The organism is Cylindrospermopsis curvispora GIHE-G1, from assembly GCF_014489415.1.
Taxonomy (GTDB): domain Bacteria; phylum Cyanobacteriota; class Cyanobacteriia; order Cyanobacteriales; family Nostocaceae; genus Raphidiopsis; species Raphidiopsis curvispora_A.
Window position 1 is genome coordinate 2,253,529 of sequence record NZ_CP060822.1, and the last position, 57,671, is coordinate 2,311,199.

General features: G+C 40.0%; 43 protein-coding genes, 1 tRNA gene and 1 other RNA gene (2 of these 45 only partly in view). 27 read left to right on the top strand and 18 right to left on the bottom strand.

Annotated features, from left to right (window positions below; translation table 11 throughout):
- From IAR63_RS10040 to IAR63_RS10050, 3 genes are all read right to left on the bottom strand, one after another.
- Nucleotides 1–678, bottom strand: the 5' portion of a protein-coding gene (locus IAR63_RS10040; RefSeq protein WP_187705177.1) for a M15 family metallopeptidase. 111 nt of this gene lie to the left of the window's left edge; the window shows 678 of its 789 coding nt (coding positions 1–678); the start codon lies at nucleotides 676–678; its stop codon lies off the left edge, out of view.
- Between the two features lie 102 nt (nucleotides 679–780).
- Complete coding sequence (locus tag IAR63_RS10045) at nucleotides 781–1,164, bottom strand: nuclease A inhibitor family protein (protein ID WP_235678227.1); 384 nt, start codon at nucleotides 1,162–1,164, stop codon at nucleotides 781–783.
- Nucleotides 1,165–1,210: 46 nt separating this feature from the next.
- Nucleotides 1,211–1,282, bottom strand: a tRNA-Cys gene (locus IAR63_RS10050).
- 93 nt (nucleotides 1,283–1,375) lie between these two features.
- Here IAR63_RS10050 and IAR63_RS10055 point away from each other — a divergent pair.
- Together IAR63_RS10055 and IAR63_RS10060 are read left to right on the top strand one after the other, a co-directional pair.
- Nucleotides 1,376–1,795 carry a BlaI/MecI/CopY family transcriptional regulator gene (locus IAR63_RS10055; RefSeq protein WP_187705179.1) on the top strand — a complete coding sequence of 140 codons (420 nt, stop codon included), beginning with the start codon at nucleotides 1,376–1,378 and terminating at the stop codon, nucleotides 1,793–1,795.
- A gap of 4 nt (nucleotides 1,796–1,799) precedes the next feature.
- Nucleotides 1,800–2,654, top strand: a complete 855-nt coding sequence (locus IAR63_RS10060) for a M56 family metallopeptidase (protein WP_187705180.1) — start codon at nucleotides 1,800–1,802, stop codon at nucleotides 2,652–2,654.
- A 69-nt stretch (nucleotides 2,655–2,723) separates the two neighbouring features.
- Here IAR63_RS10060 and IAR63_RS10065 read toward each other — a convergent pair whose 3' ends face one another.
- Complete coding sequence (locus tag IAR63_RS10065) at nucleotides 2,724–2,948, bottom strand: ferredoxin-thioredoxin reductase variable chain (protein ID WP_187705181.1); 225 nt, start codon at nucleotides 2,946–2,948, stop codon at nucleotides 2,724–2,726.
- A gap of 91 nt (nucleotides 2,949–3,039) precedes the next feature.
- Complete coding sequence (locus tag IAR63_RS10070) at nucleotides 3,040–5,016, bottom strand: PP2C family protein-serine/threonine phosphatase (protein WP_187705182.1); 1,977 nt, start codon at nucleotides 5,014–5,016, stop codon at nucleotides 3,040–3,042.
- Nucleotides 5,017–5,223: 207 nt separating this feature from the next.
- On the opposite strand from IAR63_RS10070, the gene IAR63_RS10075 reads away from it, so the two are divergent.
- Both IAR63_RS10075 and IAR63_RS10080 read left to right on the top strand, forming a co-directional pair.
- Nucleotides 5,224–5,658 carry an NfeD family protein gene (locus IAR63_RS10075; protein WP_187705183.1) on the top strand — a complete coding sequence of 145 codons (435 nt, stop codon included), beginning with the start codon at nucleotides 5,224–5,226 and terminating at the stop codon, nucleotides 5,656–5,658.
- A gap of 62 nt (nucleotides 5,659–5,720) precedes the next feature.
- Nucleotides 5,721–6,692 (top strand): SPFH domain-containing protein, encoded by a 972-nt coding sequence (locus tag IAR63_RS10080; protein WP_187705184.1) that lies wholly within the window; start codon nucleotides 5,721–5,723, stop codon nucleotides 6,690–6,692.
- A 22-nt stretch (nucleotides 6,693–6,714) separates the two neighbouring features.
- Here IAR63_RS10080 and IAR63_RS10085 read toward each other — a convergent pair whose 3' ends face one another.
- Nucleotides 6,715–7,098, bottom strand: coding sequence for a Fur family transcriptional regulator (locus IAR63_RS10085; protein ID WP_040009851.1), 384 nt, complete (start codon nucleotides 7,096–7,098; stop codon nucleotides 6,715–6,717).
- A gap of 138 nt (nucleotides 7,099–7,236) precedes the next feature.
- Between IAR63_RS10085 and purS the strand changes: the two genes are divergently transcribed.
- The 5 genes from purS (at nucleotide 7,237) to ssrA (ending at nucleotide 16,022) form a co-directional block, all read left to right on the top strand.
- A complete protein-coding gene (gene purS, locus IAR63_RS10090; RefSeq protein WP_187705185.1) occupies nucleotides 7,237–7,515 on the top strand; it encodes a phosphoribosylformylglycinamidine synthase subunit PurS in 279 nt (92 codons plus the stop codon).
- A gap of 85 nt (nucleotides 7,516–7,600) precedes the next feature.
- Nucleotides 7,601–8,260, top strand: coding sequence for a phosphoribosylformylglycinamidine synthase subunit PurQ (gene purQ / locus IAR63_RS10095; protein WP_187705186.1), 660 nt, complete (start codon nucleotides 7,601–7,603; stop codon nucleotides 8,258–8,260).
- 141 nt (nucleotides 8,261–8,401) lie between these two features.
- Nucleotides 8,402–11,407 (top strand): hypothetical protein, encoded by a 3,006-nt coding sequence (locus IAR63_RS10100; protein ID WP_187705187.1) that lies wholly within the window; start codon nucleotides 8,402–8,404, stop codon nucleotides 11,405–11,407.
- Between the two features lie 60 nt (nucleotides 11,408–11,467).
- The gene (locus IAR63_RS10105; RefSeq protein WP_187705188.1) at nucleotides 11,468–15,097 is read left to right on the top strand and encodes a helicase-related protein; all 3,630 of its coding nucleotides are present in this window, start codon (nucleotides 11,468–11,470) and stop codon (nucleotides 15,095–15,097) included.
- A gap of 536 nt (nucleotides 15,098–15,633) precedes the next feature.
- Nucleotides 15,634–16,022: a transfer-messenger RNA gene (ssrA, locus tag IAR63_RS10110) on the top strand.
- A 68-nt stretch (nucleotides 16,023–16,090) separates the two neighbouring features.
- Here the strand turns inward: ssrA and argZ are convergent.
- Entirely contained in the window at nucleotides 16,091–18,202 is a 2,112-nt protein-coding gene (gene argZ, locus IAR63_RS10115; RefSeq protein WP_187705189.1) for a bifunctional arginine dihydrolase/ornithine cyclodeaminase, read from the bottom strand.
- A 396-nt stretch (nucleotides 18,203–18,598) separates the two neighbouring features.
- Here argZ and metK point away from each other — a divergent pair, with 396 nt between their 5' ends.
- Nucleotides 18,599–19,870: a methionine adenosyltransferase gene (metK, locus tag IAR63_RS10120; RefSeq protein ID WP_187705190.1), complete on the top strand. Its 1,272-nt coding sequence runs from the start codon at nucleotides 18,599–18,601 to the stop codon at nucleotides 19,868–19,870.
- A gap of 47 nt (nucleotides 19,871–19,917) precedes the next feature.
- On the opposite strand, the gene IAR63_RS10125 is transcribed toward metK, so the two are convergent.
- A complete protein-coding gene (locus tag IAR63_RS10125; RefSeq protein WP_115539080.1) occupies nucleotides 19,918–20,373 on the bottom strand; it encodes a pentapeptide repeat-containing protein in 456 nt (151 codons plus the stop codon).
- 680 nt (nucleotides 20,374–21,053) lie between these two features.
- Between IAR63_RS10125 and IAR63_RS10130 the strand changes: the two genes are divergently transcribed.
- The gene (locus IAR63_RS10130) at nucleotides 21,054–23,045 is read left to right on the top strand and encodes a galactose oxidase early set domain-containing protein (RefSeq protein WP_187705191.1); all 1,992 of its coding nucleotides are present in this window, start codon (nucleotides 21,054–21,056) and stop codon (nucleotides 23,043–23,045) included.
- Nucleotides 23,046–23,129: 84 nt separating this feature from the next.
- Entirely contained in the window at nucleotides 23,130–24,548 is a 1,419-nt protein-coding gene (locus IAR63_RS10135) for a Dyp-type peroxidase (protein WP_187705192.1), read from the top strand.
- 117 nt (nucleotides 24,549–24,665) lie between these two features.
- Here IAR63_RS10135 and IAR63_RS10140 read toward each other — a convergent pair whose 3' ends face one another.
- Entirely contained in the window at nucleotides 24,666–26,258 is a 1,593-nt protein-coding gene (locus IAR63_RS10140) for an Hsp70 family protein (RefSeq protein WP_187705193.1), read from the bottom strand.
- 153 nt (nucleotides 26,259–26,411) lie between these two features.
- On the opposite strand from IAR63_RS10140, the gene IAR63_RS10145 reads away from it, so the two are divergent.
- Nucleotides 26,412–27,023: a hypothetical protein gene (locus IAR63_RS10145; protein ID WP_057178273.1), complete on the top strand. Its 612-nt coding sequence runs from the start codon at nucleotides 26,412–26,414 to the stop codon at nucleotides 27,021–27,023.
- An 11-nt stretch (nucleotides 27,024–27,034) separates the two neighbouring features.
- Nucleotides 27,035–28,441, top strand: coding sequence for a hypothetical protein (locus IAR63_RS10150; RefSeq protein ID WP_187705194.1), 1,407 nt, complete (start codon nucleotides 27,035–27,037; stop codon nucleotides 28,439–28,441).
- A gap of 181 nt (nucleotides 28,442–28,622) precedes the next feature.
- Here the strand turns inward: IAR63_RS10150 and IAR63_RS10155 are convergent, their stop codons facing one another.
- Entirely contained in the window at nucleotides 28,623–30,026 is a 1,404-nt protein-coding gene (locus IAR63_RS10155) for an alpha-amylase family glycosyl hydrolase (RefSeq protein ID WP_187705195.1), read from the bottom strand.
- 612 nt (nucleotides 30,027–30,638) lie between these two features.
- Between IAR63_RS10155 and crtR the strand changes: the two genes are divergently transcribed.
- Entirely contained in the window at nucleotides 30,639–31,526 is an 888-nt protein-coding gene (gene crtR / locus IAR63_RS10160; RefSeq protein ID WP_096546819.1) for a beta-carotene hydroxylase, read from the top strand.
- A gap of 63 nt (nucleotides 31,527–31,589) precedes the next feature.
- Here crtR and IAR63_RS10165 read toward each other — a convergent pair whose 3' ends face one another.
- Nucleotides 31,590–31,973 (bottom strand): hypothetical protein, encoded by a 384-nt coding sequence (locus IAR63_RS10165; RefSeq protein WP_096546821.1) that lies wholly within the window; start codon nucleotides 31,971–31,973, stop codon nucleotides 31,590–31,592.
- 106 nt (nucleotides 31,974–32,079) lie between these two features.
- Here IAR63_RS10165 and IAR63_RS10170 point away from each other — a divergent pair, with 106 nt between their 5' ends.
- From IAR63_RS10170 to IAR63_RS10205, 8 genes are all read left to right on the top strand, one after another.
- Entirely contained in the window at nucleotides 32,080–33,636 is a 1,557-nt protein-coding gene (locus IAR63_RS10170; protein ID WP_187705196.1) for an ATP-binding protein, read from the top strand.
- Between the two features lie 41 nt (nucleotides 33,637–33,677).
- Nucleotides 33,678–35,231, top strand: coding sequence for an ATP-binding protein (locus IAR63_RS10175; RefSeq protein WP_187705197.1), 1,554 nt, complete (start codon nucleotides 33,678–33,680; stop codon nucleotides 35,229–35,231).
- A gap of 63 nt (nucleotides 35,232–35,294) precedes the next feature.
- Nucleotides 35,295–36,836 carry an ATP-binding protein gene (locus tag IAR63_RS10180; RefSeq protein WP_187705198.1) on the top strand — a complete coding sequence of 514 codons (1,542 nt, stop codon included), beginning with the start codon at nucleotides 35,295–35,297 and terminating at the stop codon, nucleotides 36,834–36,836.
- A gap of 63 nt (nucleotides 36,837–36,899) precedes the next feature.
- Nucleotides 36,900–38,456: an ATP-binding protein gene (locus IAR63_RS10185; RefSeq protein WP_187705199.1), complete on the top strand. Its 1,557-nt coding sequence runs from the start codon at nucleotides 36,900–36,902 to the stop codon at nucleotides 38,454–38,456.
- A gap of 40 nt (nucleotides 38,457–38,496) precedes the next feature.
- On the top strand, nucleotides 38,497–40,041 hold the full coding sequence (locus IAR63_RS10190) for an ATP-binding protein (protein ID WP_187705200.1): 1,545 nt from the start codon (nucleotides 38,497–38,499) through the stop codon (nucleotides 40,039–40,041).
- Nucleotides 40,042–40,082: 41 nt separating this feature from the next.
- On the top strand, nucleotides 40,083–41,639 hold the full coding sequence (locus tag IAR63_RS10195; RefSeq protein WP_187705201.1) for an ATP-binding protein: 1,557 nt from the start codon (nucleotides 40,083–40,085) through the stop codon (nucleotides 41,637–41,639).
- 63 nt (nucleotides 41,640–41,702) lie between these two features.
- The gene (locus IAR63_RS10200) at nucleotides 41,703–43,244 is read left to right on the top strand and encodes an ATP-binding protein (RefSeq protein WP_187705202.1); all 1,542 of its coding nucleotides are present in this window, start codon (nucleotides 41,703–41,705) and stop codon (nucleotides 43,242–43,244) included.
- Nucleotides 43,245–43,258: 14 nt separating this feature from the next.
- Nucleotides 43,259–43,954, top strand: a complete 696-nt coding sequence (locus tag IAR63_RS10205; protein ID WP_235678228.1) for a rhomboid family intramembrane serine protease — start codon at nucleotides 43,259–43,261, stop codon at nucleotides 43,952–43,954.
- 30 nt (nucleotides 43,955–43,984) lie between these two features.
- Here the strand turns inward: IAR63_RS10205 and dnaB are convergent, their stop codons facing one another.
- Complete coding sequence (dnaB, locus tag IAR63_RS10210; RefSeq protein WP_187705203.1) at nucleotides 43,985–46,162, bottom strand: replicative DNA helicase; 2,178 nt, start codon at nucleotides 46,160–46,162, stop codon at nucleotides 43,985–43,987.
- Nucleotides 46,163–46,220: 58 nt separating this feature from the next.
- Here dnaB and IAR63_RS10215 point away from each other — a divergent pair, with 58 nt between their 5' ends.
- On the top strand, nucleotides 46,221–46,682 hold the full coding sequence (locus IAR63_RS10215; RefSeq protein WP_231922553.1) for a DUF29 domain-containing protein: 462 nt from the start codon (nucleotides 46,221–46,223) through the stop codon (nucleotides 46,680–46,682).
- Nucleotides 46,683–46,780: 98 nt separating this feature from the next.
- On the opposite strand, the gene rplI is transcribed toward IAR63_RS10215, so the two are convergent.
- On the bottom strand, nucleotides 46,781–47,239 hold the full coding sequence (gene rplI, locus IAR63_RS10220; protein ID WP_006277038.1) for a 50S ribosomal protein L9: 459 nt from the start codon (nucleotides 47,237–47,239) through the stop codon (nucleotides 46,781–46,783).
- Nucleotides 47,240–47,390: 151 nt separating this feature from the next.
- Nucleotides 47,391–47,960, bottom strand: a complete 570-nt coding sequence (locus IAR63_RS10225) for a DUF3318 domain-containing protein (protein ID WP_065180139.1) — start codon at nucleotides 47,958–47,960, stop codon at nucleotides 47,391–47,393.
- Between the two features lie 74 nt (nucleotides 47,961–48,034).
- On the opposite strand from IAR63_RS10225, the gene IAR63_RS10230 reads away from it, so the two are divergent.
- Nucleotides 48,035–48,274 (top strand): hypothetical protein, encoded by a 240-nt coding sequence (locus IAR63_RS10230; protein ID WP_096546827.1) that lies wholly within the window; start codon nucleotides 48,035–48,037, stop codon nucleotides 48,272–48,274.
- A gap of 3 nt (nucleotides 48,275–48,277) precedes the next feature.
- Here the strand turns inward: IAR63_RS10230 and IAR63_RS10235 are convergent, their stop codons facing one another.
- Together IAR63_RS10235 and IAR63_RS10240 are read right to left on the bottom strand one after the other, a co-directional pair.
- Nucleotides 48,278–48,973, bottom strand: a complete 696-nt coding sequence (locus tag IAR63_RS10235; protein WP_187705204.1) for an N-acetylmannosamine-6-phosphate 2-epimerase — start codon at nucleotides 48,971–48,973, stop codon at nucleotides 48,278–48,280.
- 5 nt (nucleotides 48,974–48,978) lie between these two features.
- Nucleotides 48,979–50,958, bottom strand: a complete 1,980-nt coding sequence (locus tag IAR63_RS10240) for a GAF domain-containing sensor histidine kinase (protein WP_187705205.1) — start codon at nucleotides 50,956–50,958, stop codon at nucleotides 48,979–48,981.
- A 190-nt stretch (nucleotides 50,959–51,148) separates the two neighbouring features.
- Here IAR63_RS10240 and cobN point away from each other — a divergent pair, with 190 nt between their 5' ends.
- Both cobN and IAR63_RS10250 read left to right on the top strand, forming a co-directional pair.
- The gene (cobN, locus tag IAR63_RS10245; RefSeq protein ID WP_187705206.1) at nucleotides 51,149–54,946 is read left to right on the top strand and encodes a cobaltochelatase subunit CobN; all 3,798 of its coding nucleotides are present in this window, start codon (nucleotides 51,149–51,151) and stop codon (nucleotides 54,944–54,946) included.
- Between the two features lie 99 nt (nucleotides 54,947–55,045).
- Nucleotides 55,046–55,501 carry a Fur family transcriptional regulator gene (locus IAR63_RS10250; protein ID WP_009343575.1) on the top strand — a complete coding sequence of 152 codons (456 nt, stop codon included), beginning with the start codon at nucleotides 55,046–55,048 and terminating at the stop codon, nucleotides 55,499–55,501.
- A 102-nt stretch (nucleotides 55,502–55,603) separates the two neighbouring features.
- Here the strand turns inward: IAR63_RS10250 and sigC are convergent, their stop codons facing one another.
- Both sigC and IAR63_RS10260 read right to left on the bottom strand, forming a co-directional pair.
- Nucleotides 55,604–56,902, bottom strand: coding sequence for an RNA polymerase sigma factor SigC (gene sigC / locus IAR63_RS10255; RefSeq protein WP_235678230.1), 1,299 nt, complete (start codon nucleotides 56,900–56,902; stop codon nucleotides 55,604–55,606).
- Nucleotides 56,903–57,458: 556 nt separating this feature from the next.
- Nucleotides 57,459–57,671, bottom strand: partial view of an NAD(P)H-dependent glycerol-3-phosphate dehydrogenase gene (locus tag IAR63_RS10260; protein WP_187705207.1) — the end only. The gene runs 726 nt beyond the window's last position; 213 of the gene's 939 nt are visible here — the last part of the coding sequence; its start codon lies beyond the right edge, outside the window; its stop codon occupies nucleotides 57,459–57,461.

The window sequence follows — 57,671 nt, forward strand, 5'->3', positions numbered from 1 at the left end:
AAGATTATCCCGGGGAAAGGATAATTCAAAGCCAAAACGAGCAGCATTAGATTGTAACCATGCAAATGCTTTTGTATTTTCAAATGTGGGACTGAGATTGGTTGCTGGTACTGCTCCATCGCCAATATCCACAGCATAACCAGTATGGTGTTCACTATAACCCGGAGGGGCACTAAGTGCTGCTCTTTCTGCTGGAGTTTGATTCCGTTGGGCACTTACGTTGAAGAACAATTGTTCTTGTTCTTGGATGGAACGAAAACCAGAAATAGGGACTAGGATTACACCCACAGTTCTAGCTGACTGTACCATGGCTTGAAATTTTTGGGCAGCATTCCGCCGCATTTTAATTTTTCTATCAGCTGTGATAGGAGTTAGCTCTTCTAATGATGCTTCCTTATAGGCTAAATGTCCCAATATCGTATTGTTACTTGATGTATTCGATAGGGTGGATGTAAGAGGTGTTGATTGAGTATCAGTATTTTTTTTAGGTGCAGTAATAAAGAATAAGAAACCACTACCTACAGCCATGATAGCAAATCCTAGGACTCCACCAACTATTAAAATCAGAGGTTTGAAGCCCGTGGAAGACCTCTTCTCCGCAGTATCCCGTAAAGCGGCCGGAATATCATCGTTTGACAATAAGTTTTCGGGATTTCCCGGAAGTCCACCATTTTTCAAGTTTCTACTCCTGTTTGACCAAAAGAATAGGGTGCGCCCCTTCTAGGAAGGCTTTTCCTGGTTTCTAGTATATAGCCGCCAGAATGCTATTTACCACTAATTTTAGGTTCTAATCACAACCGTGGAAATTCCAATAATTTCATCATCTTTTGTACCTAGTATATAAGCATGGACCTGTTTGTTACCAATTTCATACACTTTTGCTTCAGCCAGATTGTTTTTCAAAACAAGTACAAGGCTTTCAAATCTCTTGGCTACATTTCTTTCTTCCTCTTCATACCAATCTTCCTGTTTTGTGACTCCTTGAAAAAAATCATCAACGGTCACGGTTCTGACATCACCTATAATACCAGTTTTCTGTTGAATTGTAGTTTCATTGAGATTAAAAGATTCCCAATAGACCACATTAAAGGGATATTCAGACTCACTGGGCATGAACAAGCCCTCTGTGGTTTGTTTTAGTAGGTCAATTACTGGTTTGCTCATTTTATTGATTGCTTGCCACTGGTTTACCATAACACCAAACAACAAAAGGCGACACCCAGATTCGAACTGGGGGATAAAGGTTTTGCAGACCTCTGCCTTACCACTTGGCTATGTCGCCCCACTGCTAGTTACTTTTCATATTATTTATAGTATCATATTCTTTTATGAATTGCACCACATTCCCCAAAAATTTTTTTTGGCAATTACCATTATGGCTCCACTACCAGATTACCGTCCTAAACAATTATCTGTTGGACCTTTAGAAGCAGAAATTCTGGGCATCGTTTGGGATCTAGGCTCGGCTACAGTTAAGGACGTACATGACCGGATCCTAGGTGACCCAGATCGTGAACTGGCTTATACTTCCGTCACTACTGTTTTACGTCGTCTCACAGAAAAGGGTTGGTTGACCTGTGATAAACAGGGAAAAGCCTTTTATTGGCGACCACTGGTCACTAAGGAACAGGCAGAAATGATTAGGGCACACGAACATTTACAACGGTTTCTGGCTGTGGGTAATCCTGATGTGGTAGCCGCCTTTGCTGACAGTTTAGACGAAGCAGCTAGTAAACAAATTCAAGCGATCGCCCAGAGGATCCAATCTGCACGCCAGGCTAGAGGAGATAAATAAGATTATGCATCTACTAATGCTGATCACGGCTGTCACAATTGCCTACACCTTGCGATATTATGCCTATATACCCCAAGGAAATTGGCATCTGAGGTGGACCAGGACTTTATTTTTCTTCCTTTTCCCCCCGTTGTTGATTTTGATGACGGTGATGGCCGTGGTCTGTATGGGAACCCAGGGTCAAATGGGGGGAATATATACAGATTATTTTAGCTATGTTTTAGGTTGGTTCTTTCTAGTATTTTTAGTTTTTGTAGCTTTAAAACTGGCTTGGCAAGGCTGGCAATCATTAAAGTCTGCCCGTGAATGTCCCACCATCAATCTCACAGGCCAATCAGCCAGACTGCTACCTACCTCTGCTCTATTTGCAGGACAAATTGGTTTTTGGTCTCCTGAACTGGTGGTGAGCCAGGGACTATTAAAACATCTTTCTCCCCAACAATTAGAGAGTGTTCTAGCCCATGAACAGGGACATTATAGTTATAGAGACACTTTTTGTTTTTTTTGGCTGGGTTGGATCCGTTCCTGTAGTACTTGCTTACCTAACACAGAACCTTTATGGCAAGAGCTATTAATGTTGCGAGAACTGAGGGCTGATAGTTATGCTGCTGCTCGCGTAGACCCCCTTGTACTAGCTGAGTCTATACTATTAGTTGTAAGCAGTCAACCATTAGCGTGGGATATATGTTGTGCAGCACTAAGCTCCTCTAAAGTTGATAGGTTGGAGCAAAGAATAGATGCTTTGTTATCTCCCTTAGAACCCAACTGGCCAGAATGGGATTTAAAATCAAAATTACATTACTGGCGCGTTTTTGCCTTAGCTCTTTTACCTTTGGTAACTGTTTTTTTCCACAGTTAGAACATTAGCTATTATGAATTCATTGCTGTAGATGCGTATAGTGATACGCATCTGATAGAATAATCCCAACTAAGTAATTGTCTCCAATTCACTCTCTCTTAAATGGGCTTTGAACTTTTTGCTGAACTGGACTAGAATGGGTAAGTTAGCACTCACTGGTCTACCTTGCCATTGGGTGACAATGGCGGAAATTTCACCTTCCGCACCCTTAATGTCAAACCCCTGACCTTTATTATCCGGATGGTGGTAAACTATCACTGACTCTTTTACACGCACGCGATCGCCAATCTTCATAGTGAGTATTTGTACTTAAATTTTATTGAACATGTATTTTGCTTGCCTGATTTTACCATATCTAGCCTGTTGTCTCCAAGAAAGGAGTATGTTACTGTTTGAGGCATAATTGTTGGATTTTTTCGGGGAGTTGTTGACAAATCTGGTTCCAGGCGCGGGGTTGAAATTCTCTCCAGGTCCATAAATAAATGCCTCCACTTCCCAAGAACAGAACAAACAAACCAATGAGCAGCTTAACCAAGTGATGAGAATGCTTATGGGAGTTGTTTTTTTCCGTGGTTGTAGAACCTTCTAGGGTTAAATTTAAATCTAGTGAATCCGGTGAGTTTACTGCCAGAGAGTCTATTATATATGCTTGTAGTTGGGGTATTTCACTTTCTGGTTCCAGCACAGTAATTAATAATTCTTCTGGTTCCTGCACCTCCAATCCATGTTCCGGGGTCGGGGTAACTATTAAGTGAGCCTGGTTGCGAAAAAGACTAACCACTACTGATGTATTATCCTGACCGTTTTTTTCGTTAGCTAGGTGCACCCATTTATGCACCGCATCCTCCACCGTGATTTTACCTGTTAACAGAGGAGTTACCTGGTCTTGCCAAGATTTTTCCACCCAGTCATGATCGCTTAAGCCATCTGAACAAAGTAGTAAAACTCCATCCTCCTCTAAAATAAACCTCTTGATATTAAACTCTAGGGATTCTGCTTGCTTAGTCCCCAGTGCTTGGGTAAGAGCATTAGAATGGGGAGTTGTCATAGCTTGACGGTACAAACTTTTGCCAGAAGAGACTATTTTGGTTGCTATATCATCATCTATAGTCAACAATTGACAATAGTGGGGAGTAATCCAATAGGCACGACTATCACCAATACTAGCCAGATAAAGTTCGTGTCCATTGTCTGATTCCCATCCTGTACTAGTGGTAACTGGTTGTGGTAATTGTATAGCCATTAGTAGAGTTGTAGCCATACGTTCCCTACCTTGCCGATTTTGTTCATCATTACAAGACCAAATCATATTATTAACTACCCGCAGAATAGCTGCTAGTTGTTGTTGCAACAAATCCGGTGTTAATACTTCCGTTTGCTCTGCTATATCTTGTAACCAAGCACGAATTTGTAATTTTGCCGATTGTACAGCCAATTGACTGGCAACCTCCCCACCTTCATGACCACCAACACCGTCACAAACTATTAAAAGATGTTCTTTTAAATAGTTATCCAAATTAGTGTATTGACTGGGATAGCAACTATCCTCATTGTGTTGCATAATTGGGCCTTTATCTGTAAAACCAGCAACTGTTACCATCAGGGGTAACTCCCCAGCAGATGCAAGCAATAATTTATTTAATTCATGACTAATAGTTTCCAGTTGTGCATATGGCTGACACATTTCTTGAATAAGCAGACTTAATTTAGGGGCAATTTCAGCCTTAGCAGCTATTACCCATGACTGCCAAGATTGCCCTAAATCCTGTATAGTCAATGTGCTTGTAGTTGAGGGCAATTCCAATAATTTGACACACCAACCTTCCACAAAGATATTCTCGGGTGATAATAAGCTAGCTGCTAACCCCATTTGTGATAGTGGTTTCCATAGCTCTAGGATTTGCCATAACCAGTATAATTGTCTAACTGCTTTAGCCTGTTCCCAAGCTGTGGTAATAATTGGATAAAGATTACCATTAGTATCAATAGGTGCATTTTCGAATAAGATAATCTCATAACTTCTATTATCCTCAGTGTTGTGTCCAAAAACAACAGTTCCATAAGGTTGGGGTACATGTAATCGCTCCCGATATAACTTGAGATAGGGAATGAGGGATGGTGGCAATTGTGATGGTGCTTCTGGCGTCTTTCCTGGTTGGGTATCTAGCCAGATCTGTTCTGTAATTACCTCATATCTATGGGCAACTTTTGTTCCCGGCGATATATTCACCCCATCCTTGGCCCATAGGTATCGGTAAACCAGGGGTGTTTGGCAGCTTTGACAAGTGCGATTTCCTAAATGATTTATGGGGTTTTCGCAGTTGGGATTAATACAATAAATGATTCGTTCGTTATAATGCATAAAGGTTAAATAAAGGTCAACTTTTTTAAAACTTAAACAAAAATCCGTATGAATCAACACGGGTTAACCTAAGTTAACGTAAAGTTCAATTAAGTTTAGATGTCAACAATTGCAACAATTCCAGTTAGAGAATAAAATGGACTTATCCTCTTTGTTACCAACTTGTTACTTAATTGAATTATTAACCTAGTCTCTGTAAACGGACTCATGCAAAATTTTACTGCAATCTGGTTGTTGCTGGGCATAATTCTGTGTCTTATGGAACTGCTGTTACCAACAGCTTTTGTGCAATTGTTGATGGGGATTAGTGCCCTACTGGTAGCAGGACTTTCTCTTTTAGGTTTAAGTAATTTATTCCTGCAAGTGATTGTTTGGCTGACACTTTCTAGTTTTTTAACCATCTTTTCCCGTAGGTTTTTTACGGTAAGGCAAACCAAATCAAAAATTCTTACTAGTACCGTAGGTGAGACCATGACAGAAATTTTACCGGGTAAGGTAGGGAGGGTTCTGTACGAAGGTAATTCTTGGCGAGGTAGATGTGATGATGATAAACTTACCATTCCTCCTGGTCAAAAAGTTTATGTGGTGGACAGGGAAGGGACTACCCTAATTGTGATGCCAGAAAACGTTTTAGACCACTAGCTTTGAAAAAAGAGAGATTAGCCTATCATACACAATATAGTATTTTAACGGAGGTTAGAAAAATGGAGCAGGTTTTATTATTACTAGGATTGGTTTTTGGTGCTGGTGCTGTGACGAAGTGTGTTAGGGTGATAAACCAGGGTGATGAGGCTTTAGTAGAAACCCTAGGAAGTTATAAGAGAAAATTGGAGCCTGGACTAAACTTGATTAATCCTTTGTTGGATAACGTAGTTTATAAGCAAACTATTCGAGAGAAAGTTTTAGATATTCCTCCTCAGCAGTGTATTACCCGTGACAATGTTTCTATTACGGTTGATGCTGTGGTGTATTGGCGAATAGTTGATATGGAAAAAGCCTACTATAAGGTAGAGAACCTACAGTCAGCTATGGTGAATCTGGTACTGACTCAAATTCGGGCTGAAATGGGACAGCTGGAATTAGATCAGACCTTCACAGCAAGAACTCAAATTAACGAGATTCTGTTGCGGGATTTAGATATTGCTACTGACCCTTGGGGAGTGAAGGTAACAAGGGTGGAATTAAGGGATATTATCCCATCCAAAGCTGTGCAAGAATCCATGGAATTACAAATGTCCGCAGAAAGAAAGAAACGAGCAGCCATTTTGACATCGGAGGGAGACCGAGAATCAGCGGTTAACAGTGCTAGGGGTAAAGCAGATGCTCAGATATTAGATGCGGAAGCACGACAAAAGGCTGTAATATTGCAGGCAGAAGCAGAACAAAAGGCGATTGTTTTAAGAGCGCAAGCGGAAAGACAACAACAAGTGTTAAAAGCACAAGCAATTGCAGAATCAGCTGAGATTATTGCCCAGAGAATGCAAGCTAATCCAGAAGCTCATAAAGCTTTAGAGGTTTTATTCGCCTTGGGTTATTTGGATATGGGGGTGAGCATTGGTAAAAGCAATAGCAGTAAAGTGATGTTTATGGATCCCCGAACTATTCCTGCAACTTTGGAGGGAATTAGGTCAATTGTTGGTGATATGAACGATGTAGGAGATTCGAATAAGTTATAAAACTTTTGTTTGTTGTTTTATTCTACATTTCTTGACATTTATTGCACAAACCAAAAAACTCTAAGGTGTGATAAAAGACCTTAAAGTTATGACTGACTTGTAACTCCTTTTCTAGTTCGTGTACTGGACATTGATGAATAGGGATAGAAATACCACATTGTAAGCAAGTCAGATGATGCTTGTCTTGTTGAGTCAAACTATAAAGAGACTCACCATTGGGTAAGGTTCTGACTTGCACTTTCCCTTCTAGTTTCAGAGATTCCAAAGCGCGGTAGACTGTGGCTAAACCCATACTTTGATTGCGATTGCGTAATTCTATGTACATGTCTTGGGCTGAAATACCTTGTTTAATGTTTCCCAGTAGGGTTAATATACGGTCTTGACTGCGGGTGCGGATAGCTTTCATAGTAGTTTTAGACTTTAGGATTAAAATTATTGCCCATGAGATAAATTTCACCTTGTATTTTACCGAGGGGCTTTAATTTTTCTTGAGATAGAACCTAAAAGGTATAGGATAACGATTACACCATTTAGCTAAATTTTAATGCAAAGGAAGTATATCGCCAAAATTTTCGTTACCCTTCGTCCTTCAGTTCTGGATCCTGCTGGGGTAGCTGTACAATCTGGGCTTAGGCAGTTGGGATATGATAATGTAGAGCAAGTGCGTATTGGTAAATATATAGAACTTACTCTAATTTGCCCAAATGAGACTAAAGCTCGTAACAGATTAAATAATATGTGCGAGCAAATGTTAGCAAATACAGTGATAGAAAACTATCGCTTTGAATTGATTGAAGTAGAATCCCAAACCGGTGTTTTCTAATTAGTAGATAATAGGTGGCGTTTAATAATAGCTATAGCCACCTGTAAACGGTCATTAACTTAGTTGAATTTTTATAAGGGTTGGTATGAAATTTGGTGTTTTAGTTTTTCCAGGGTCTAACTGCGATCGCGATGCAGCATATGTTACCAGAAATATACTGGGACATACCACCCGTATGGTTTGGCATCAGGAGCGAGATATCAGCGATATAGATGTAATTATTATTCCCGGTGGGTTTAGTTACGGGGATTATTTACGTTGTGGGGCGATCGCCCGGTTTTCTCCGGTCATGCAGGAAGTAGTAAACCATGCTAAAAAAGGTAAATTTGTCATCGGTATTTGTAATGGTTTTCAGGTATTAACTGAAGCCAACTTACTACCTGGTGCTTTAACCAGAAATGAGAACCTACATTTTATTTGCGATCGCATTTCTGTGAAAGTCGAGCGTAACAACCTACCTTGGACAAGTGGATATGGGGATAAAGAAGTGATCACCCTACCAATTGCCCATGGGGAGGGGAGATTTTATGCAGACCAAGAGACCCTAGCGGCGATAGAAGATAATCAACAAGTATTGTTTAGGTATGATGGAGAGAATCCTAATGGTTCGCTAAATAATATTGCGGGCATTTGCAATCGAGAGGGTAATGTATTAGGGATGATGCCACATCCAGAGAGAGCAGCGGATCGGTCAATAGGGGGTACAGATGGTTTGCGATTGTTTGAGGGTTTGTCCTCCAGATAGTTAGGGCGGCTGGGTGGTACTTTTGAACTCCCTTAGCTCTAAAGGATCCCAAACCAGCCCAATCTTAGTACGAATACTTGACTAATTGATGTGATGTATGGTAGGATTAAATACAAGAAAAAAATATAAACACCATAGAAAATGAATAAAATAGTTGTTAATGCAGACTTGGCATACCTAGATTACTCTGACCTGCTGAATAAAATCCTGGGAATTTTAAAACAAAAGTCACTATTCAGTATTTCACCAGATGGTCGTAGGATGAGGATAGACATAGAAGAAGTAGCGACTGAGGTGATGAGATTGAATCCATCTAATCCATTAGTAAATGATCGGTCAGCACGTGCAGCTACTTTAAATTTTAGTCCTAATACTGAAGACCTATTTAGGAAGCAAATTGAGAAAATTGCCATTGAGATACAAAATAAATTGACCCTAGCCATGCAAAAAAATAGCCAGTGCCATGACAGAGTTGAATTTATTAGAACTTTAACATCGGACATTAATGAATTTCAAGGAAACTATAGGGAAGATCATAAAACTAGATTATTAGATTTGACCTATCCATTTCCAGAAGAAACCAATCTAAAAAAACAAAGACTGACAGTCAGACAAAATGACAATAGCAAAAATCAACAACTACTAAAAGCTCACAAGGTCAAAATTCATGTGGATAAGCCCTGTGATTTTACAACTACCCTTATCAAGGGAATCAATAATTATATTAATATAAAATTTGCTGACGTAGATCAGGAGGATAAAGAAGATTTAGAATATGTAATTTCCAATTTGGAAAAAAGCCATAATTCAGACATCTACAAATTGCAAAATCTTCTCAATCAAGAAACCTTAGGAAAGTTGAAGAAATTTGCCAAAATCAAATATTTAGAATTTCTCTTAGAGCAAGTTGACGGAGGAGAAGGTAAGCTATATTTACAAGATCTCATTAGAAGACTAAAACTATTAGAAGATTATATTAACGACACTAGTAAAGCAGATGGGGATTATCACGTTAGCTATGCAGGAGTAACAGTTAATTACCAGGCACTATTTTCTCGTAGTGAAGCGTACGATATATTGCCAATCATTCCTCTTATAGAAGGCTACTTAGGAGAAGTAGAGAGTCCCCAGAAAGATGCAATAGAATTTACCTTTGGAATCAAAATGAAATTGGATGGTAAAGTGCAAGCTCACCAAAAAAATAGTTCTTTTGATTATCACCTAGATCTTTTAAATCCAGACGGGGAAGAACATAAAACCGCAATTGCCCAATCATCGAAAAAATCAGCCTTAGCCACAAAAGCCTTGAAAACTGTATTTTTGTACTGTTTTATATTTGCATCCAATGAAAGTATAGGAAGTGATTTAGAGTATAATCCCATTGAACTTTTAGAAAACAAAATATTGCCCATACTAAAAGGAAATGATGATCAAGCCAAAAAGCGACTATTTAAAAATTGTATTAAGAGGTTTGAGGAATTAAAGATAAAGGAAAAAATTAATAAGACAAAAGAACTGATAAAAAATATAATTAAACGTAAGACCCCATACCCAGTTAGGCATTATCCTCTACATATTTCTGTGAAAGAAAGTATTTTAGAAAATGACCTTGATACCATTATTAAAAGAACCACCTTCTTTAAAGAAGTCCTGCAAAAACCAAAAGAATGCTTGCAGTATATTAACCTAGGGGAAGCCACAACTCAAGGCAACTTATTAATTACTTTACCAGCAAATATCAGTATTAGCGAAATACATTTTTTAAAAACAGAAGATCAGCAAACATTTGATATGAAATATGATCTAGTTCCAGGTATTAAAGTGTTACCGGTGTTGTTTTTATCAATGAAAGAAGGGCAGAACTTCTATGATCAGCATTTAAAGTCTCGTAAATTGTTAATATTTCCACATCGTTCAGAAACTGACCAATTAGAAACCAATCAAGAATTTATTTACAAAATCACCTATAGCCTACTTACCTATATTTGTCTCTACGTCATTTTAGAGAACCAATCAAAAACATTTGTTCCCCTATTAAGAATACACCAAAAAGAAAAAACAGACAATGCGCCCATAGAAAACTTTATAGTTTGTTTAACTAAAGTTCTATCTCATTTACTTAATGATGGATATCGTAGCAACCAACAGGGAATAGTGATTAACAAATCCCAAACCTCAAAGATAAACTTTAAAATTCCCAATGTTTTGACATCTCTTTATTCCGTACTTCCCAGAAAATTTCAATTTAAGGAAACCGGGAAATTTACATTTCAAGAAATTGATAAACTCGCTATTATCATCGTTTCTAGTCGTGAAACCGACAGTGTCTGGAGTGGGAAATACAAGTCGTCTAACCTGGTGGGTGAAATTATCGTCTTAGAAGTAAAAGAAAAAACAGTCAGGTTTCAACTATTAAAAACTTTTTCAGAAAACTATGAAGATCATCAAAAAATGTTTGAATATCCCACTGTTATAGTAGACAATGTGGATCAACTTTACAGCAAGGGATACAAGCACTTTATTTATATATCTAAAGTTCCCTACAGCAGTACCTTACATATCACCCAGAAAGAGAAAAATGAGGAATTATTCTTCATGTCTAAAAATGTAATCAAATCCCTAAAAAAAGAAAGAGATGATATCAAAATCTATCCCATGTTTTTCGATAAATACTATGCGGTAAAGCTAGAATATTTCAAACTTACATCCCTATATATTCAAGATACCCTAGAACTTACTAACTTAGCGGAGGATAAGAATAAACAAGCTGTGATTTTCTTCAACTTATTTAATGGGTTCAGCCTTGGTCAGAGTATTAACTATCATGGTGTCATGTCTTATGCGACACTGTTAAATATTTATGATGGAATTTTAGATGATGAAGATATCAGAAAAGGATTGATATATAATAACAGTCAATTAAAAAATGAAATTTTACAATGCCTGACATTATTTCATTTTTATCGTTATAAAAAAACTGGAAATTCCCAGCTAAAATTAGACCCTTATGAAAATTTAATTGGAGACGAATCTGTAACTCAGTGTGCAGTTTTAAAACATATTCGAGAGAAGGTAGATTTTAATTCTTTAGCATTCTTAACTTATATTAAATCAATTATCAGTCAGAAGAACTACTCAACAAACTAATGAAAGAAATTTAGAACTTGTTTTCAAAATGAATAAAAGTCACATAAAAGGATAGAATAAATGAATAGCAAAATAGCTGACGATTTAGGAAGACTGTTTGAGGTTGGTTTTAATGTGGGAATACTTAATTACATTCATCAAAATCAGATCCAAAATAGATTTGGGAATCTATACAGTCAAGAACTAAAAAATCTGAGACCTTCCAAGATAAAACAGTTAATTGTTAACAAACTAATCGGTAATGTAGAGCAAGAAATAGCAAAAACATGGTGCGACCTTTTTTTGCAAAAAGGTTTTTTATCTGGATTAAATTTATTTAGGGAATATCTCAAGTCTTGGGGATGTGACCATCAATCAAGTTTAAAAAATTTAGAAATTATCTATTATCAATGTCGGTTTAACAATGATAACAGTCTTGGTACTCATGAAGTTAGTGAAACCCACTGGTTTACAAACCTGCTCTCTCAGCTGCCAAACTTAAACATATGGGAGCAGGATATTAATAAATACAAAAAGAAAGGAGAGTTTCTTAATGCTGATACGTTGATGTTATTAAGATATAAAAATAACTATCGCCTCTTATGTGTTGACTTATCAGTATTTTCAATTCATACAGATGATGATTTAAAAAATATAGACTATGTAGAAATTATTAGGAATTTATTGTTGCAAGAGGTCAACTACTTACGTTCAAAAAGTGTATTTTCTAAATTGGTGATTGATACTGAAACCCTAAGTTTAGACTTTGATTCAGACTTGAAAGAATTTTTCACTGCTTTTAAATATCAGGACAAAGAAAGTGCTAAATCAATTCAAGCAGGTAGTTACATTTATAGTTTTTGGCAATTTTTACAACAGAGCAACCTAGTCGAAAAAGGGATAATTCCTGACAGAAAAAGATTAGTCTGTAACGCTGTAGGATATAGCGATCGCTCTGTGAACACCATATCCATTCCTGGAGAAAATTTAGAACTATTGGAAACCTGTTATCAAATTTATCGGGAACATAATAGACAGGAAGAAATTATGGAAGTGCGTGACAGAGTTTTTCATAACATACGCATGAACGCCCAAAGAAATTTTGCTCAAGGTAGAAAAATGGTTGATTCAATTATGGGTATTAGCCCAGATACCATCAATATTTTACCACGTCATACAGAAACGATTACAGGATTTTATAACACCGTTGCTCCCGTACCATCAGAATTGGTATCTAGTTTAAATTTAATGGGAACACCTAACTTTAGACAAGCACATAATCAATTAATTAAAAGATATCTTGCTTCAAACAACACCTACCTATTTCTCACTGGCAATCCTGGCATTGGGAAAACCACAGCCATCGTGGATTTTATTATTGAACATAAAGATGAAGGTTTTTTATTTTTCTATGTTAGTCCTCGCAAACAAGTTAATTTGGATATTATTGAAAAATTTAAGAATCGGGAAGATGGTAAACTTGTAGATGATAGAATATTCGCCATCAACAGCGATAGCAACTTGATTCAAGATAACTTGGGTGAACTATCAGTTGCTTATACATCAAATAAACATGAAGAAGACTTCACTTTAGGAAATGTACGGTTTCTTAACAGTAACAACATGGCGAGAACATCCAATAGAAAAAATAGATTGGCACAAATAACCGATGACACCTTGAAGGATATGGGGACAAAAAACAAGGGAGTGTTAAATAGTATTTGTCAAGGAATATATCATCTCATTACTAGTCAACAACATAATCAAATTATTGCCACTTCTTCCATTCAATCTCTCAGAAAAACAGAGCGTGGGGATACCTTAAAACACCTAGAAAAAATCTTGAGTGATGCATACAACACTAAAGAAGATAAAGTCTTAACAGAAAGAATGCGCAATATATCTGGTCGGATTAAACATCTATTTATTATGATAGATGAAATTACGGGAGATGAGGGAGGTGCAGAATTTTTGCAAGGGATTAAAAAACTTGTCAACAAGTATCAATTAAGCGACCAGAATAATGGTTTTAACACTAAAATTATTGTAGCGGATGCTTCCATAGTTGATAAAAATGTGATTTCTCAACATTTAGAAGATGGTTCTCCTCAACCGAACAAGATTTACTTTAGACGAGCAGAATATCACATTCAACCTCTTAGTGTAGAATGTTTTAAATTTGCTAATAAGAGTGCTATTCTGATTAACACAAATACCTATCCAGCCAAGAGCTTAACGATCAACTATCAAATTATTGTCGAATCATGTCGGTTCAATAATCAATCCAAGTTAAAAAACAAATCCGATTTAGAAAAAAAATGTCAAGAAGAGCTATTTAAAGATATCCGAGAATTGTTAACAAAAGACAATGTTGAACAATTTATAGTTTATATCCAAAATAAGTCCAAATTATCAGAATTGATTGATAAAATTCAGCAGGAGCTAGGTAAGGAAAAATTCATACAAAATCAGCATTTTTTAGCCATACATGCCAATATATCAGCAGTAGAAAAAGAAGAAGTTAAAAAATATCAGAAAACAGCAAAAGTTGTATTTATGACTGCTTCTGGAAGTCGGGGATTATCCTTTCCTAAAGCCAAGCATATATTGGTAGAGATTCCTAAATTTGAAATTGAGAAAAATCTCATGGAAATAATTCAGGTAATTTACAGAGGGAGAGGAGAAGATGATATTGACAATCAAGATAAGTATATCAATTTCTATTTAGCAGAACGTTCGTTTTACTATGGTGATCAAATGGAGATAGCGGTGAGAGAAAATTGCCTCAGTTTATTAAATCTGCTACTAATTCTCAAAGCATCCATCATGACCAGAATTCAAGGTTATGGCTCTCTGGGGAAGAAAAATTATATTCTGATTCCTATTGGTGGAAAGTCAGTCTTTGCAGCGGGAGATTCCTTTGCTAGTAAAATCGAAAATCTAATTACCCAACTTAAAAGAGAATATAGTTATAACAAAAGTCATACTTGCTTACGAGATGTCTATATGAAACTAGAATCATTAATGAGTAGAGCTAAATTCACTGCTAGCAAGAGTGAACAAGAGAGTTATTTAAAAATTCAGGAAAGCTTTAACAGCAAATTTGCCGATTCTGCTAAAACATTAGACCAGCTATTGGATTTTGTTCCCTTGGAATTGGCTTATATTAGTGGTGGATTATTGATTGTTCCCTGTTCCCAAATTCGACAGTCCTATTCCATGCTGTTTTTAGAAATTCAAAAATATGCTAACCAAGAACTCTTAGACAAACTAAAAAAGATTAGTTCCAATCCCAGTTATCCAGAAAATCTCACCTCAGCGGTAAAAGATGGTATAGAATTGGTGGAAAAACTAATTAATGCACCTAAAAAAAGTCAAAAGTATGATCAATATCAGGAAAATCCACAAGCGGATCAGTACTATGCTTTTCCTCTGTTTGCGTTTATTAGTGGTGAGGTGATGAAACAATACTTTGAAACTCACCCTCAAGAACCGGAGGATATGCGATTTAAAGATATATTGTCTACTTATATTCGCTCTTTGTATCCTGTAACTAATATTTTACCCATAGGACATACTTATGAAGAATTTCCCTTTATCGTATTCAACAGTTATAGCTTAGACGAAATACGACATAAATTGTTTACAGAGAAATACCTGTTGAACTCCCAAGAGTTAAATGTTTTGAGTTTAATTCTCTCCTCTAAATAGAAATAAATAGAAAAAATCTAAATACGAACTGAAAAACCCCTTTCCCTGAGAACTGCGGGTTTGATTGTTCTTATAACCCACTTGAATTCCCTCTGGGAAGTGAAATTAATGGAAACAAGTAGTTGACATAATAATAATATTTGTGGCAAGATATATTATTAAGAACACTTCCCTTTGGGAAGTAGAATTAATGGAAACAATTTAGCAACGTCATCCGCCATTGGTCTACCATCTAGAACACTTCCCTCTGGGAAGTGAAATTAATGGAGACAATTTGCTAGCAAACTTTTCAGTAATGATCTTAAACCCGACCAATTCCCTCTGGGGAGTAGAACTATTTAGCGATCGCCTAGTAGCAGGTTGCTTTCCGCACTAACGCAGTGTTAATCAATTGGTACGACTTGGAGACGTAACCCAAGTGATTGTAAGACCTTAAGAGTTAGAGGTATATCAGGTTTCTAGAGCTAAAAAAAATTTTTTGTGCTGGACATTTAGCAAATCTTGTGATATATTATAAATGTAAGCCTAAAACGCATGGGTCCGTCACGGTTTCGACAGGTTGGCGAAAGCTACTCTGTGATTCAGGTCGAGAGTGAGTCTCCTCTCGCAAATCAAAGGCTCAAAACAACGTAAATGCGAACAATATCGTAAAATTTGCTCGTAGGGAAGCCCTAGTTGCTGCCTAATAACCTCTTATAGGTCCGAGCGTCTCTGGTGTGACTCCGTTAAGGACTAGAGACCTAACCCCAACGGATGCTCTAACAAGTGTTCTCTGGTTGGCTTGTTAGCTAAGACTTAATCAGAGCATCCTACGTTCGGGATAATGAACGATTCCAGCTTTGAGGGTAAGAAAAGCTAAACCTGTGAGTGAGCGGGGGGTCAATACCCAATTTGGACAGCAGTTCGACTCTGCTCGGATCCACTTAGTTAGTTGAAACATTCAGATATGTGACTGGAGGATAAAATCCTCCAGTCCTTTTTATTTACTTGGTACTAGCCAATGTTAGATACGTATGGACTGGTCAGTTTGTCTAACTGCTGTATTAACAAACTGAGGAATAAGCCTACATCTGTTACTACACCTACAGACTCAACTGAACCGCGATCGCTCAACTTGGTGACTACTGCTGGGTTGATATCCACACACACCATTCTAACTCCTGCAGGGGTCATATTGCCCACTCCAATGGAATGGAGCATGGAAGATAGCATTAAAATCATTTCTGCTCCCTGAATGACTTTAGTATATTCCTGTTGAGCTAAGATGAGATTCATTTGGGTATCTGGTAAAGGTCCATCATCTCTAATGGATCCTGCCAGGACGAAAGGAACATCGTTTTTCACACATTCATACATGACACCACCAGTAATTACCCCAGCATCCACTGCTCTGGCAATGCTACCAAAACGGCGTATGGCATTAATTACTTTCAAGTGATGTCTATGACCACCCCGTACTGCTATACCTCGTTTCATGTCCACACCGAGAGATGTTCCCATCATGTTCTGCTCGATGTCGTGAACTGCGATCGCATTTCCACCCAGAAGTCCTTGAATATAACCTTCACGAATTAATCTAGCCAGATGTTCTCCACCACCGGTATGAATTACCACTGGTCCTGCGGTGACCACTACCTTACCACCAGCATCACGAATTTTGCGTAATTCCCAGGCCACTTGCTCAACCACCAGTTCCACTCGTTTTTCGCTGGAAACACCGGAGGACATAAAACTAAATTCTTGAGCATTGCGTTGCTCGCGGGATTCGGTTTTACGGATGCTGCGAATACCTTGAACATCAACTACTACTTGCTCTCCAATTTCCAGATCCCGCAAAATCTTACATTTTGCCACCATTCCATTGGGTGTTTGAGAAATGGCGATCGCTCCGTCCATGCGTTGATTTTCTACTTTGAACCACAGGCCGTTTATCCTAACTTCTGTGGGATAAATTGTGCTGACATAAAAGTCATCAGGGGCGACTCCCGCTTGTAATACGGGTTCTAGTTTAGCGTCTTTTTCATCCTGAGGTAAATCCACCGCACCCAGATCAATCAAGTTGGAGAAGATTCCTTCCATCACATCATGAGATGGTGCAGAAACCTTGACTTCTGCTGCGGAGGTACTTTGACGCTGCTCTCCCAAATTAAAGTTGAGGACTTGGAAGCTTCCTCCCATGTCCACAATTAAATCCAAAGCTCGGTTGATTAATCCTGCATCTAGCAAATGTCCTTCCAATCGAATTATTCTACTTTCCACCTGGGTTGTAGCATGTACCTCTTCTCTTACAGGTTCTGTCACTCTCAGAGTTAGACATTTGGATGCACCACCAGCTTTGAGGAACTCAGTTAAAGGAGTTTCAATAACTTGAAAACCAACTTCAGCTAACTTTAATTTTAGCTCATCGCTGGCTTTGTTCATAATCACGATGTGATCAATATTAACCGCATTACAAGCAAAGTTGACCGCATCCTTTTCCTCAATGGCAATGCGTTTTTCCAAAGCTACCCGCATTTCAATCACTCGATTAGAGTAGGAATCAAACGCACCGGGATAGTACAGCAAATAGCCATTTGCAAGGGGACAAAAACAGGTGTCCAGATGGTAGAATCTATCATCTATCAACCGTAGGGAAATCACCTCAATATCTAACCACTTAGCCAAATAGGGGTGGGAATCCAGCTCAGAACGGAAACCATACCCCGCCCATAACCAACGCCCCTCTCGGTCTAACAGTGCATCACCAGCACCTTCAAATGGTAAATCCTTAGGCAAAACTTGGACATTATAACCGTTGTTTTCAAACCATTGTTGGAAGTACGGTTCTTCTCCCTGACGCTCTTTATGTAGAAAGCGACTGAGAACCACATTCTCGCCTAAAACCAATCCCGCATTCGCTGTAAACACCATGTCTGGCCAACCCTTCGCTGGTGTGACTAAATCTACAATAGCGTGATCTTTGATTACTTTGTATAATTTATTCCACTGCTCCACAGCGCGATCGCGGGATGACTTATGGATATTGCCTTCCATCCAGGGGTTAATTACGTAGTCCACGTCGTAGTGGTCGGGGGCGCACATTAAAAATCGAATTGGGGAAACCATAAAAATTTTACTTTTCTTTTCACTAATCTCTGTTCAATACAAGCTTTTAGACTTGGCTGTCTGTCACATCTGTTACTTAATTACCACCTTTGGAGCATAAGTCAACTGTCTTAACCGCATAATTAATCCTTTTTTGGATTACTAGGTTAGCATTTAAGTTGTTTTAATTGATTGTGCCATTAGCCAACATATTTTATAGTATAGGACTTTGTTCGGGTGAGCTGATTGAGTTCATAATTTTGTTAACATTTTAGGCTGAATAACAAATGTACATTGCCAGTTTGTATAAATATAGTTATCATTTCATAAATTAACTAAACTAGAAGACCTCTGGGAACATCCCTGGAAAGACCTTAATTTAGTTAGTGATTCAAATTCTACCAGGAGGAGTTTCCCTTGTCTCGACGCTATTTATTTACCTCCGAGTCTGTTACTGAAGGACACCCAGATAAAATCTGTGATCAAATCTCCGATACAATTCTGGATGCTTTATTAACGGAAGACCCTACCAGTCGGGTAGCAGCAGAGGTAGTTGTTAATACCGGATTAGTGTTAATTACTGGTGAAATTACCACTAAAGCTAACGTCAACTTCGTGCATTTAGCTCGTAAGAAAATTGCGGAAATCGGATATACGGATGCAGTCAACGGTTTTTCTGCTAATAGCACCAGTGTACTTTTAGCTATAGATGAACAGTCACCTGACATTGCCCAAGGTGTAAACACTGCCCATGAAACCCGTACTCAGGATAGTGAAGAACAATTTGATAAGATCGGGGCTGGTGATCAAGGACTAATGTTCGGTTTTGCATGTAATGAAACACCCGAACTCATGCCCTTACCCATTAGTTTGGCTCACCGCATTGCCCGTAGATTGGCAGCTGTCAGAAAAACTGGAGATTTGCCATATCTACGTCCCGATGGCAAAACCCAAGTTACCGTAGTTTACGAAGATGGTAAACCTGTAGGTATAGATACCATCTTGATTTCCACTCAGCATACACCTAATATTGGGGATATTACGGATGAGGCTGGCGTGCAAGCCAAGATCAAGCAGGATTTGTGGACTTTAGTGGTAGAACCTGTATTTGGTGATATTACTGTCAAGCCAGACCAAACTACCCGGTTTTTGGTTAATCCCACCGGTAAATTTGTTATTGGTGGCCCTCAAGGGGATTCTGGACTAACGGGAAGAAAAATCATTGTTGACACCTATGGTGGTTATTCTCGCCATGGTGGTGGTGCTTTCTCCGGTAAGGATCCCACTAAGGTAGACCGCTCTGCCGCATACGCAGCACGCTACGCAGCAAAGAATATTGTTGCTGCCGGACTGGCCGAAAAGTGCGAAGTCCAGTTAAGTTATGCTATTGGTGTAGCTAGACCTGTGAGTATTTTTGTAGATACTTTTGGTACTAGCAAGGTGGATGATGAAGTTTTACTGCAATTAGTCAAAGATCACTTTGAACTACGTCCTGCAGGAATCATCCACGCCTTTAATCTAAGGAATTTACCCAGTGAGAGGGGCGGACGTTTTTATCAGGATGTCGCAGCTTATGGTCACTTGGGACGTTCTGATCTGGACTTACCATGGGAGCGTACTGATAAGGCAGCCGTTCTTAAGCAAGCAGCCAGTGAGTATGTTAATTCACCTGTTTCTAGCTTGAGGTAAAATCAACTTGCCTCAACTAGTTTGGGGCAAGTTTAACCTAATTATACCTAGTCCCAGTCAGGGATCTGTCCGTCTTCTCCACCAACACCAATGGCAGTGTTATAGATTTGGGCGTCAGTAATGGTAAGGTTATTCATAGATGCTTGATAAACATTAGAATCATTAATCACAGCACTAGTGAAATTGGCACCGTTGAGATTGGCCCGTTTCATGTTTACATTGGTAACGAAGGCAGATGTTAAATTGGCACCTGATAAATTGGCTCCTGTTAGGTCAGCTCCTTCTAAGTTGACACTTGTTAGGTCAGCTCCTTGGAGATTTGCACCCCGTAGGTCTGCACCAATCAGGTGAGAACCGCTCAGGTTGACCCGAGACAGCTGGCATTTCTGACACTCACCAGTGGATAAAAGTTTTTGTAGATCGCGATTGTTGCCAGCATTAACCGAGCTAACAAACAATAGGGGAGCCACCAGGGCTATAGTAGCTAAAAGTTCACGTTTCATAATTCCCCTTCCTTTATATTTACATCCTCACATTTCTATTGTCTCATGAAATAGAGCAGAAATGATATTTTATATCACCAGTTGGGTGTAATGTTATGGTATTTAGTTATTTAACCTGTAACCCTTACTCTACAACAGTTTTATCTATCTGGGACTGCTAATTGCACTACATTAAATGTTGTTAACTCATATGTTAACTAATTTTAAGTTTACTGTCAACTGCTATATGTGGGGACAGACTACCCAGATTTTACCTATCAACCTTTTCCTAAGCGTCCTGGCTAAAGCTATACATACTAATTATTCGGATTAACTATCTGGTTTAACTAGGTCTAGGAAATCCGGTTTGATCGCCAGTAGTTAAGCTTCCCTGTTTTTCTACACCAGGGACTTTATGAAGAATCCATAAGCTGTTATGCAGTGTATAAGTAAGTTGGCAAATAAGATAGTCACACTATAACAATTAACAGTAAGAACTATCAGAATCAGCCACTTAGCGGCTTAGCAACTTCTCAAAAAAACGAAACTTTTGATAATCAAGATGTTTTCGCAATTACTAAATTATGATAGAGAAATACATTTTAATGTAAGCAATGTAATTGTTAAGAAAAGAAAAAATTTTTTACCCTAGCAGATCAGTTAATGTATACTTTACCCAGTGTCAAACTTGAGACTCAATCGTGAATAAAAAAGTAAGACTTCTGATAATTTTACTGACTTGTTTAGGAATAATAATTAATCCGAATATAGTCAGTGCTGATACTCTGATTGCAGCCAATCTAGAGAGTATTAATGGCGGAGAATGGCAAACAGTGCCACTACCAGAAAAAAGAGAGGATTGGATGCAAGCTGTTCACACATCCCTACTACCTAATGGGAAAGTATTAGTGGTTAATGGCAGCAGTAACCGTAACACCTTAGTACAAGATAATACCGGTAACCAATTTATCGATGGAGTAAATGGTAGGGACTATAACGTAGTCAACAATTCTACCTTATTTGATCCTAAAACTAATACATTTGAACGAATTGCTTCGCCTCCATCTATTGCGAATGGAAAAAGTAACGACCCCTTTTGTTCCGGTAATGTCCACTTAGCAGATGGTAACGTACTATTTGTTAGCGGTTCCCATCGGTACTATCCAGGTGAAAAATTCGAAGGTTCAAAACAAACTAACGTATATAACTGGCAAACTAACAGTTGGGGCACTCTTGGTCAGTTAAAAGAAGGGCGTTGGTATCCTAGTCCCGTGACCTTAGCAGATGGAAAATTGGTTATTTTTTCTGGATTAAAGTATGATAAGCCAAATCAGATCACACCTTCAGTTGAGATATTTGATCCAATAACTAAGAAGTTTCAGTTCATTGATCTGACTTATGTAGAAAATAGCCCGTTTAACACTAAAATTACCTATCAGGACAACTATATCTACAACGGTAAAACAGTTTCCAGAACTATAGATGCTTACGACAGCATCGATATTTATCCACGAATATTTCCGACCCCTGATGGCAAATTATTAATTACGGGTGATGGTGCAGGTAAATCACCATTGGAAATACACGAAAGCAACAAAACCTATTTAATGTCAATTAAGCAGGATAGCCAGGGTAAATTTTCCGTAAGTTTTGAAATTGGACCAAACAGAAAAGACGTATCCAAAGTTTATGGGACTGGAATCTTAGATCCCAATAAGGAAGGTGATGTCTTACTAATGGGAGGAATCATTGGTACTAATGATATTAACTTTGGTCGTCCTTACCTGGGTAAGTATAATGATGGTTTGGCGGCTAAAGGAGTAAGAATCGCCTCCAGTTTAGAGCGTTGGTCTGCACCAGAAAATAGTGGTAAGCCTAATGGAGAATGGGAAGCCTATCCGGATTTTTTTGCTAAACCCCGCTCTATGGTTCAGGCTGTAATTCTTCCTTCTAAGCAAATTTTAGCAGTTAATGGTGGAGAATATGGAGAATACAAACCTATTCAAGAACCAGTACTAATGACAGCTGATCCATTATCTCCTGGCGGTTATAAAACCGAAACTATGAATCCCGGAAAATTTCCCAGGCTTTATCATAATAATGCCGTGTTGTTACCCGATGCACGGGTATTAGTGATTGGTGGTAATCCCAGTCGTGCAGGTAGAACCATGGATGGAACAGTACACGTTGATGTTCTACCAAGCCCTAAAACATACTACACAATACCTGAGTTCAAAAATGCATCAGGTGAGGTGGAAACATTTGATTTAGCTAAGTACTATGAGTCTCCCAAATCTTACTTTGTAGATGGGGATCCAGAACCGTTTGTTCCTGCGGAAATTTGGCAGGCAGAAATTTTTAGTCCACCTTATTTGTTTAAGTCCGGACTACGACCAGAAATTGTTGATGCTCCTACAACTTTAAAATATGGAGAATTGCAGACAGTTTCTTTGAAAAATGCTACCAGTAATAGTTCTCTAGTCCTGATTAAATTAAGTTCAGGGACTCACTCTTTTGACTATGGACAAAGGCTAGCAGATCTAGAAATTGAGAATGTATCAGCAGATAATTCTACCATCAATTTTAAGGCTCCCACAAACGCTAATCTTTATCCACCCGGTTACTACATGATGTTTTATGTTAACGACATTGGTAAACCTTCGGAGGCTAAGTTCGTTAAGCTAGAATCCTAGCACTGTCCACACTGTTGCCCTGATTGAAAATGGCAACAGTGTCTCGATAAAATCAAACATGAATCAAACAGAGGAATTGATAAAATGGCACTTACGGAAGACGATTTGCAAACTCTTTTGGAAGAAGGTATTGACACCAGTAATCCTGGCATATACGAAGAGCTGCTCCTTGATTTACAAGGAAATATTCTCAAGGGACACGGAAGAGATCATACTGTACATTTATTTTTACAGTTTAAGCCCGGTCAAGTTGAACCCTTAAAAGACTGGATTAGAGAATTTGCAAAGAACATAACATCCGCACATCAGCAAGCAGCTGAAGCTGAATTGTACAGAACCGAAAAGATTGCGGGTAAACCATTTATTAATTTCTTTCTTTCTCATGCAGGTTACGAATATTTGCAATTTCGGCCTTTTCAAATTCCTGGCAATCAGCCCTTTAGATTTGGTATGAAAAATGATACCATCAGAAATTTATTGGGTGATCCGGTAATTGAAGAGTGGGAACCAGGCCTTCAGGAAGAAATTCATGCTTTATTGCTGATTGCTGATGATAATTTAGTGAGCCTGCTGCAAACAGTTAATCAAATAACTAGAACATTGTATCTCATGGCTCAGGTTGTTCATAGAGAAGATGGTTTCATCCTTAAAAATGAAAGGGGAGACCACATTGAACACTTTGGGTTTATTGATGGTATCAGTCAACCTTTATTTACTAAAAGTGATATCCAAAAGGCGAAAACATCTGGTGACTTTAGTAAATGGGATCCTCGTGCCCCTCTGAGTCTTGTTTTAGCCAAAGATCCAAATGGTAAGTCAGAAGACAGCTACGGTAGTTACTTGGTATATCGCAAACTGGAACAGGATGTGATTGCTCTTCTTGATGCAGAGAAAGACCTGGCTGAAAAATTAGGGATAGACAAGGAATTAGCTGGCGCATTAATGATGGGACGCTTTCGTGATGGTACACCGCTGACACTTGCAGATAAGCCTGGTGGAGACTATGGTAATGATTTTGATTATAGTGAAGATGAAAAAGCTTATAAGTGTCCATTTCATGCTCACGTCCGTAAAACTAATCCTAGGGGAGATACAGGAAGGGTAATTTCATCTGGAGAGAGTTTTGAGGATGCATTAAAAACAGAGCGCAATCACAGAATTGCTCGTCGTGCTGTTAGTTATGGAGAAACTGACTATACCAACTCAACTTCTACCGGTTCAGGATTACTGTTCTTATGCTTTCAGGCTGATCTTGAAAATCAATTTAATTTCATGCAAGCAGCTTGGGCTAATGCTAGTAACTTTGTTGAGTGGAATGTGGGAGTAGATCCCATTATTGGTCAAACAGGACCCGGTGCTGATAGAAATCAAAAATGGCCTGTGGCTTGGGGAAAACCTGAAAAAAGCGACCAATCTAATACTTTTAATTTTGGTCTTTGGGTACATATGAAAGGTGGTGAATACTTCTTTGCTCCTAGTATTAGTTCTCTCACCAGTATTTAGCTGATTTTGCATTAGCAACTTATTTTCTTGGGATCCTTGATTTCTTTGAGAAATCAAGGATCTTTCTGGTTTTCACCTCATAGTGGCACTCAGCAACAGCTTAACATTGATACCGATTTAACTCAACTGAGCTACAATCTGATTCTCAAGTAGGGTATTATTCGTCAATAAGTCCTCTACTGTGATTTTTAAAAACCGTTCCTCGTCAACTTGAAACTTAACTTTAATGCGATCGCTCCCTGGAAAACCAAGGGGTGTGAGTTGGGCGATTTTCCTGTCACTGTCATTGAGGGGTTTAACTAGGGTGGTTGAAGAGTTGACTTGACGAGTAATCAGGCGATCGCCATCAAAATAAACTTCTGTACCACCGGTTGTTTCTGCTAGTTCCCCTATAATTAATTCAATGCTAGGTTGATTTTCCTTAGAAGCACCTAGTACTAATTCTACTGGTTGGGTCATGGGATAAGATTGTCCAGCTTTAATGATTGGTTGCCAACTATGACGTTGATTGCGTCTATCCCAATATCGGATCCCATAGCTATGATAGAGAAAGTCCTTTATTTCTAAACCTTGGGTGATTTGTAAAGCACCCTGGGCGATCGCCTCAAAAGGTTTTTGGCAACGGATTTTTTCTAGTGGAAAATATTGCTGGATCCACTTTTGTATAGCAGGTAATTGTACTGTGCCACCCACCAGTAAAACTTCGCTAATATCATCTATTTGCACACCTTGATGACGAGCCTGTTGTAATAAATTCAACATAGTCTCATCCAATTTGGCAAAAAATCCCCGATCTTGGAGAATAGTTTCTAAGGTCTGACGATTCAACTCCAACTCATAACTGGCAAAATTTTGATCGTCAAAGTAGACCTCTCCAGCTTGATTGTGGGTAGACAATTCAATTTTCAACCTCTCCGCCAATCTAGTAGTAATAGAATTAACTGGCAATCCCTGAGTTGTCACAAAATAATCAACTATCCAATTATCAATATCCGTGCCACCCAGGTTTTGTCCTGATTTGGCTAAGACCTTGGCTGTTTTTACCTTTTGTAGAGAGTCCTGTGCCAAAGATTTATTTCCCCATTTTAATAAAAACCCCACAGGTTTATTATCTACCGGATATTGTTTATCCAGCTTCACCAAAGATAGATCTAGAGTTCCCCCACCAAAATCAATCACTAACAAATTTTCTGCCTCTTTTACACCATATGCTAAAGCAGCAGCGGTAGGCTCATCTAACATTCTAATTTGTGTAACTGGCAAAGCTTGAAAAACTTTGCCTAGCCAATAGCGATAAACTTCAAAACTATCCACTGGAACGGTTAATACCAAAGAGTCCAATCCTCCCTCAATAGATAATAACTCCCCTATTATCTTCTGGAGAAACCATGTACCTACCTTTTCAAAAGTAATAGTTTCCCCATCTATTTCTGGTAAGAAACCCTGAATATCCGCTCCAATACCCCGTTTAAAACTGCGAAAAAACCTACTATCACCCATGAGATCTAAACCCCGATCTCGTATCTGCTGACCAATTAACACCTTATCTTGATTTGCTGCTTCTATATAAACTAAACTGGGTATCAAAGGAGGATTCAAACCCTGTCGAGCAGATAACCCTGGCAAACTGAGGGTTTCTGGTTGCTGGGTGACAGGGTTCCATCGGGTAATTACCGTATTACTCGTACCAAAATCAATTGCTATGGGCATATTACTAGATTTTTTTACTGGAAATTAGGCCAACTCTTACCGTCATTCCAGCAAGGACTGTTCTTCAAGAAAGTTTTTTTGATGTTTTATTATACAATAGCATAAATTGTCAACTCAATGCAACCGCAAATTGCCTCCAGGAATTTAACCCAAATGAGACCCGCTATTTTACAACCGGGACATTCTTACACTTTCCGGCAATACTTTGAAATGACCTATGAACCGGAGGATATTCTGGGGGAACTCGGTTATGAGTTCCAACGGTCAACATTATCTCTCCCCCAGTCAGACATTAATCTTGACCGACTGGACGACCTAAAAACCCGGATCCAAGAAAGCCTCCCCTATATTAGCCTCACCAGCGAAGCTGCTCGCCGTGAACTACTCATTGCTCCCTTATTAATAGATGTACTACATTATACTCATGCCCAACTTAGGGTAGAATATTCCTTAAATGTTAGTGAACAGCTTAAAGGTTGCCTTGATTACTACTTGTACTCCGCAGGTAAACTCCTGATTGTTGAAGCAAAAAATGCAGATCTCACTAGAGGTTTTACCCAACTTGCAGTCGAGCTGATTGCCCTTGATATCTGGAGTACCAGCGAAGAACCCATTCTCCACGGAGCTGTTTCCACAGGTGACATCTGGCAGTTTGGAATTCTGCATCGGGGTAGTAAGCAAATTCAACAAGTATTAAATCTATATCGAGTACCAGATGAGCTGGAAAGCTTAATGCGTATTCTTATAAAAATCCTTCAGCCCTAAGGAATGGGAAAATGGAAACTTCAGCTATATCTTCCTCTGCTCAGGGTATTCCCAGTTTACCCGACCTCACACATCCTGATGAATTAATCAGGTTCGGTACTCAAGTAGTTGAAAATTCACTATTAGTAGTGTTTTTAATTATTGGTTTGGGAGTGGCGATCGCCTTGATCAGTTTTTCCCTAAGACGGGAAACGGAAATGCAGGCGGATTTTTTGCGAGATTGGTCAGTTCGTTATTCCCAAATTTTGCGTGGCATACCACACTTTGCATTGGTGTTAATTCTATCAGTAACGGGATTTTTCCTAACTTCCACCCTGAGTAATCGTTACCATCACTGGGAGCAAGCAAAGGTGGCTAAGGTAACTGAATCTGTTGCTGGTGATAGATTAGAACACAACGCACCTCGTGTTAGTTATATAACTGAGGAACCCTATAGCTACACAACCCGAGTCAGGGATAGAATTGTCAAGGTGACGGACAAGCAAAAAGTCACCCGGTATTTAAATTTGGCTGGTTCCCAAATTCAAGTGACTATTGATCAAAGTGTAGACGTGCAAAATCGCAGTGCCATTTATATTACTGACTATACTGGTGAGTACAAAATAGTCAATACCCTAAATAATAAAAATCAGTTTATATTTGAAGCACCACCACCATACGGCTATTCTCTCTTATCTGGATATAAAGTGGAGAGAGAAGGGACAAGACTAGAACAGACCAGTCCAGAAGATTATGGATTTCCCTTGGACTTAAATCCTGGAGAGCAAGCCACCATCAAAGTTAGTTATCAAGCACAAGGGGGACCGCGTTGGGTATACAATGCCACTAATCAGTTACTCTCTGGTTTCCGTCTCACAGCTATTGCCAGATTTCCCAATGCTGATTTTGCCAGTGGTATAGTTCCCCAAGAAATAAAAAGAGATGGAGGTAATAGTCAATTCACTTGGATTTTTGATGATAATGTTTCTGTCAAAAATCCTTTCGGTGTGTTTACGGCTACTAAACCCATAGGTAAAACCGGAATTATACCTCGCTTATTATTATTAGCACCAGGATTATTTTTGTGGTGGATATTACTACTATACTTAACCGTACCCATGAGCTTACAAAATCTGGCGATCGCCGGGGGAGTGTTCTTTACCAGCTTATTAACTTTAACATATACGTCAAGGTTTATGAGTGGAGAAATGGCCTGGTTAATAATTTCACTGGTGTTAATAGGTTTAATTTACGGGTTGGGTGGGAATCGTCAATTAGGATTAGCAGCAATTATTTGTACCATTGCTGGAGCGGTTTTGCCTGTATTTGCATTTTTAGTTCCCTTTACTGGTTTAACTCTCAGTTTAGCGGGATTGTTATCAGTATTATGGTTAGGGACCTATTATTGGTATGACTTGTACAGAAAATTCACCAATTGAATTGTTCAGATATAGCTCACTTGATAATTATGAATATAGAAGGTATTTGGTTTCTGAAGTTTGTATAATTTAATATGTAGTTTACCCTGGATTATCACTGACATCAAAGGATTTTTTCTGTTGAAAAACATTGCCAGATAAGCCTTTATGTAGAAATCCCAGGGTAAGAAACCTATGTAAACTATACTTCAGCCTTCACAAAGAATAGAGCAGTACGATTCCCGATATTAATACCTCCTCGTTGAGGACCTCCCCATTGAGTGATGTATTTTTTTCCATCATCACCCTTGTCAACACACATTTTGAAATTATATTGTAACTCGTTGTAACATCCAACTTCTAAGCCTGGCATTTTTGCTGCTTGCACATCAAAAGTTGTACCCGCCTTATTGATAATTGCTAGTCCCTTACCACCCCTTTCAATAAAGAGCAAATTGGCACTGTCAGCGGAGGGAGCAATTTCACTGCCATTTCGATAGTATTGATCCTGTCCCTTCATTTTTTGATTGAATTGGGTTCCAGCAACAACCGTAGGATTAAAGGCATCAAAATTCAAAATCAGAGGTGTTCCTTCTTTAATCGCTAACACGTAGGCTGTTGCTAGAGGTAAGTCCCCTTGATCAAATTTCCAATTATCAAATTGTCCTTCAGCCCAAGTGTCATGATTGCGAGCAAAAGTAACAGCATGTTCACCAATTAAAGCTCTTCTCGTATCTGATGGATTGACTAAAGAGCGCAGGTCTCCGCCGAAACCAAAAGCATTTTTCAAGGTGTTCACCAGTTGAAAATCGGTCACTTTCGGAAAAACAGGAACATAACTCATGCTGTCTTCATAAGTATTACCAATGACCTCACCATAGTAAAGTACGTCATCGGGTACATTCGCCAATATCTTCGTCATATCGTCCCGAGAAATATGCTTGGCAGCATCAAAGCGCAAACCATCGAATCCAAAATCCAACAGTTTTTTCAAATAATTCTGCTGTTGCTGTTGTACATATAGTAAATCTGTTTTTAGGTCAGGTAATCCCTCTGGGTCATCTTTACTACATAACCAATTATTTTCAACTTCCGAGGGATTATTATAGTTGTTAATACAAACTTGGTTATGAAAGTACTCTTGGTTTTGGAATATGGGATAGGCTTCAGGGAAAGGCTTGCCATCTTTGTTTGGGACATTTTTATAATTAGCTAGGTGATTCAGTACAACATCAGCAATAACCCTGATACCATTTTCGTGAGCTGTATTAATTAAATCCTTTAAATCTTCACGAGTTCCTAGGTTTCCCTCTAAGACATAATCAAGTGGTTGATACTGCATATACCAGTATTTATCCGAAGTACAAGCTTCATCAAGCCGCGACGCTGTTTTATTAGGAGGCGAGACTTGAATGTAATTGTATCCTGCTGCTTTTATTTGGGGAACCTTGTCCTTGATGTTGTTGAAACATTCATCAAAAGCGTGATATATGACATCTGCTTGAGCTGATCGTGTAAAAGAGGAACCTGCAACTGTCAGAACTATACAGAAAGCGGTGACAAATACGACACAGTTTTTGAAAAAAGAACTAATTGATTGATACATAAACTCACCTCAAATTTTGAACACACCGGAACCTGCTTGAGTGGTTATGAAACCTCACTCTCTCACTTCGGTCACATGTCAAAGCAGCAACCATGGGGTTGATTTGACTTGAAACCCTGTAAGTCCCTGTAAGTTGGTAAATTACTTCTTGCTCGGACGAATTGTCTAAGCCAAGGGTAATTTAATCACCTTTTGATAGTGAATGTCCAGTAAGTAAACAAAAATTTAACATTCCTTTACCCTTACTTCCATGGATTAATTTTTTGCTTTTTATGTATCAGCATATAGTTTGAGTCAATAATTACTACAAACACTCTTAAAGTTAATTCACAACTAATTGCCGGATTAGACTGTAATCATAACCTTTTGGAAGCTATTTTTTGATACATAAAAGGTTGTATTTATAAATACTTTGTTTAAAAATCAATCTCAGTGGTGACTATGTATAATCTAAACACCAATGAATTCACAATTTATACTACTAGTCATGACAACTTGTACCACAGCGATTTTCAACCGAAACTTCAGGAGCATTTCCGGAGAGATTTGTTGTATATTGATAGTTGATATAGTTAATAATAATGTTAGTTTAAGACAGCAAAGGAGTTAGTAATGCTCACGTCGGAGGCAAAAAAGCCGCTGACAATTCCCCCCAAAGAACTTTTAGACCCCCCTGGAGGTCTGAATCCAACCGTGTTGCTATTCTTTGCAGTAGTAACTATGTTGGTACTTTCTAGCTGTGGTTACTGGGTATGGGAATGGCCCCATTGGTTATGTTTTGGCATCAACACCCTGTCCTTACATTTCTCAGGCACGATTATTCATGATGCTTGTCATCAATCAGCCCATCGTAACCGAATAGCTAACGCCATATTGGGTCATGCTAGTGCCCTAGTACTAGCCTTTGCTTTCCCAGTTTTTACCAGAGTACACCTACAACACCATGGCAATGTCAATCATCCCAAAGATGACCCGGATCATTATGTTTCCACAGGTGGTCCACTGTGGTTAATCGCGGTGAGATTTTTGTACCATGAGGTATTTTTCTTTCAAAGGCAACTTTGGCGTAAATATGAACTACTAGAATGGTTCCTTAGCCGATTGCTTATCTTTACTATAGTTTATATTTCCATTCAATATCACTTTTTAGGGTATATTCTCAACTTCTGGTTTGTCCCAGCTTTTGTAGTAGGTATAACACTGGGGTTCTTTTTTGACTACTTACCACATCGTCCATTTGTAGAGCGTGATCGGTGGAAGAATGCTCGTGTATATCCTGGCAAAATCCTTAATATGCTAATTTTAGGGCAGAACTACCATTTAATTCATCATTTATGGCCTTCAATTACTTGGTACAATTATCAACCTGCCTACTACCTAATGAAGCCCTTACTAGATGAGAAAGGTAGCCCCCAAACTTCCGGTTTATTACAAAAAAAGGATTTTTTGGAATTTCTCTATGATATTTTCATTGGTCTTCATTTTCATCACCATGAATAATAACTGAGAAATTTAAATTTAATTGTTGTTGGGGAAGTAGTACATTTTTACCAGTAAGCACATCTAATCTGAATTTTTTCCGTTTATTCTTCCCAATTCATAGATGCTAGCACCCACAGTAGTAAGTATACCAGTACTAATTCCCCAACTAGAACCTAAACTAATTTCCACACCCCAGTAGGATAATGCACCAAATATTAAAAACGGTAAAATGCTCATAATTGAAGCATAAAAGGCATTTTGAGACTCTCTAGCTGGGCGGGTTTTTTCAAATTCTGTTTCGCTAGTATATAGGAACCGCTCGGCAAAATTAAACCAGCGATTTAATTGTGTGATTATCCATTCCCTAATGGATGCTAAAGCCAAATACAAAGCTAAAGACCATAAACAAGAGCCAGCGATGGCTACTTTATCTATCGTGAATTGAAAAGGTAATATATCAAGCATACTAAAGATATAAAGTGATAAATTCCCATTTTACTTGAATTTGTCCTCAAATCCATATTTTATAAACTACCTCGCTTTATAACTAAGAACTCATTATGTCATTATTATGTCTAAACATTTTAATACTGCTGGACCTTGCCAATCTGATATCCACTATATGCTCTCTCCCACAGGGCGACTACCTCAGTTGAAAGCATTAATTGATGGACGCAATTACTTTATCATTCATGCACCGCGACAGGTGGGTAAAACCACTGCCATGATGGCTTTAGCTCAACAATTAACTGACAGTGGACAATACCTAGCTGTGATGTTAACACTGGAAACCGGTGCGCCATTTCCAGATGCACCAGAACAAGCGCAACAAAGTATCCTTAGACGCTGGCAGAATGAAATTCGGTTTCGAAAATTACCCTTGCCCACTTTAACCCAAATTCAAACAGAGACCGAGACTTTTCCCCTAGATATTCAAACAGTCCTGCAAGGGTGGGCCATGGCTTCCCCCCTACCCTTAGTTGTCTTTCTGGATGAAATTGATTCCTTACAAGATCAAACTCTAATATCCATCCTCAGACAATTGCGAGCGGGTTATCCCAATCGTCCCCAGGGTTTTCCCCATTCGGTGGGCTTAATTGGCATGCGGGATGTGCGGGACTACAAGGTTAAATCTGGTGGAAGTGAACGACTAAATACTTCTAGTCCGTTCAATATCAAGGCTGAATCCCTAACTTTAAGTAATTTTAGTTTTACAGATGTGCAAAATTTATACGAACAACATAGAACAGCTACAGGGCAAGTATTTACCCTGGGAGCAGTTCAACAGGCATATTATTTAACCGATGGACAACCATGGTTAGTTAACGCCCTAGCTCGTCAAGCTACCCAGGTGTTAGTAAAGGATGTGAAGCAACCCATTACTGCTGAGGTGATTAACCAAGCCAAGGAAATCCTCATCCAGCGTCAGGATACCCATTTAGATAGTTTGGCGGAAAGATTACGGGAAGAGCGGGTTAGGGATATTATTCAACCCATGTTAGCTGGTGAAGACTTAGCTGATACAGCAGAAGATAATTTACGATATGTCCTAGACTTGGGTTTATGTCGTCGCGATCGCGGGGGTGCATTAGAAATTGCTAACCCCATTTATCGGGAGATTTTACCTAAGACCTTAGCTGCAGTGGCGATCGCATCTCTAACTTCTGTGGAACCCAACTGGTTAAACTCTGATGGTACTCTCAATCCTCAAATTCTATTAAACTCTTTCTTGGAATTTTGGCGACAACATGGGGAACCATTACTCAAAAGTGCGCCCTATCATGAAATTGCTCCCCATTTGGTGTTAATGGCATTTTTACACCGAGTGGTAAATGGTGGTGGTACGTTAGAGCGGGAATATGCTATTGGTTCTGGGAGAATGGATATTTGTTTACGCTATGGCAAGGTGGTGATGGGTATGGAACTCAAGGTGTGGCGTGAAAGAAAGTCAGATCCGTTAATCAAGGGTTTAACCCAACTGGATAAATATCTGGATGGGTTAGGATTAGATACGGGTTGGTTAGTGATTTTCGATCGCCGTCCCGGGTTACCCCCCATGGGAGAGAGGATTAGTACGGAGGAGGTTATTAGTCCTAGTGGGCGCACCATTACCCTGATTCGTAGTTAGATTCCGATAAATTTGAATCACACCTTAAATTATTGCCGATTATGTCTAAACACTTTAATACTGCTGGACCTTGTCAATCTGATATCCACTATATGCTATCTCCCACAGGGCGACTACCTCAGTTAAAAGCGTTAATTGATGGACGCAATTACTTTATCATTCATGCACCGCGACAAGTGGGTAAAACCACTGCCATGATGGCCCTAGCTCAAGAATTAACTGACAGTGGACAATACCTAGCTGTGATGTTAACCCTAGAAACCGGTGCGCCATTTCCAGATGCACCAGAACAAGCGCAACAAAGTATCCTGAGACGTTGGCAGAATGAAATTCGGTTTCGAAAATTACCTTTGCCTAATTTAACACAAATTGAAACAGAGACTGAGACCTCTCCCTTAGATATTCAAACAGTTCTGCAAGCTTGGGCCATGGCTTCCCCTCTACCTTTAGTTGTGTTTTTGGATGAAATTGATTCTTTGGAAGATCAAACTCTCATATCCATTCTCAGACAATTACGAGCGGGTTATCCCAATCGTCCCCAGGGTTTTCCCCATTCGGTGGGCTTAATTGGCATGCGGGATGTGCGGGACTACAAGGTTAAATCTGGTGGAAGTGAACGACTCAATACGTCTAGTCCGTTTAATATCAAGGCTGAATCCCTAACTTTGAGTAATTTTAGTTTTACAGATATTCAAAATTTATATGAACAACATACAACAGCTACGGGACAGGTGTTTACCCTGGGAGCAGTTCAACAGGCATATTATTTAACTGATGGACAACCATGGTTAGTTAACGCCCTAGCTCGTCAAGCTACCCAGGTATTAGTCCAGGATGTGAATCAACCCATTACTGCTGAAGTGATTAACCAAGCCAAAGAAATCCTCATCCAGCGTCAGGATACCCATTTGGATAGTTTAGCAGAAAGATTACGGGAAGCGCGGGTCAAAGCTATTATTGAACCAATTTTAGCAGGTGAAGACTTACCCGACATACCACCAGATGATATTCGTTATGTCCTGGATTTAGGTCTGTGTCGAGATCAAGGACAAGGCTTGGAAATTGCCAATCCAATTTATAAAGAAGTTCTACCTCTAGTGCTAAGTTACACAACTAGGGTTTCTATTGGAGCAATTGAACCTCGTTGGCTAAACCAACAAGGGGAACTATTACCTGATGAATTATTACACGCTTTTCTGGAGTTTTGGCGACAACACGGGGAACCATTACTCAGAAGTGCACCCTACCATGAGATTGCTCCCCATTTGGTGTTGATGGCATTTTTACATCGGGTAGTTAATGGTGGTGGTACTTTAGAGCGGGAATATGCCATTGGTTCTGGAAGAATGGATATTTGTTTACGCTATGGCAAGGTGGTAATGGGTATGGAACTCAAGGTGTGGCGTGAAAGAAAGTCAGATCCGTTAATCAAGGGTTTGACCCAACTGGATAAATACCTGGATGGGTTAGGATTAGATACGGGTTGGTTAGTGATTTTCGATCGCCGTCCCGGTTTACCACCTATGGGAGAGAGGATTAGTACGGAGGAGGTTATTAGTCCCACTGGGCGCACTATTACCCTAATTCGTAGTTAGAAAAATGCGATCGCTAAGTAAAACGTAAATTATTATTTTGCTACTTATAAATTATACCTTACTATGCCTAAACAATTTAACACTGCTGGACCTTGTCAATCTGATATCCACTATATGCTCTCTCCCACAGGGCGACTACCTCAGTTAAAAGCGTTAATTGATGGACGCAATTACTTTATCATTCATGCACCGCGACAAGTGGGCAAAACCACTGCTATGATAGCTTTAGCCCAAGAATTAACTGATAGTGGGGAGTATACAGCAGTGATGCTCTCCGTGGAAGTGGGGTCGGTTTTTCCTGATGAACCAGAACGTGCTGAAAGAGCCATTTTGGGTTCTTGGCAAGATGCAATTGATATTTGGCTTCCGCAAGACCTCCATCCCCCTTTTGACCCAGAGCGTAGGGAGAATATTGGTGCTTTCCTGAAAAGTTGGGCAAAAAGCTCTCCTCGTCCCCTAGTGGTGTTCATTGATGAAATTGACTCGTTGCAAAATCAAACGTTGATTTCAGTATTGCGACAGTTACGGGATGGTTTTCCCCGTCGTCCCCAGGGTTTTCCCCATTCGGTGGGCTTAATTGGCATGCGGGATGTGCGGGACTACAAGGTTAAATCTGGTGGAAGTGAACGACTCAATACGTCTAGTCCGTTTAATATCAAGGCTGAGTCCCTAACTTTGAGTAATTTTAGTTTTACAGATATTCAAAATTTATATGAACAACATACAACAGCTACGGGACAGGTGTTTACCCTGGGAGCAGTTCAACAGGCATATTATTTAACTGATGGACAACCATGGTTAGTTAACGCCCTAGCTCGTCAAGCTACCCAGGTATTAGTCCAGGATGTGAATCAACCCATTACTGCTGAGGTGATTAACCAAGCCAAAGAAATCCTCATTCAACGCCAGGATACCCATTTAGATAGCTTAGCAGAGCGATTACGGGAAGAGCGGGTTAAGACCATTATTGAACCAATTTTAGCAGGTGAAGACTTACCCGACGTACCACCGGATGATATTCGTTATGTCCTGGATTTAGGTCTGTGTCGAGATCAAGGACAAGGCTTGGAAATTGCCAATCCAATTTATAAAGAAGTTCTACCTCTAGTGCTAAGTTACACAACTAGGGTTTCTATTGGAGCAATTGAACCTCGTTGGCTAAACCAACAAGGGGAACTATTACCTGATGAATTATTACACGCTTTTCTGGAGTTTTGGCGACAACACGGGGAACCATTACTCAGAAGTGCACCCTACCATGAGATTGCTCCCCATTTAGTTTTAATGGCATTTTTACATCGGGTAGTTAATGGTAGTGGTACGTTAGAGCGGGAATATGCCATTGGTTCTGGAAGAATGGATATTTGTTTACGCTATGGCAAGGTGGTAATGGGTATGGAACTCAAGGTGTGGCGTGAAAGAAAGTCAGATCCGTTAATCAAGGGTTTAACTCAACTGGATAAATACCTGGATGGGTTAGGATTAGATACGGGTTGGTTAGTGATTTTCGATCGCCGTCCTGGTTTACCACCTATGGGAGAGAGGATTAGTACGGAGGAGGTTATTAGTCCTAGTAGACGCACCATTACCCTCATTCGTAGTTAGGAAAATGCGATCGCTAAGTAAAACGTAAATTATTATTTTGCTACTTATAAATTATACCTTACTATGCCTAAACAATTTAACACTGCTGGTCCCTGTAAAGGTAACATTCACTATATGCTCTCTCCCATAGGGCGACTACCTCAGTTGAAAGCATTAATTGATGGAGAAAATTACTTTATCATTCATGCACCGCGACAGGTGGGTAAAACCACTGCTATGATGGCCCTAGCCCAAGAATTAACTGACAGTGGGCAATACCTAGCTGTGATGTTAACCCTAGAAACCGGTGCGCCATTTCCAGATGCACCAGAACAAGCGCAACAAAGTATCCTGAGACGTTGGCAGAATGAAATTCGGTTTCGAAAATTACCTTTGCCTAATTTAACACAAATTGAAACAGAGACTGAGACCTCTCCCTTAGATATTCAAACAGTTCTGCAAGCTTGGGCCATGGCTTCCCCTCTACCCTTGGTTGTCTTTCTGGATGAAATTGATTCATTAGAAGATAAAACCCTCATATCCATCCTCAGACAGTTGCGAGCGGGTTATCCCAATCGTCCCGAGGGTTTTCCCCATTCGGTGGGCTTAATTGGCATGCGGGATGTGCGGGACTACAAGGTTAAATCTGGTGGAAGTGAACGACTCAATACGTCTAGTCCGTTTAATATCAAGGCTGAATCCCTAACTTTAAGTAATTTTAGTTTTACAGATATTCAAAATTTATATGAACAACATACAACAGCTACGGGACAGGTGTTTACCCTGGGAGCAGTTCAACAGGCATATTATTTAACTGATGGACAACCATGGTTAGTTAACGCCCTAGCTCGTCAAGCTACCCAGGTGTTAGTCCAGGATGTGAATCAACCCATTACTGCTGAGGTGATTAACCAAGCCAAAGAAATCCTTATCCAGCGTCAGGATACCCATTTGGATAGTTTAGCAGAAAGATTACGGGAAGAGCGGGTTAAGACTATTATTGAACCAATTTTAGCGGGTGAAGACTTACCAGATACCCCAGAGGATGATCGGCGGTTTTTGCTAGATTTAGGCTTAGTCAAGCGTAGTCCTTTGGGTGGACTAACCATTGCCAATCCCATTTACCAGGAGGTAATCCCTCGTGTTTTATCCCAGGGTAGTCAGGACAGTTTACCTCAAATTCAACCCACTTGGTTAAATACTGACAATAGTTTAAATCCCCAAGCTCTATTAAATGCTTTTCTGGAATTTTGGCGACAACACGGTGAACCATTACTCAAAAGTGCGCCTTACCATGAGATTGCTCCTCATTTGGTGTTGATGGCATTTTTACATCGGGTAGTTAATGGTGGTGGTACATTAGAACGGGAATATGCCATTGGTTCTGGGAGAATGGATATTTGTTTACGCTATGGCAAGGTGGTAATGGGTATGGAACTAAAGGTGTGGCGTGAAAGAAAGTCAGATCCGTTAATCAAGGGTTTGACCCAACTGGATAAATACCTGGATGGGTTAGGATTAGATACGGGTTGGTTAGTGATTTTCGATCGCCGTCCCGGTTTACCACCCATGGGAGAGAGGATTAGTACGGAGGAGGTTATTAGTCCTAGTGGGCGCACCATTACCCTCATTCGTAGTTAGATTCCCATAAATTTGAATCACACTTAAATTATTGCCGATTATGCCTAAACACTTTAATACTGCTGGACCTTGTCAATCTGATATCCACTATATGCTATCTCCCACAGGGCGACTACCTCAGTTAAAAGCGTTAATTGATGGACGCAATTACTTTATCATTCATGCACCGCGACAAGTGGGGAAAACCACTGCTATGATAGCTTTAGCTCAAGAATTAACTGATAGTGGGGAGTATACAGCAGTGATGCTCTCCGTGGAAGTGGGGTCGGTTTTTCCTGATGAACCAGAACGTGCTGAAAGAGCCATTTTGGGTTCTTGGCAAGATGCAATTGATATTTGGCTTCCGGAAGACCTCCATCCCCCTTTTGACCCAGAGCGTAGGGAGAATATTGGTGCTTTCCTAAAAAGTTGGGCAAAAAGCTCTCCTCGTCCCCTAGTGGTGTTCATTGATGAAATTGACTCGTTGCAAAATCAAACGTTGATTTCAGTATTGCGACAGTTACGGGATGGTTTTCCCCGTCGTCCCCAGGGTTTCCCCCATTCGGTGGGCTTAATTGGTATGCGGGATGTGCGGGACTATAAGGTTAAATCTGGTGGAAGTGAACGACTCAATACGTCTAGTCCGTTTAATATCAAGGCTGAATCCCTAACTTTAAGTAATTTTAGTTTTACAGATATTCAAAATTTATATGAACAACATACAACAGCTACGGGACAGGTGTTTACCCTGGGAGCAGTTCAACAGGCATATTATTTAACTGATGGACAACCATGGTTAGTTAACGCTCTAGCTCGTCAAGCTACTCAGGTGTTAGTCCAGGATGTGAATCAACCCATTACTGCTGAAGTGATTAACCAAGCCAAAGAAATTCTCATCCAGCGTCAGGATACCCATTTAGATAGTTTAGCAGAAAGATTACGAGAAGAGCGGGTTAAGACTATTATTGAACCAATTTTAGCGGGTGAAGACTTACCAGATACCCCAGAGGATGATCGGCGGTTTTTGCTAGATTTAGGCTTAGTTAAGCGTAGTCCTTTGGGTGGACTAACCATTGCCAATCCCATTTACCAGGAGGTAATCCCTCGTGTTTTATCCCAGGGTAGTCAGGACAGTTTACCTCAAATTCAACCCACTTGGTTAAATACTGACAATAGTTTAAATCCCCAAGCTCTATTAAATGCTTTTCTGGAATTTTGGCGACAACACGGTGAACCATTACTCAAAAGTGCGCCTTACCATGAGATTGCTCCTCATTTGGTGTTGATGGCATTTTTACATCGAGTAGTTAATGGTGGTGGTACATTAGAACGGGAATATGCCATTGGTTCTGGGAGAATGGATATTTGTTTACGCTATGGCAAGGTGGTGATGGGTATAGAAATTAAGATGTGGCGTGAAAGAAAGTCAGATCCGTTAATCAAGGGTTTGACCCAACTGGATAAATACCTGGATGGGTTAGGATTAGATACGGGTTGGTTAGTGATTTTCGATCGCCGTCCCGGTTTACCACCCATGGGAGAGAGGATTAGTACGGAGGAGGTTATTAGTCCTAGTGGGCGCACCATTACCCTGATTCGTAGTTAGATTCCGATAAATTTGAATCACACCTTAAATTATTGCCGATTATGTCTAAACACTTTAATACTGCTGGACCTTGCCAATCTGATATCCACTATATGCTCTATCCCACAGGGCGACTACCTCAGTTGAAAGCATTAATTGATGGACGCAATTACTTTATCATTCATGCACCGCGACAGGTGGGTAAAACCACTGCCATGATGGCCCTAGCTCAAGAATTAACTGACAGTGGACAATACCTAGCTGTGATGTTAACCCTAGAAACCGGTGCGCCATTTCCAGATGCACCAGAACAAGCGCAACAAAGTATCCTGAGACGTTGGCAGAATGAAATTCGGTTTCGAAAATTACCTTTGCCTAATTTAACACAAATTGAAACAGAGACTGAGACCTCTCCCTTAGATATTCAAACAGTTCTGCAAGCTTGGGCCATGGCTTCCCCTCTACCTTTAGTTGTGTTTTTGGATGAAATTGATTCTTTGGAAGATCAAACTCTCATATCCATTCTCAGACAATTACGAGCGGGTTATCCCAATCGTCCCGAGGGTTTTCCCCATTCGGTGGGCTTAATTGGCATGCGGGATGTGCGGGACTATAAGGTTAAATCTGGTGGAAGTGAACGACTCAATACGTCTAGTCCGTTTAATATCAAGGCTGAATCCCTAACTTTGAGTAATTTTAGTTTTACAGATATTCAAAATTTATATGAACAACATACAACAGCTACGGGACAGGTGTTTACCCTGGGAGCAGTTCAACAGGCATATTATTTAACTGATGGACAACCATGGTTAGTTAACGCCCTAGCTCGTCAAGCTACCCAGGTGTTAGTCCAGGATGTGAATCAACCCATTACTGCTGAGGTGATTAACCAAGCCAAAGAAATCCTTATCCAGCGTCAGGATACCCATTTGGATAGTTTAGCAGAAAGATTACGGGAAGAGCGGGTTAAGACTATTATTGAACCAATTTTAGCGGGTGAAGACTTACCAGATACCCCAGAGGATGATCGGCGGTTTTTGCTAGATTTAGGCTTAGTCAAGCGTAGTCCTTTGGGTGGACTAACCATTGCCAATCCCATTTACCAGGAGGTAATCCCTCGTGTTTTATCCCAGGGTAGTCAGGACAGTTTACCTCAAATTCAACCCACTTGGTTAAATACTGACAATAGTTTAAATCCCCAAGCTCTATTAAATGCTTTTCTGGAATTTTGGCGACAACACGGTGAACCATTACTCAAAAGTGCGCCTTACCATGAGATTGCTCCTCATTTGGTGTTGATGGCATTTTTACATCGAGTAGTTAATGGTGGTGGTACATTAGAACGGGAATATGCCATTGGTTCTGGGAGAATGGATATTTGTTTACGCTATGGCAAGGTGGTGATGGGTATAGAAATTAAGATGTGGCGTGAAAGAAAGTCAGATCCGTTAATCAAGGGTTTGACCCAACTGGATAAATACCTGGATGGGTTAGGATTAGATACGGGTTGGTTAGTGATTTTCGATCGCCGTCCCGGTTTACCACCCATGGGAGAGAGGATTAGTACGGAGGAGGTTATTAGTCCCACTGGGCGCACTATTACCCTAATTCGTAGTTAGAAAAATGCGATCGCTAAGTAAAACGTAAATTATTATTTTGATAGTTATAAATTATACCTTAGTATGCCTAAACAATTTAACACTGCTGGTCCCTGCAAAGCCAACATTCACTATATGATCTCTCCCACAGGACGACTACCTCAGTTAAAAGCGTTAATTGATGGACGCAATTACTTTATCATTCATGCACCGCGACAAGTGGGCAAAACCACTGCTATGATAGCTTTAGCTCAAGAATTAACTGATAGTGGGGAGTATACAGCAGTGATGCTCTCCGTGGAAGTGGGGTCGGTTTTTCCTGATGAACCAGAACGTGCTGAAAGAGCCATTTTGGGTTCTTGGCAAGATGCAATTGATATTTGGCTTCCGGAAGACCTCCATCCCCCTTTTGACCCAGAGCGTAGGGAGAATATTGGTGCTTTCCTAAAAAGTTGGGCAAAAAGCTCTCCTCGTCCCCTAGTGGTGTTCATTGATGAAATTGACTCGTTGCAAAATCAAACGTTGATTTCAGTATTGCGACAGTTACGGGATGGTTTTCCCCGTCGTCCCCAGGGTTTCCCCCATTCGGTGGGCTTAATTGGTATGCGGGATGTGCGGGACTATAAGGTTAAATCTGGTGGAAGTGAACGACTCAATACGTCTAGTCCGTTTAATATCAAGGCTGAGTCCCTAACTTTGAGTAATTTTAGTTTTACAGATATTCAAAATTTATATGAACAACATACAACAGCTACGGGACAGGTGTTTACCCTGGGAGCAGTTCAACAGGCATATTATTTAACTGATGGACAACCATGGTTAGTTAACGCCCTAGCTCGTCAAGCTACCCAGGTATTAGTCCAGGATGTGAATCAACCCATTACTGCTGAAGTGATTAACCAAGCCAAGGAAATCCTCATCCAGCGTCAGGATACCCATTTGGATAGTTTGGCAGAGCGATTACGGGAAGCGCGGGTTAAGACCATTATTGAACCAATTTTAGCAGGTGAGGACTTACCCGACATACCACCAGATGATATTCGTTACGTGCTGGATTTAGGTCTGTGTCGAGATCAAGGACAAGGCTTGGAAATTGCCAATCCAATTTATAAGGAAGTTCTACCTTTAGTACTAAGTTATACAACTAGGGTTTCTATTGGAGCAATTGAACCTCGTTGGCTAAACCAACAAGGGGAACTATTACCTGATGAATTATTACACGCTTTTCTGGAGTTTTGGCGACAACACGGTGAACCATTACTCAAAAGTGCGCCCTACCATGAGATTGCTCCCCATTTGGTGTTAATGGCATTTTTACATCGGGTAGTTAATGGTAGTGGTACGTTAGAGCGGGAATATGCCATTGGTTCTGGAAGAATGGATATTTGTTTACGCTATGGCAAGGTGGTAATGGGTATGGAACTCAAGGTGTGGCGTGAAAGAAAGTCAGATCCGTTAATCAAGGGTTTAACTCAACTGGATAAATACCTGGATGGGTTAGGATTAGATACGGGTTGGTTAGTGATTTTCGATCGCCGTCCTGGTTTACCATCTATGGGAGAGAGGATTAGTACGGAGGAGGTTATTAGTCCTAGGGGACGAACCATTACTGTCATTCGTAGTTAGTTAGACCCACAATTATGATTCCTATTACTGATGACTTTTATAGCTTAAAAAAGCCGAATGTTACTTACGTGATAATTGGTATTACTCTAGTCATATTTTGTGGGCAACTTATGTGGGATGTGAATGGGCAACTGGGTAACCTTGTCAGTAGTTGGACCACCATTCCTAGAGAATTCTCCCGAACAATCTCCAGTGCTATTGATGACAGTTTAGCTGCTTGGGTGGTTGTAGGGTGGCAATTATTCACCCTACCCGTTTCCCTATTTATACATGGCAGTTTTGCCCAGCTCCTGGGTAATATGTTATTTTTGTGGGTATTCGGAAGAACATTAGAAAGAACCATAGGGTCGTATCAATTCTTGCTGTTATATTTAACTGCTGGCGTGCTGATAGGAATAATAGAGATTTGTACCCAACCGCAGTTAACAGCACCAATTATAGGTAGCACTGGGGCGATCGCCTGTATTGTAGGTGCTTATCTTATGCAATTTCCGCAAATTAAAATCTATTCTGTTTTACCCTTGGTAATTGTTTTTATTCCCCTAGAAATTCCCGCAATGTTTTATTTATTCTGGTGGTTTATCCAGCAATTTTTTTATGGAATTGGTGGATTAAATATTCCAGGTGGGTTTAATAATTGCAGCTATGGGAGTCAATTAATAGCCTTACTGATAGGTGTGGTTTTCATGGGGATTATACGGTTTTGGTAAATCCAGATTTTCTGCTCTCAACTAATAAATCTAATAAGTCTTAGGTTTGGCTAGATTTTTAAACTTTGTAAATTGGGGGTCAAACAGAAGTTTAACTGTTCCTGTGGGACCATTGCGATGTTTGGCAATAATAACTTCTGCTATACCGCGATCGGGGGTATTGGGTGCATAATATTCTTCGCGGTAAAGCATAATAACTAAATCCGCATCTTGTTCAATGGAACCAGATTCTCGTAGGTCTGACAACATAGGACGTTTATTAGTTCTAGCTTCCACACTTCTACTCAACTGAGATAGAGCAATTATGGGAACTGATAATTCTCTGGCTAAACCCTTGAGAGAACGGGTAATTTTGGATAATTCCTGTACGCGATTGTCTCCCGCACCTTCCATTAGTTGCAGGTAGTCTATAACAATTAGACCTAGTTTCGAATTCTGTTGTGCTTGTAGTTTTCTAGCTTGACTCCGCATTTGGGTGATGGTAATATTGGGGGTGTCATCAATAAAAACTGGCATTTCTGATAGCAAACTAATAGCACGACTTAGGGGTTCCCATTGGGTTTGACTGATCCTCCCGCTTCTTAAATAACCGGTTTCAATTTGGGCCTCACTAGCTAATAATCTTTGTACTAGCTGCTCTTTAGACATTTCTAAACTGAACACTGCTACCGGTAATTTATAGCCTACGGCAATGTTATGGGCTAGATTTAAACAAAATGCAGTGTTATGCACACAAATGTCATTGGCTATAAAGTTATGAGTATGTGGTATGGTTAGGTCATAGACCCGTTTTTCCCCCAAGTTCTCAATGGCTATGATTTCATCCCAGTAGATTTCACAGTCTGTCTGGGTTTCTATTGGTTCTAATGTTTGCGCTACAACACCAATCTCGAATCTCTCGATGGAAAGGGGTTCTGTAATTTCCACTTGCCAAGTGGTTTGGGTAGTTTGCTCTTTGTTATAGCCTTTTCCTAATCTGGCAATTATGCCAAATCTTAATAATAAATGTTGAATCTGTCTTGCTAGTTTCTCCTGGTTTGTTCTATAGGTCGTCTGTAATTTTTCTTTGATAGCTAAGGTGTGACCTTCATGCTCTATATTACTGATGAATAACTGATTTAAAAACAAAGCTATTTGCGATCGCCCTAATTTAAAAACTATGGGAGGTATGGTTTTCTCCATATTGCCATTTCCCAAACAATGGGCCATGAGCTTAAGTTGACCATCGTCAATTTTTTCCTTACCAAAGACATTGATTTGAGCAGGAACTGCTATTTTAGCACCTGGTTTGAGATCCGCTAATTTTTGCCATCCGGTTGGGGTTAAGTAAGGATGAGTAATAGTAGTTTCAATAGAACGACCTAATGCAGTTGTAACCCGAAAAACTGGTTTTATGCCATCGTTGATAAATCCACAGGGTTGAGTAAAACTAAATTTCCAATTTGGGTTCAGGGTTAATACCATACCCCCCTTTCGGTTGTATAACTCTTCAATGGTGACAATTTCTCCATCTGCTAAGACTATTTCCGAGTCATAACTTACACACTTCCCCATAGAAGGTCTACCCGCGACGATAATTAAATCAGAACGCTGAAAACCGCTCGTCATAGCGTCCAAATCATAAAAACCACTAGGAATACCCGGTAAAGCAACTCCTTCATGACGGGTTTCAATTTCCTGAAAGGTATGCACTAGGGTATCGGAAATGTGAACTAGTCCTTCCTGGGGTTTTTCTTGGGTAATTCCAAAAACCTTCTGCTCTGCTTGATCTAAAACTATTGGTAATTCTGTCTGGGCCTCAAATCCTAATTTGACAATTTCATTACCTGCTTTAATTAATTGTCTGCGCAGATACTTATCCATGACCAAATCTGCTAACACATCAATATTCACCGATGATACAGTGCGATCTATCAAGTTGGCTAGTTTATTTCTACCTCCAATACGACTTAATTTGTCGTTGTTAGTTAGCCACTCTGTTAGGGAAAGTAAGTCGGTTGGTTTATTTTGGTTATTGAGAATTATTGCTGCTTGATAAATTTCTCTATGAGCATTAACATAAAATGCTTGGGGAAGAAGACGATCCCTGATTCTACCCATAGCTTCTGGATCCAAAAGAATACCCCCCAAAATAGCCTCTTCCGCTTCGATGTTTTGGGGAGGAAGCTGATCACTACTATTGCCTTGAAAGTTCAATTCTTCAGCCATAAATGATTGTAAACTTAAATTGTTGACATGGTTTCTGAAATGGATAATGTTATTGATTATGACGAATGTTCACACCAGTGATTATGAAGGCCACTATGACGCTGATTTTGCTCTCTGGGTTGAAGAAACTGTGGCCAAGTTAAAATCCCAGAATTTCCAACAGGTAGATTGGAAAAATTTGATCCAGGAGGTGGAATCCTTGGGAAAAAGTCAACGCAGTTCTGTGCGCAGTTATTTAGTGCGTCTGCTAGAACATTTACTGAAACGTTGCTATGTGCAAATACCCGATTGTAATCGTAGTTGGGAAATTGAAATTCGGAATTTTCGCCAACGTTTAATGTTTGAGTTGGAAGATTCGCCAAGTTTAAAAAATTTTATTTTAGAAATTTTGCCCAAGTGTTACCGAATTGGGTTGGATAACGTGAAAGATAGTTATCCCAGTGTTATTTTTCCCGAGGATTTCCCTTTTTCTCCTGAGTTAGAAAGATTATTAAATGAGAAATTCTGGGAAAAAGGTTAAATGCCTGTTTGGGCAATTTGTGATGCGTTAACCTGGCGTAACGCATCCCACTGAACGGTGCAATCATTAATCAATGGTTAATGTGACCTATAACCAATTTAGCTGGCTACAACCTCAATATCAATTTTAGCAGTCACTTCTGAGTGAAGTTTAATATCCGCTTTGTAAGTACCCAAATGGTTAATATCTGGAATAGTTATGCCACGTCTATCAATTGTTTGTCCTGTAGCTGCTTGAATAGCATCTACTACATCCTGGGTGGTGACAGTACCAAAAATAGCTTCGTTCTCACCTACCTGTTTGGCGATCGCTACTTTAACCAGTTTCTCTAAAGCAGATTTTTGCTCTTCCGCTTGTTGCTTGAGTTCTAGTTGACGTTGACGTTCTATTTCCCGACGACGCTCTACTTGCTTTAAAATGCCAGGAGTTACCTGGGTGGCTAAACTCTGGGGAATTAGATAATTCCGCGCATAACCAGGAGCTACTTCCACTAGATCGCCGGATTTTCCTAGTTTGCTTACATCTTTTGTTAATACTAACTGCACTCGTTTGACCATTGTCTTTGTTGTTTCCTATCAAATCTCATTTAGTTGGGTGTCAGCAGGATGGCTCACCAAAGTTTAGCTTCCCCTGGAACGACTTGATACCCCAAAGTTATGAATTATAACCTATTATTCCAGGCGATCGCAATGGGTGGAATTAACTACTCTAACTGGCGATCGCTCGCAAATTTTGACAACGAATTAATTCATTAAAATTGAGACCTAATCTTCCTTCAAGTTTAGCAACTGTTTCAATAGCAGTTAACAAATGTCCAGCTGCTTCTGATTCCGAATAACCCCGGTTTTGAGCAATTGCGATTGCTGTTTTATCAGCTTTCAGCTGTAGTTCTTGAGACTTATTGTTTTGCCACAGTTTTACACCACTTGTTATGGTTAAGCCACCAGCTATGACTAAACCAACTATATCACCCTGAAGAGTTTCTATTACCCCCCCTAATAATCCCACCAGAACTGCTCCCTGATAAATATCCGGTTGTATCCATTTGATTCCTATTAACCAACTGGTGTGATACAATATTAACAGGTCTCTTTGTGGCTTTTTTAACTGTCTCCATAATTCAAAATTGATATATACCGGTTTACTCTGAATCCAAGGTAGGGGAAACTCTGCACTAATCACTTGATTCTGTTCCGGTTTGCTGATAATTTTAATTGTCATGCGTCCGGAAGCTGGTACTATATCCAACAGACGACGAATTTCAGTATTTGGATCCATCATAAAGACTTTCACGTCTTCCTTGAGAACTAATCCCATATTTTACCAGATCGAGGGGAGGAGAATTTGAACTCATGGATGCTTTTGCACCTAATCCACCAGAATGGACAGATCGGTCAGTCCACTCTTATAACTTTTTTTGCCCTAAATGTGGGTCTGGTAGTAGGGAAGCAGTGGGAGTCTGGTTAAATCGAAGATCCCCTGTGACAACGCCAGACCATCGTCGTAAGTGGCAAGAGTTTTATCTTTGTCACTGCGGTTGTGCTTGGTGGGCTTGGAGTACGGATCGTCCCTCTCCCAAAAGGTCTGATTAAGGTTTAAATCCTTTTTATGTAGGCTTTAACTAACAGGTCAATTCCAGTAATTGCTGTGCCTACTACAACCGCATCCGCACCCAGATCTAATGCTTTTTTTGCTTCCTCCGGGGAGGAAATCCCACCTTCACAAATGACAAGAATCTCTGGGTGTTCTACTTTCAGGTTTTCTACTATCTGTTTGAGAAGTTCCCACCCAGGAGGAATGAGGTTTTTGGTTTCTTCTGTGTAGCCAAAAAGGGTTGTACCAACTATGTCCGCACCGCTATCTATGGCTAATTTAGCAGATTTAAAGGTGTCTACGTCAGCCATCACTGGTTTACCTATTTGTTGATGAATTCCCCTAACGATATCAACTAGTTTTTCCCCTCCCGGGCGCTTTCTTTGGGTTGCGTCTATGGCAATTATATCTGCTCCTGCTTCTGCAACAGCTAAAGCATGATGAAATTGGGGGGTAATGTACACATCTGAATCTGCTATAATTTGCTTCCATAAACCAATAATTGGCACTGGAACTTTTTCTTTCACAGCTTTGATGTGATTAGGAGTATCAATTCTCACAGCTTTAGCACCATTGTTTGCGGATGCTTGTGCCATAGCTGTTATAATAGTAGGATTATGGAGCGGTGAGGTAACAGGAGCTTGACAAGACACAATAAGTCCTGATAGTTCCGGTAGTTTTGATAGTAAGTTGTTCATATTGTTTATTTATCAAAAAACGAGCTAGGGATCCAGACAGTAAAGATTGAGCCAATACCCACCGTTGACTCCACTTCAATGCGACCACGGTGGAGTTCCACCAGTTGTTTAGTTAGGGCTAAACCAATGCCCGTACCTTCATAACGACGACGATAGGAGGCATCTACCTGCTGAAACTTTTCAAAAACCAGAGGTAATTTTTCTTCTGGAATGCCAATTCCAGTATCTTCTACTTGCAAGATAAAGGTGTTGTCTTCCACCCAAAATCGGAGGGTGACAGTTCCACCTTCCGGTGTAAATTTGATGGCATTAGTTAATAGGTTCCAAATAATTTGCTCTATTCTAGCAGGATCGGCGCTAAATTGATCATGGCGTGGATTTACCTGCACATCTAGTTTCAAGGTAACTTTGGCATTGGTGCTTTTTTCTAATAGGGAGTCTACTATATTTTCTGCTAACCTGGTCAGGGAAAACTCACAAATATTTAATACAGTTTTGCCAGCTTGAATTTGTGATAAATCCAGAATATCATTAATCATTTCTAATAGTCTTTCACCACTGTCGTGGATTGTTTGTAAGTATTCTCTTTGTCGTGGTGTCAGTTCCCCCAAAGGCCAACGTAATAGGGTAGAGGACATGCCAATTACATGGGTGAGGGGGGTTAATAATTCGTGACTAATAGTAGCTAAAAACTCATTTCTAATTCGACTGGCTGCTTCTGCGGCTAAGAGTGCTTCCCGCAGTGCCATAGTTCTTTCAATTACTCGTTGTTCTAAAGTTTGTTTTTCCTGGGTTAATTTGCGTGTTGCTTCCTGCAATGAGTCCATTAATTGTGATTGATTAATGGCGATCGCTAACTGTTCAGCAATGGAAGATAATAAGGCTTTTTCAGGTTCTGTCCATTGTCGAGGACCATCACATTGGTGAGCAATTAGTAATCCCCACAGTTTGTTTTCAAAAATAATTGGTGCTACAACTTTAGCACGAATTTGATTGGTTCGGAGGAAATTTAGGAGGCAATTTTCCAGTATGTAGGTTTTTTCCACATCTTCCACGACTAAAATAAAACCCTGGTGATATTTTTGCCAGCATGGGGAGTGAACTGCTAAACAGTCTTCTTGAGAGTTTAATATGGAGTTGATTGATTCTCCACCAAGGGATTCATAAATTACACAGCCTCCATTATGTTCAGAATCTTGGGTAAACCACTCATGGTTTACGGATCTGGGAGAGAAACATTGAGATTGGGGAGATGTCAAAGAATTATTAGGATTAAGATCATGAAGATTATTAATAGGAGCTGAAACAAATTTATAAATTACCAGTCTATCCAACTCTAGAAATTCCCGCACTTGGGTGATTGCTGTAGATATAATTACAGGGAGATCTAAGCTTTTACGAATTTGAGTGGTTACTTGATTTAAGAGTTTTTCCTGGGCAATTTGTTTGGTAAGAGCATCTTCCACAGGTTTACAAGTAAACCCTTCCGGTGGCAGAGAATGTGGATTAATTGTATTTTGACTGATAGTAGGGACCAAATATTGTAACAACAAAATTGTGAATTTACTTTGGTAAGCGGCATTATTTGCTCCAAGGAGTTCTCTATGGTGTAAAATATTTTGATGAATGTAAGAATTAGCAGCAAACAATTCGCTTAGTCTAGTGGCAAAATTTGCGATCGCCTCCGAGTTAAAGGTGAAGTGAATATGGAGGGACTCCAAATTTGTATCCCATGTAGACTGACCTTGTTGAGCACTGTCTGGAAGATTGCCAAGTAAAAGAGCGCTAAATTGCTCAGAAACTACAAGAATAAATCTTTGTGGTTGCCACCCGGTGGGAACAAAGGTCCGTACTAACACTGCTTCTGTAAGTGTGAGAGCAGCACTATTTACTTCATGAGCTACCTGATGCAACAAATCACCAAGTTGATTAAATATACTCAAAGGTAAGATGCCAGCAAAGCTCAAATCGGTGTCACTAAGCATTTTGAAGGTTTTAATGAAATGGGCGGAATGCCTGAAAGTTGGAAAAAACAAGCGGAATAATTCCCTTGCTTGTGGGTGATTAGTTGTGGTATGGTGATTTATCCATGGTACTATGGAAGGCTAATGTTAATCCCAAGTTAGTCCAAAAGTGTTCAGGTTAAGAGTGTTCGGGGGAAATTCATAAAGAATTATGCATCGTATCAATGCCACACCGGGTGGGTGGAACGAATCAGAAAGTTTGATATTTCTGGAACAAACCCCAGCCCCTTTTATATTTATCACTGCTGCTGACACAGATATACAAACCCTAGCCACAACAGTGCGAAAATTGCCCGTTCAATTTCCCCAGATGAGAGTTGCCAATCTGCTGCAATTACAGCAACAGATGACCATAGACACTTACGCTGAACAAGTGTTGGAACTTGCTCAAGTAATAGTTTTACGTCTAATAGGAGGGGGTTCTTATTGGGCTTATGGTTTGGAGGTAGTACAAGGAATTGTAGCCACCAACTGCACTAGTCTTATTGTAATGCCAGGAGACGACGCTCTTGATCTGGATTTAATATCTAAGTCTACTGTTTCTGAAAAAATTGTTCGTCAGGTGTGGGAGTATTTTCAAGAAGGTGGCACGGAAAACTTTCTGAATGGTTTGTTATTTGTCTGTGATAATTGTCTTTCCACTGGATTTCACCCAGCACCACCACAAGCTGTCCCCAGGGTAGGACTGTATGAACCCGCAAAACCAGAAAGTAGTAAATCCCTTGATGAGTTAGATTTTCTCCAATTACCCAGAGTGGGTATTTTATTCTATCGCGCTCATTATTTAGCAGGTAATGTTCGTGTAATTGATGCTTTGTGTCATGCTCTAGTGAGAAACAATCTGCATCCAGTCCCGGTTTTTGTTTCTTCCTTGCGGGAACCGGGTGTGAGCGAACAATTAGTCCACCTATTCCAACCTTCCGAGAATCACCATATTGATTTATTACTCAACACCACGAGTTTTTCCTTAGCACGTTTGGAGACAGAAACACCCCAGGTCGAACTCTGGCAAAAATTGGATGTTCCGGTTTTTCAGGTCATCCTCTCTGGTGGTCCCCTAGAACAATGGGCATCCCAACTGCAAGGTTTGACCCCCCGAGACATGGCTATGAATGTGGCCTTACCAGAGGTAGATGGCAGAATTATTACTAGAGCTGTATCTTTTAAAACTTTACAAACTCGCAATTCCAGTTTAGAAACCGATGTGGTGGTTTATGAACCTGTAGGCGATCGCATTAATTTTGTGGTGGATTTGGCGGCAAATTGGCTGAGATTACGGCGTAAAATGCCCTCAGAAAGGCGTGTAGCCATAATTTTGGCAAATTACCCTAACACCAATGGCAGATTGGCTAATGGGGTAGGTTTAGATAGTCCTGCTAGTTGTATAGAAATTCTCTTAGCTTTAGAGAGTGCGGGTTATGATGTTGATGCTATACCTAGTAACGGTGATGAACTAATCAAAATTCTTACCGCTGGAGTGACCAATGATCCAGAAAGTCGGGATTGGAAGCCTGTAAATCAATCTGTTTCCTTTGAAGAATATACAAGATATTTTAACACCTTGCCCCCATCTGTTCAGGAAGAAATTCTCAACCGTTGGGGGAATTGGGACACATCCGGGGAATTAGGGGGAATATCAGTTTGTGGAGTGAGTTTTGGCAATATATTTGTGGGAATTCAACCTGCACGAGGTTATGAGCAAGACCCCAGTTTAAATTATCATGCGCCAGATTTAGAACCTACCCATAATTATTTAGCCTTTTATTATTGGATTAGGGAAGTGTTTAAGTGTGATGCCATTATTCACCTAGGAAAACACGGCAATTTAGAATGGTTACCCGGTAAGAGTGTGGCCCTATCAAATAGCTGTTATCCTGAAGTAGCTTTTGGCGCAACACCCCACTTTTACCCTTTTATTGTCAACGATCCTGGAGAGGGTTCCCAGGCTAAACGTCGTTCTCAAGCGGTGATTATTGACCATTTAACCCCACCCATGACCCGTGCGGAACTATACGGTTCCCTACAACAGGTAGAAAATTTAATTGATGAGTATTATGAAGCAGAAACCTTAGATCCTTCCCGACTACCCACATTAAGACAGCGTATTCAGGAATTGGTGATTAAAGAACATCTTTACCAAGATTTAGGGATCAAAGATGAAAAAGATATCCTCAACTTTGAATCTGGCATTTTAAACTCCTTGGATGGTTATCTGTGTGAACTTAAAGAAGCACAAATCCGTGACGGTTTACACATTTTTGGACAAGTTCCCCAGGGGAGACAATTAAGAGACTTAATAGTGGCGATCGCCCGGATTCCCAACCGTCATTCTCCGGGAATCACCCGTGCTATAGCTCAAGACTGGGGATTAAATATGGACCCATTAACAGCACAATATGGTGATATATTTCATCCACCATCAACTCCATTACCCAATTGGGTTTCCAGGGAGATGGAAATAAAGTCCTGTCGCACCCAGGGGGATGTGGTAGAACTGCTGGAAGAACAAGCTGGTTTTCTGGTCACTCAAATTATGGAAAATCAGTTATATGGAACTAAGACTAGCCAAGACGAATCCTCAACTCAACAAGTTGTGAACTGGATAGAATCAAAACTACTTCCAGCTCTAGAAAAGACCACCGAAGAAATAAGTAATTTACTGCGGGGATTAGATGGTAAATACGTCCCCAGTGGTGCATCTGGATCACCTACTAGGGGAAGACCAGAAGTGCTACCCACAGGTAGGAATTTTTATGCTGTGGATATTCGAGCTATTCCCACGGAAACAGCTTGGGATGTAGGTAGAAAGGCGGCGGAAAACTTGATTGAAACCTATACTCAAGAACACGGGGAATATCCCAAAACCCTAGGTTTATCAGTGTGGGGAACTTCCACCATGAGAACCGGAGGTGATGACATTGCTGAAGCTTTAGCCCTATTGGGTGTGCAACCTATTTGGGATGGTGCAGCAAGAAGGGTTATAGACTTTGAAATCTTACCCCTGTCTATTTTAGGTCGTCCCCGCGTGGATGTCACTTTGAGAATTTCTGGCTTTTTCCGGGATGCTTTCCCCAATCTAATAGACCTATTCTCTCAAGCAGTTGTCGCAGTGGCAAATTTAGATGAACCACCAGAGGAAAATCCCTTAGTAACTGCTGTGGGACAAGATATTGACCTGTGGACCCAGCAGGGATTAAGTTTAGAAGTGGCTACAGAAAAATCTCTTTATCGTGTTTTTGGTTCCCAACCAGGAACCTATGGTACGGGAATTCAAGGTTTAATAGCCTCTCAAAATTGGCAAAGTGACCAAGATTTAGCTCAGGCCTATATTAATTGGAGTTCTCATCCCTACCTGGGAACTGTGGAATCACCATCTTCAGTTGCTAACACTGAAATTTTTGTAGAACGTTTAAAGCAAATGCAAATCGTTTTACACAATCAAGATAATCGAGAACACGATTTACTTGATTCCGATGACTATTATCAATTTCAAGGAGGTTTAACCGCAGCAGTTCGTTCTATTCAGGGTAAAAACCCAGAAACCTATTTTGGAGATCATGCCAATACGAATCAACCAAAGGTCCGCAAACTGAAAGAGGAAATTGCCAGGGTTTATCGCTCCCGGGTTATTAACCCCAAATGGATTGAAGGAGTTATGCGCCATGGTTATAAGGGTGCTTTTGAAATAGCAGCAACAGTGGACTTTTTATTCGGCTATGATGCTACCACTCAATGTGTAGAAGACTACATGTATACAGGAATTTTTGACAGTTACTTACAAGATACAAAAGTTTGTGAATTCATTCGAGAAAAGAATCCTTGGGCCTTGCGTGATATAGCTGAAAGGTTATTGGAAGCACACCAAAGGAGATTATGGGAAAATGTTAGTCTAGAGACCTTAGAGACCTTGAGAAATCTGGTACATGAGGCCGAGTCCCTGATAGAATGAACTATGTTGATAAATATTGTCAATAGGTCTCGACTATTGCAAATCAGTCCTGGGGTTTGTTATATTGTCAATTAGCAGGCTTTGTTGAGAATATTTAGTATGACTGTCTACACAACTGGTTCGCTTAAGGCAGAACTAAACGATCGAGGCTGGCGTTTAACTCCTCAACGGGAAACAATTCTACATATTTTTCAAGAATTGCCCCAAGGTGAACATTTAAGCGCAGAGGATCTTCATCATCGCCTAGAAAATGGGGGTGAAAGCATAAGTCTATCCACTGTCTACAGGACACTCAAGTTGATGGCTAGACTGGGAATTCTGCGGGAACTAGAACTAGGTGAGGGACATAAGCACTATGAATTAAATCAGCCCTATCCTCATCATCACCATCACTTAATCTGTGTGAAATGTAATGCTACAATTGAGTTCAAAAACGAGTCTATTTTGAAAATAGGCACAAAAACAGCACAGAAAGAAGGTTATCAACTCCTGGACTGTCAGTTAACTATCCATGCTGTTTGTCCTCGGTGTCAGCGAGCATTAATGCCACTTTAGATAAGGATGCCAGTCAGTATTCATTAGAACAAGAAAGGACAAAAAACAAAGAATTAAAGCTCCCTTACCCAGGGGGTTTGGGAACCTTAATCTTAGTATTGTTTAACTTAGAGACTCTAAATAATCACGAACTAAATTGCGCCGTTTAGGTTGACGGAGCTTCTGCAAAGCCTTGGATTCAATTTGTCTGACCCTTTCGCGGGAAAGTTCCAAAGCACGCCCTATTTCAGCCAAGGAGTAACTGTGCCCATCAGCTAAACCAAATCTCATCAAAATTACTTCCCGTTCTCTTGTGGTTAGGTCTGATAGCAAATGCTGTATATCTTTTTGTAAAGACTCTCGCATCAAGGTTTCTTCTGGAGTAATAGTGTCTGTTTCCAGGAGTTCTCCTAATTCTGTGTCTTTATCTTTACCGACCTTGGTTTCTAGGGAGACGGAACGAGGAACGCGCAACAATACTTCCCGAACTTGGTTAGGGGTCATGTCCAGTTCTAAGGCCAAATCTTCTAAAGTGGGTGTTCTTCCCTTTTCCTGTGCTATTTTGCGCTGTGCTTTTTTGATTTTATTGAGTTTTTCTGTAATGTGGACAGGAAGACGAATAGTGCGACTAGATGTGGCAATTGCCCTTGTAATCCCTTGGCGGATCCACCAGTAAGCATAGGTGCTAAAACGATAACCCTTGGTGGGATCAAATTTTTCCACTGCTCTCTCCAGACCCAAGGTTCCTTCTTGCACCAAGTCTAATAGTTCTAAACCACGATTCTGATACTTTTTGGCGACGGATACTACCAGGCGCAAATTCGCCTTAATCATGTGTTCCTTGGCATGTATTCCCTGGGACTGAATCTCGTCTAATTCTTCCAGTGTCAACTTGGCAATTTCTGCCCAGCGCCTTTTTCCTTCCGATAATGTAGGTTTTAGATCGGCCAGTTTGATCCCAGCGGTACTGGCCCACCTTTCCAAGGAAGGACGATGTCCTAATTCAGAGACCAAACGCTCTTGTACTTGAATTAATTGTAGGTAAGTAACGACTAAAGCATCACCTTGTTTAGCTGCATTGGCTAGTAATAATCTGATCTTCAGATGTCGCTGCACTTTTTGAGCTTCTCCAACCTCTTCGTCTCTTCCCAATAATCTGACTTTGCCAATTTCTTGTAGATACACTCTTACTAGGTCAGTGCTGCGACGGTTGTTCACTACTAGGTTTTGAGGGTCAACAGCAGCTATTTCTACATCTTCTTCCTGTTCTATATCTTGTAGATCGTCTAAGGACAGCTCCTCTGATAGATCCCCCCCATCAGTATTGACATCACCTACATCAATAAGGTCTAACTCAGGTAATGTCAGATGAGACTGTTGGGGATTGTATTCCACTTCTGTATCTAGCGATATGGCTAACATAACTTTTTTATTGCTCCAGGTAACAATGAGGGTCAGCTAAAATTACGGTCTATGAGTTGTACTAATCTAGAAGTTATCTGTTGGGAATTGGCCATAATGGCAAACAGAAAGATGAAGACCCTTTCACTACCCAAAATTTTTGATTACCCAAAATCATTACTCCTCACTGTCAGGTCTCAACTCTTCCTAATCTGATGTTTGAACAAAACTGTAGTAAACAGTAACAAATTATACTTTAGTTGCTTTTAAGGTATGCAATTAGAGATAAGTTATCTTCAGCAAGTAGTTTCTGGGAATCTGGCTAAGTGGTTTTATTAACTCAGCGGGAGGCTATTTCCAGTGATTTTGCCGTTGATAAACTACATGGTTACATTTACATGACCGGAAAAGTCTTTTCCTGACAATTTAACAATTTCTTCCGGTAATTTTTGGGAGATAAGAGGGGGTTAAAAAAAGGTCAAAATTGTTGTTCATCATCATGGTTAGGTTGATCTGACGGACGGTCTGGGATTAACTTTACCTTTTGTAGTGTATTTTGGGGTGGGGGGTAAAAACCCTATTCGTGATACTCGGACTTCATACCCCTTAACATCAGTTCTTCTAATGCTTGTTGAGGGGTAATTAGACTTTCTAACAAACGATAAACTTGTTGGGTGATAGGCATGGGAATACTTTGTTGTCGGGATAGATGCATCAAGACGTAGCAGGTATTCACCCCCTCCGCTGTTCCAGGTAGGTTAGCAAGAATTTCCGCCAGTGTTTTTCCACG

Coding starts and splice junctions, on each gene's coding strand:
- IAR63_RS10195 (WP_187705201.1), top strand. CDS start 40,083: ATGTCTAAACACTTTAATACTGCTGGACCTTGCCAATCTGATATCCAC.
- IAR63_RS10155 (WP_187705195.1), bottom strand. CDS start 30,026: ATGTATCAATCAATTAGTTCTTTTTTCAAAAACTGTGTCGTATTTGTC.
- IAR63_RS10190 (WP_187705200.1), top strand. CDS start 38,497: ATGCCTAAACACTTTAATACTGCTGGACCTTGTCAATCTGATATCCAC.
- IAR63_RS10145 (WP_057178273.1), top strand. CDS start 26,412: ATGAGACCCGCTATTTTACAACCGGGACATTCTTACACTTTCCGGCAA.
- IAR63_RS10235 (WP_187705204.1), bottom strand. CDS start 48,973: ATGAACAACTTACTATCAAAACTACCGGAACTATCAGGACTTATTGTG.
- IAR63_RS10060 (WP_187705180.1), top strand. CDS start 1,800: ATGCATCTACTAATGCTGATCACGGCTGTCACAATTGCCTACACCTTG.
- dnaB (WP_187705203.1), bottom strand. CDS start 46,162: ATGGCTGAAGAATTGAACTTTCAAGGCAATAGTAGTGATCAGCTTCCT.
- IAR63_RS10075 (WP_187705183.1), top strand. CDS start 5,224: ATGCAAAATTTTACTGCAATCTGGTTGTTGCTGGGCATAATTCTGTGT.
- IAR63_RS10140 (WP_187705193.1), bottom strand. CDS start 26,258: ATGCCCATAGCAATTGATTTTGGTACGAGTAATACGGTAATTACCCGA.
- IAR63_RS10185 (WP_187705199.1), top strand. CDS start 36,900: ATGCCTAAACAATTTAACACTGCTGGTCCCTGTAAAGGTAACATTCAC.
- argZ (WP_187705189.1), bottom strand. CDS start 18,202: ATGGTTTCCCCAATTCGATTTTTAATGTGCGCCCCCGACCACTACGAC.
- crtR (WP_096546819.1), top strand. CDS start 30,639: ATGCTCACGTCGGAGGCAAAAAAGCCGCTGACAATTCCCCCCAAAGAA.
- IAR63_RS10215 (WP_231922553.1), top strand. CDS start 46,221: ATGACGAATGTTCACACCAGTGATTATGAAGGCCACTATGACGCTGAT.
- IAR63_RS10135 (WP_187705192.1), top strand. CDS start 23,130: ATGGCACTTACGGAAGACGATTTGCAAACTCTTTTGGAAGAAGGTATT.
- IAR63_RS10080 (WP_187705184.1), top strand. CDS start 5,721: ATGGAGCAGGTTTTATTATTACTAGGATTGGTTTTTGGTGCTGGTGCT.
- IAR63_RS10065 (WP_187705181.1), bottom strand. CDS start 2,948: ATGAAGATTGGCGATCGCGTGCGTGTAAAAGAGTCAGTGATAGTTTAC.
- IAR63_RS10105 (WP_187705188.1), top strand. CDS start 11,468: ATGAATAGCAAAATAGCTGACGATTTAGGAAGACTGTTTGAGGTTGGT.
- cobN (WP_187705206.1), top strand. CDS start 51,149: ATGCATCGTATCAATGCCACACCGGGTGGGTGGAACGAATCAGAAAGT.
- purS (WP_187705185.1), top strand. CDS start 7,237: ATGCAAAGGAAGTATATCGCCAAAATTTTCGTTACCCTTCGTCCTTCA.
- IAR63_RS10230 (WP_096546827.1), top strand. CDS start 48,035: ATGGATGCTTTTGCACCTAATCCACCAGAATGGACAGATCGGTCAGTC.
- sigC (WP_235678230.1), bottom strand. CDS start 56,902: ATGTTAGCCATATCGCTAGATACAGAAGTGGAATACAATCCCCAACAG.
- IAR63_RS10125 (WP_115539080.1), bottom strand. CDS start 20,373: ATGAAACGTGAACTTTTAGCTACTATAGCCCTGGTGGCTCCCCTATTG.
- purQ (WP_187705186.1), top strand. CDS start 7,601: ATGAAATTTGGTGTTTTAGTTTTTCCAGGGTCTAACTGCGATCGCGAT.
- IAR63_RS10225 (WP_065180139.1), bottom strand. CDS start 47,960: ATGGATCCAAATACTGAAATTCGTCGTCTGTTGGATATAGTACCAGCT.
- rplI (WP_006277038.1), bottom strand. CDS start 47,239: ATGGTCAAACGAGTGCAGTTAGTATTAACAAAAGATGTAAGCAAACTA.
- IAR63_RS10200 (WP_187705202.1), top strand. CDS start 41,703: ATGCCTAAACAATTTAACACTGCTGGTCCCTGCAAAGCCAACATTCAC.
- IAR63_RS10045 (WP_235678227.1), bottom strand. CDS start 1,164: ATGAGCAAACCAGTAATTGACCTACTAAAACAAACCACAGAGGGCTTG.
- IAR63_RS10085 (WP_040009851.1), bottom strand. CDS start 7,098: ATGAAAGCTATCCGCACCCGCAGTCAAGACCGTATATTAACCCTACTG.
- IAR63_RS10240 (WP_187705205.1), bottom strand. CDS start 50,958: ATGCTTAGTGACACCGATTTGAGCTTTGCTGGCATCTTACCTTTGAGT.
- IAR63_RS10150 (WP_187705194.1), top strand. CDS start 27,035: ATGGAAACTTCAGCTATATCTTCCTCTGCTCAGGGTATTCCCAGTTTA.
- IAR63_RS10250 (WP_009343575.1), top strand. CDS start 55,046: ATGACTGTCTACACAACTGGTTCGCTTAAGGCAGAACTAAACGATCGA.
- IAR63_RS10165 (WP_096546821.1), bottom strand. CDS start 31,973: ATGCTTGATATATTACCTTTTCAATTCACGATAGATAAAGTAGCCATC.
- IAR63_RS10175 (WP_187705197.1), top strand. CDS start 33,678: ATGTCTAAACACTTTAATACTGCTGGACCTTGTCAATCTGATATCCAC.
- IAR63_RS10055 (WP_187705179.1), top strand. CDS start 1,376: ATGGCTCCACTACCAGATTACCGTCCTAAACAATTATCTGTTGGACCT.
- IAR63_RS10100 (WP_187705187.1), top strand. CDS start 8,402: ATGAATAAAATAGTTGTTAATGCAGACTTGGCATACCTAGATTACTCT.
- IAR63_RS10170 (WP_187705196.1), top strand. CDS start 32,080: ATGTCTAAACATTTTAATACTGCTGGACCTTGCCAATCTGATATCCAC.
- IAR63_RS10070 (WP_187705182.1), bottom strand. CDS start 5,016: ATGCATTATAACGAACGAATCATTTATTGTATTAATCCCAACTGCGAA.
- IAR63_RS10180 (WP_187705198.1), top strand. CDS start 35,295: ATGCCTAAACAATTTAACACTGCTGGACCTTGTCAATCTGATATCCAC.
- IAR63_RS10205 (WP_235678228.1), top strand. CDS start 43,259: ATGATTCCTATTACTGATGACTTTTATAGCTTAAAAAAGCCGAATGTT.